35 protein-coding genes and 3 pseudogenes (1 of these 38 running past the window's edge) are annotated in these 57,671 nt (G+C 71.9%); 23 read left to right on the plus strand and 15 right to left on the minus strand.

Features of this window, described 5'->3' with window-relative positions; all coding sequences use genetic code 11:
* Positions 1 to 541: 541 nt before the first annotated feature.
* Positions 542 to 697, plus strand: coding sequence for a hypothetical protein (locus AC07AZ_RS27370; RefSeq protein ID WP_478852245.1), 156 nt, complete (start codon positions 542 to 544; stop codon positions 695 to 697).
* A 366-nt stretch (positions 698 to 1,063) separates the two neighbouring features.
* On the opposite strand, the gene AC07AZ_RS27375 is transcribed toward AC07AZ_RS27370, so the two are convergent.
* Complete coding sequence (locus AC07AZ_RS27375) at positions 1,064 to 1,828, minus strand: glucose 1-dehydrogenase (RefSeq protein ID WP_478852247.1); 765 nt, start codon at positions 1,826 to 1,828, stop codon at positions 1,064 to 1,066.
* A 1,353-nt stretch (positions 1,829 to 3,181) separates the two neighbouring features.
* On the opposite strand from AC07AZ_RS27375, the gene AC07AZ_RS27380 reads away from it, so the two are divergent.
* Complete coding sequence (locus tag AC07AZ_RS27380) at positions 3,182 to 4,111, plus strand: NAD-dependent epimerase/dehydratase family protein (protein WP_478852448.1); 930 nt, start codon at positions 3,182 to 3,184, stop codon at positions 4,109 to 4,111.
* Positions 4,112 to 4,780: 669 nt separating this feature from the next.
* Here the strand turns inward: AC07AZ_RS27380 and AC07AZ_RS27385 are convergent.
* Entirely contained in the window at positions 4,781 to 6,775 is a 1,995-nt protein-coding gene (locus AC07AZ_RS27385) for a hypothetical protein (protein ID WP_478852249.1), read from the minus strand.
* Between the two features lie 982 nt (positions 6,776 to 7,757).
* Between AC07AZ_RS27385 and AC07AZ_RS27390 the strand changes: the two genes are divergently transcribed.
* Positions 7,758 to 8,468 (plus strand): hypothetical protein, encoded by a 711-nt coding sequence (locus tag AC07AZ_RS27390; RefSeq protein ID WP_478852251.1) that lies wholly within the window; start codon positions 7,758 to 7,760, stop codon positions 8,466 to 8,468.
* Positions 8,465 to 8,689, plus strand: coding sequence for a hypothetical protein (locus AC07AZ_RS27395; RefSeq protein ID WP_478852253.1), 225 nt, complete (start codon positions 8,465 to 8,467; stop codon positions 8,687 to 8,689). Before AC07AZ_RS27390 ends, AC07AZ_RS27395 begins: the two co-directional genes overlap by 4 nt.
* A gap of 472 nt (positions 8,690 to 9,161) precedes the next feature.
* Here the strand turns inward: AC07AZ_RS27395 and AC07AZ_RS27400 are convergent, their stop codons facing one another.
* Complete coding sequence (locus tag AC07AZ_RS27400; RefSeq protein WP_478852255.1) at positions 9,162 to 9,644, minus strand: N-acetyltransferase family protein; 483 nt, start codon at positions 9,642 to 9,644, stop codon at positions 9,162 to 9,164.
* Positions 9,645 to 9,726: 82 nt separating this feature from the next.
* Positions 9,727 to 9,960, minus strand: coding sequence for a hypothetical protein (locus AC07AZ_RS27405; protein ID WP_478852257.1), 234 nt, complete (start codon positions 9,958 to 9,960; stop codon positions 9,727 to 9,729).
* A gap of 399 nt (positions 9,961 to 10,359) precedes the next feature.
* On the opposite strand from AC07AZ_RS27405, the pseudogene AC07AZ_RS27410 reads away from it, so the two are divergent.
* Positions 10,360 to 11,220 (plus strand): annotated as a pseudogene (locus AC07AZ_RS27410) (IS630 family transposase); the annotation flags it as partial.
* A 703-nt stretch (positions 11,221 to 11,923) separates the two neighbouring features.
* Here the strand turns inward: AC07AZ_RS27410 and AC07AZ_RS27415 are convergent.
* A pseudogene (locus AC07AZ_RS27415) lies at positions 11,924 to 12,831 on the minus strand (transposase); the annotation flags it as partial.
* Positions 12,832 to 13,124: 293 nt separating this feature from the next.
* On the opposite strand from AC07AZ_RS27415, the gene AC07AZ_RS27420 reads away from it, so the two are divergent.
* Positions 13,125 to 13,952: an SAM-dependent methyltransferase gene (locus AC07AZ_RS27420; RefSeq protein ID WP_478852259.1), complete on the plus strand. Its 828-nt coding sequence runs from the start codon at positions 13,125 to 13,127 to the stop codon at positions 13,950 to 13,952.
* 31 nt (positions 13,953 to 13,983) lie between these two features.
* On the opposite strand, the gene AC07AZ_RS27425 is transcribed toward AC07AZ_RS27420, so the two are convergent.
* Positions 13,984 to 14,199, minus strand: coding sequence for a hypothetical protein (locus AC07AZ_RS27425; protein WP_478852261.1), 216 nt, complete (start codon positions 14,197 to 14,199; stop codon positions 13,984 to 13,986).
* 262 nt (positions 14,200 to 14,461) lie between these two features.
* Here AC07AZ_RS27425 and AC07AZ_RS27430 point away from each other — a divergent pair, with 262 nt between their 5' ends.
* From AC07AZ_RS27430 to AC07AZ_RS27500, 15 genes are all read left to right on the plus strand, one after another.
* Complete coding sequence (locus tag AC07AZ_RS27430) at positions 14,462 to 15,259, plus strand: maleylpyruvate isomerase family mycothiol-dependent enzyme (protein WP_478852263.1); 798 nt, start codon at positions 14,462 to 14,464, stop codon at positions 15,257 to 15,259.
* 623 nt (positions 15,260 to 15,882) lie between these two features.
* Positions 15,883 to 16,881 carry a Crp/Fnr family transcriptional regulator gene (locus tag AC07AZ_RS27435; protein WP_478852265.1) on the plus strand — a complete coding sequence of 333 codons (999 nt, stop codon included), beginning with the start codon at positions 15,883 to 15,885 and terminating at the stop codon, positions 16,879 to 16,881.
* Positions 16,882 to 17,295: 414 nt separating this feature from the next.
* Positions 17,296 to 18,213: a hypothetical protein gene (locus AC07AZ_RS27440; protein WP_478852267.1), complete on the plus strand. Its 918-nt coding sequence runs from the start codon at positions 17,296 to 17,298 to the stop codon at positions 18,211 to 18,213.
* Positions 18,210 to 21,203: a hypothetical protein gene (locus AC07AZ_RS27445; RefSeq protein WP_478852269.1), complete on the plus strand. Its 2,994-nt coding sequence runs from the start codon at positions 18,210 to 18,212 to the stop codon at positions 21,201 to 21,203. Before AC07AZ_RS27440 ends, AC07AZ_RS27445 begins: the two co-directional genes overlap by 4 nt.
* A complete protein-coding gene (locus tag AC07AZ_RS27450) occupies positions 21,200 to 22,591 on the plus strand; it encodes a hypothetical protein (RefSeq protein WP_478852271.1) in 1,392 nt (463 codons plus the stop codon). The genes AC07AZ_RS27445 and AC07AZ_RS27450 overlap by 4 nt, the downstream gene beginning before the upstream one ends.
* Positions 22,588 to 23,118 carry a Pycsar system effector family protein gene (locus tag AC07AZ_RS27455; protein ID WP_478852273.1) on the plus strand — a complete coding sequence of 177 codons (531 nt, stop codon included), beginning with the start codon at positions 22,588 to 22,590 and terminating at the stop codon, positions 23,116 to 23,118. Before AC07AZ_RS27450 ends, AC07AZ_RS27455 begins: the two co-directional genes overlap by 4 nt.
* 146 nt (positions 23,119 to 23,264) lie before the next feature.
* Positions 23,265 to 25,685 (plus strand): VWA domain-containing protein, encoded by a 2,421-nt coding sequence (locus AC07AZ_RS27460; RefSeq protein WP_478852275.1) that lies wholly within the window; start codon positions 23,265 to 23,267, stop codon positions 25,683 to 25,685.
* 136 nt (positions 25,686 to 25,821) lie between these two features.
* Positions 25,822 to 29,826: a tubulin-like doman-containing protein gene (locus AC07AZ_RS27465; protein WP_478852277.1), complete on the plus strand. Its 4,005-nt coding sequence runs from the start codon at positions 25,822 to 25,824 to the stop codon at positions 29,824 to 29,826.
* On the plus strand, positions 29,823 to 32,558 hold the full coding sequence (locus AC07AZ_RS27470; RefSeq protein WP_478852279.1) for a hypothetical protein: 2,736 nt from the start codon (positions 29,823 to 29,825) through the stop codon (positions 32,556 to 32,558). The genes AC07AZ_RS27465 and AC07AZ_RS27470 overlap by 4 nt, the downstream gene beginning before the upstream one ends.
* 67 nt (positions 32,559 to 32,625) lie before the next feature.
* The gene (locus AC07AZ_RS27475; RefSeq protein WP_478852281.1) at positions 32,626 to 33,951 is read left to right on the plus strand and encodes a protein kinase family protein; all 1,326 of its coding nucleotides are present in this window, start codon (positions 32,626 to 32,628) and stop codon (positions 33,949 to 33,951) included.
* On the plus strand, positions 33,948 to 35,042 hold the full coding sequence (locus AC07AZ_RS27480; RefSeq protein WP_478852283.1) for a hypothetical protein: 1,095 nt from the start codon (positions 33,948 to 33,950) through the stop codon (positions 35,040 to 35,042). Before AC07AZ_RS27475 ends, AC07AZ_RS27480 begins: the two co-directional genes overlap by 4 nt.
* A gap of 8 nt (positions 35,043 to 35,050) precedes the next feature.
* Positions 35,051 to 37,660, plus strand: coding sequence for a hypothetical protein (locus AC07AZ_RS27485; RefSeq protein ID WP_478852285.1), 2,610 nt, complete (start codon positions 35,051 to 35,053; stop codon positions 37,658 to 37,660).
* A gap of 795 nt (positions 37,661 to 38,455) precedes the next feature.
* On the plus strand, positions 38,456 to 41,587 hold the full coding sequence (locus AC07AZ_RS27490) for a GH92 family glycosyl hydrolase (protein ID WP_478852287.1): 3,132 nt from the start codon (positions 38,456 to 38,458) through the stop codon (positions 41,585 to 41,587).
* Between the two features lie 640 nt (positions 41,588 to 42,227).
* A complete protein-coding gene (locus tag AC07AZ_RS27495; RefSeq protein WP_478852288.1) occupies positions 42,228 to 45,467 on the plus strand; it encodes an FtsX-like permease family protein in 3,240 nt (1,079 codons plus the stop codon).
* A gap of 35 nt (positions 45,468 to 45,502) precedes the next feature.
* Complete coding sequence (locus tag AC07AZ_RS27500; protein WP_478852289.1) at positions 45,503 to 48,358, plus strand: FtsX-like permease family protein; 2,856 nt, start codon at positions 45,503 to 45,505, stop codon at positions 48,356 to 48,358.
* Positions 48,359 to 48,412: 54 nt separating this feature from the next.
* Here the strand turns inward: AC07AZ_RS27500 and AC07AZ_RS27505 are convergent, their stop codons facing one another.
* The 4 genes from AC07AZ_RS27505 to AC07AZ_RS27520 form a co-directional block, all read right to left on the minus strand.
* On the minus strand, positions 48,413 to 49,489 hold the full coding sequence (locus AC07AZ_RS27505) for an ABC transporter ATP-binding protein (protein WP_478852291.1): 1,077 nt from the start codon (positions 49,487 to 49,489) through the stop codon (positions 48,413 to 48,415).
* Positions 49,490 to 49,742: 253 nt separating this feature from the next.
* Entirely contained in the window at positions 49,743 to 50,414 is a 672-nt protein-coding gene (locus AC07AZ_RS27510) for an ABC transporter ATP-binding protein (RefSeq protein ID WP_478852450.1), read from the minus strand.
* Positions 50,415 to 50,609: 195 nt separating this feature from the next.
* Positions 50,610 to 51,176 carry a GNAT family N-acetyltransferase gene (locus tag AC07AZ_RS27515; protein ID WP_478852293.1) on the minus strand — a complete coding sequence of 189 codons (567 nt, stop codon included), beginning with the start codon at positions 51,174 to 51,176 and terminating at the stop codon, positions 50,610 to 50,612.
* Positions 51,177 to 51,246: 70 nt separating this feature from the next.
* Positions 51,247 to 51,783 (minus strand): hypothetical protein, encoded by a 537-nt coding sequence (locus AC07AZ_RS27520; protein WP_478852295.1) that lies wholly within the window; start codon positions 51,781 to 51,783, stop codon positions 51,247 to 51,249.
* A 386-nt stretch (positions 51,784 to 52,169) separates the two neighbouring features.
* On the opposite strand from AC07AZ_RS27520, the gene AC07AZ_RS27525 reads away from it, so the two are divergent.
* Positions 52,170 to 52,637, plus strand: coding sequence for an ATP-binding protein (locus AC07AZ_RS27525; RefSeq protein ID WP_478852297.1), 468 nt, complete (start codon positions 52,170 to 52,172; stop codon positions 52,635 to 52,637).
* Positions 52,638 to 53,148: 511 nt separating this feature from the next.
* Here the strand turns inward: AC07AZ_RS27525 and AC07AZ_RS27530 are convergent.
* Positions 53,149 to 53,757 carry a DJ-1/PfpI family protein gene (locus AC07AZ_RS27530; protein WP_478852299.1) on the minus strand — a complete coding sequence of 203 codons (609 nt, stop codon included), beginning with the start codon at positions 53,755 to 53,757 and terminating at the stop codon, positions 53,149 to 53,151.
* A gap of 127 nt (positions 53,758 to 53,884) precedes the next feature.
* Here AC07AZ_RS27530 and AC07AZ_RS27535 point away from each other — a divergent pair.
* Positions 53,885 to 54,222 (plus strand): annotated as a pseudogene (locus tag AC07AZ_RS27535) (transposase); the annotation flags it as partial.
* A 49-nt stretch (positions 54,223 to 54,271) separates the two neighbouring features.
* On the opposite strand, the gene AC07AZ_RS27540 reads toward AC07AZ_RS27535, so the two are convergent.
* The 4 genes from AC07AZ_RS27540 to AC07AZ_RS27555 form a co-directional block, all read right to left on the minus strand.
* Positions 54,272 to 55,120 (minus strand): class I SAM-dependent methyltransferase, encoded by an 849-nt coding sequence (locus AC07AZ_RS27540; RefSeq protein WP_478852301.1) that lies wholly within the window; start codon positions 55,118 to 55,120, stop codon positions 54,272 to 54,274.
* Positions 55,121 to 55,459: 339 nt separating this feature from the next.
* Positions 55,460 to 55,714: a hypothetical protein gene (locus AC07AZ_RS27545; protein ID WP_478852303.1), complete on the minus strand. Its 255-nt coding sequence runs from the start codon at positions 55,712 to 55,714 to the stop codon at positions 55,460 to 55,462.
* 431 nt (positions 55,715 to 56,145) lie between these two features.
* Complete coding sequence (gene lexA, locus AC07AZ_RS27550) at positions 56,146 to 56,817, minus strand: transcriptional repressor LexA (protein WP_478852305.1); 672 nt, start codon at positions 56,815 to 56,817, stop codon at positions 56,146 to 56,148.
* Positions 56,818 to 56,970: 153 nt separating this feature from the next.
* Positions 56,971 to 57,671: the 3' portion of a hypothetical protein gene (locus AC07AZ_RS27555; protein WP_478852307.1), read on the minus strand. It continues 157 nt past the right edge of the window; the window shows 701 of its 858 coding nt (coding positions 158-858); its start codon lies beyond the right edge, outside the window — the gene reads right to left on this strand; it ends in the stop codon at positions 56,971 to 56,973.

Genomic DNA, 57,671 nt, shown 5'->3' on the forward strand with positions numbered 1-57,671 from the left:
AGCACAACCCGGGAAGGACATGAAGCCGACCCCCGGGGAAAACACCAGCCGGCACCGAGCACAGGCCCCGGGAGAAAACACCAGCCGAAAGCCGGGAACGCCACACCGGCGTGCCGACACACAGGGCCAGCCCCACTACCGGCCGCAGACGCCGAAACAAAACGCCGAAGCCCAGGCCGGCCCCACTACCGGCCGCAGACGCCGGAAAAAACGCCGAAGCCCCGGCCAGACAACCACCAAACCAGACCGGGAAAAGCGCCAGAACCACAACCCGGGACACGCAACCCAGCCCAAGCCCACCAGGACACCCGCCAGAAGCCGGGCCGACAACGCAGACACAAGCCCAGGGCCAAGGACCAAAACGGAAGCCCACCGAAAGCACCGAACACAGACCCGAGGAAAACACCACCCACAAGCCAGAAAACGCGCCGACCCAAACCGGAGGAAGCCCCCACCCAAAGACCGGGAAAGCGGGCCCCGACCAAGACCGGAGGAAGCCCCAGACCAAGGCCGGAAAACAACCGGCCGAAGGACAGAAGACGTGTTCGCCTCCCCATCCTCGCGGCAGGCTGCCGCGAGCATCCCCGCCAGCCGCCACGCCCCCCGCAGCCCCGACTGCGGCCCGAACGACGACTCGTCCAAGAGCGGCGACACCTGCGGCCCCGCCTCCAGCATCACCCGGATCACCCCGGGCTGAACAGGGAGAACCTCGCTGGACCGGGAACCAGCGGCACCACAGCCCGCCGCCGGCACTGCCAGCCGGCCAGAATCCCCCTGGTACGGAGCGGAAGGCCCGGGAAAGCGCCGTGCGGACGTCCTCGCGCGCGATGCACGGGGCCTTCGGCCTGCAGGGCGCGAAGGCGCCCGGGGGCCGAGCGCGAACGGGCCAGCAGGACGCGAAGGCATCCCCCGGGCGACGCGACGGCCTGCCCACCACGGCACCAGCAGGAGCCACCACCATGACCACCCACCCCGGCCATCACACCAGCCGGCCCACACACCACACCAGCCACCCCGGCCACCACACCGGTCGGCGCGCCTACAGTGACCGCTACCGCGCTGGTCAGCGGATCGTCCAGCCACCGTCCACCGGCACCGTCGCACCCACCACGAACGAGGCCCGGTCACTGCACAGCCAGGCCGCCACCTCCGCGATCTCCACCGGATCCGCCATCCGCGGCAGCGGAGCCGCACCCCGCAGCAACTCCTCCGCCCCCGGCTCCTGCTCAAGCCACCCCTCGATCATCTCCGTCCGCGTCGTACCCGGAGTGATCGCATTAATCCGAATACCCCGGGCCGCGTACTCCGCCCCCGCCGCCTTCGTCAGCCCCACCACCGCATGCTTGGACGCCACATACGGAGCAGCCACCGGAGTAGCCACCAACCCCGCCGTACTACTCGTATTCACAATCGCACCACCCCGCCCCAACATCGCGGGAATCTCATGACGCAGACAGTTCCACACCCCCCGCACATTCGTATCCATGATCACGTCATACACATCCTCACCCATCTCATGCAACGCCACCTGCCGCGCACCCACCCCCGCATTGTTGAACGCCACATCCAACCGCCCGAACCGGCCCACCGTCCGCGCCACCGCACCCGCCACCTCCCCACCCCGCACCACATCAGCCACCACGTAATCAGCCTCAAAACCCTCCCCCCGCAACTCCCCCACCAACGCAGCCAACCGCTCCTCCCGCCGCGCCACCAACATCACCACCGCACCCTCACGAGCGAACACCCGCGCAGCCGCCGCACCAATCCCACTACTCGCCCCAGTAATCAAAGCGCACTTACCAGCCAGAAGACCCTCCACCACCATGATCAGCAAACTACCCCCAAACACACCCCCACCACCACGAAGCCAAACACATGGCCTAAACCCCACCCCCACACCCCACCCACCAACCCGACACACCCAGCCAAAAACAACCCCCACCCCAGACCCTCCCCCCACCCCAGGCCCCGCCCTCACTCCCCAACAACCCACCCAACACACGCCCCCACCCACCCACAGCACCACAAGCTCACCGCGTAGACAGCCCAGGACAGGAACCCGGAAACACAACACGCCACGAGAAACCCAGGACAGAAACCGGAGACAGGAACCCTAGAACGGAACGGGGAAACGACGACCTCAGGACAACGAACTCAGGACGAGACCCGAGAAGCGGAACGCGAAACACGGGGCGCGGGACGGAAACCCGGGGAGCGAAACGCGGGGCGCGGAGCTTGGGGCGGGGCCCGAGGAGCCAAACGCGGGGCACGGAGATGTGACGCCCAGGACACGCCAGGAGCGGGACACGGCGTGAGGGTCAGGACAGGGGCCCGGGAGCGAGACCCGGAGCCAGAAGCTCAGGGCGGAACCCGAGGCAGAAGCCCAAGACGCCCGCGGCATGAGGACCCAGGAAGCCCGCGGCATGAGCCGACGTCGAGGTCACCGGGGACCAGGCCGCCCACCCCCTGAACTGACCGACCTCACACCACCACGACACAAGAACACTCCACACCCACACCGACACCGCCCGGCACGCACCCGCCAGACCCCGTCAGACCCGCCGGGACCATGCGGCCGAAAGCACCCCCAACAACCCACACAACCAACAAGACTTGCACAAGCAGTAAGACCAGACCCATGGAGCCGCACAGGATCTACAAGGCCCGCACCACCAGCAGGACGTACAACACCCGCAGACCCCCAGCGCCCGTCAGGATCCGCAAGGCCCGTACAACCAGGAGGACTTGAGGCACCCGCACCCGCACCCGCACCCGCACCCGCAGGAACCCACAGCACCCTCAAGTCCCGGGAAACCCGCATCACCAGAAAGACCCGCACCCGCAGCAGGAGGACACACACATGGCAGCACAGCGCATACTCATCACCGGCGGCATCTCCGGATTCGTCGGCTCCCACGTCACCGCACTCCTCACCGCCCACACCCCCCACCCACCTGCACTCCGCCTCCTCGCCCACCGCGCCCAGCCCCCGAAACCCGCCACCACCAGACCCCAACCCCCCATCACCACAACAGACCTGCGCCCCCGCACCACAGACCTGCGGGCCGGAACGCTTCAGCCGCACACCACGGACCTGCACACCCACGGAACAAGCCTGCCCGCCGTCAAAGGAAAGGCGCCAGGCACCGCAGGGACAGCCCCGGACCCGGCAGGAAAAATGAGAGCCGGCCAGACAGCCCCACACCCCACCGCAATCAACCCCCGCCCCACCGGGACACTGCACACCACCCGCCCGCAGCCACCCGCCCCCGACATAGAAATATGGCCCGGCAGCCTCACCGACCCCGCCTCACTACGCGGCGTGTGCGACGGCATCGACACCGTCCTCCACCTCGCCTCCCACATCGGAAACGACCTCCAGCAATGCCGCGCCGTCAACGACACCGGCACCGGCGCCCTCCTCGCCGAAGCCGAACACGCCGGCGTCCAACGCTTCATCCACCTCTCCACCACCGCCGTCTACCGCGACGGCCGCCACGTCGGCCTCACCGAACTCGAAGCGCCCCTCGGACCCACCTCCCCCACCAGCATCACCCGCCTCGCCGGCGAACAACGCGTCCTCGCCGCCGGCGGCCTCGTCCTACGCCCCCACCTCATCTACGGCCCCCACGACCAATGGCTCACCCCCGCCCTCACCCACTTCATGAAAACCCTTCCCCACTGGGTCAACCACGGCCACGCCCTCCACTCCCTCATCAGCGTCCACGACCTCGCCCACATCATCACCCTCCTCACCCACCACCCCACCCTCCCCACCCAACCCATCCTCCACATCGCCCGCCCCCAACCCACCACCACCAAAGAACTCTTCACCACCCACGCCGACACCCACCATCTCCCCCACCCCACCGGCAACATCACCCACACCCAAGCCCAAAACTGGCCCCACACCCACCCCAACTGGCAACGCCACCTCTCCCTCCTCACCACCGACCACTACTACGACACCACCCCCCTCTACACCCACCTCAACACCCAACCCACCACCCCCTTCACCCACGACTACACCACCCACACCACACCCCACCCCACCACCACCACCACCTGGACCACCCACAAAGCAAACCCACCAGCCCACACCACCTGAACACCACAGCGCCACTGCGCTCGGGCGGTGGCCAGCACGTCGGCGGCGGCCTTGCGCAATGTAGGGCAGGCACATCCGGCGCATCAGCCAGTCCCACTCCTCGGGTAGGGCCGGGGCCTGGGAAGACGTCACGGTCGTATGTTCTTTCCGTGGTCTGGACGGGCGCCGATAGGCTCGACGGGTGATCAGATTGGCGGTACGTGGTGACAGCGGGGACTACGTGGCTCGCGCCAAGGCTGGGGTGGTGTAGACCGCCGCCTTCGAGGACCTGGAGTCGGCGGACTTTCCGATGCCCTGGGACCTGACTCCGTAGGGTGTGGCTCTTTCGTAGTGACCTGCTCGGTCAAGCGGTGAGGGCGTATCCGTCCTGGTGGCGGGCCTGCCGAGTGCGGAGATGTTCTTGTTCGATGTGGTGAAGCCAGTACTCATCGAAGTCCCGTTGATGATTACGGCGCGGAGCAGGAGGAGGGCTTCGGCACCCTCGACGCTCCACCGGGCTCCGGTGCTGCCGAAGCGGTTCGCCGGTCATGCCGTGACGGCCCACGGCTGCACGCGGTAGGCCGTCACGGCTGGTCAGAACCTCTCAGTGGCAGGCTTGTAGCGGCTCCTCGCCACAGCGGGGGTGCCTGCCCAACCACCTGGACTTCGCGATCTGCTCCGTCTACGGCTTCAGCAGTTGTAGTTGCCCCGCTGCTGGAATTGGGCCTGGCCTGATGGAATCCTGACCTTGAGGCAGCCTCCGGCGCTGTAGTACCGGTTTGCCGCGATAGACAGGACGGACGAGGTCAGTCCAAGAATTCCGCAAGCAGCAATTCCGATCACGCTCGTCCTGAGGATGCCTGCGCAGAAGCTGAAGACGGCGGTGGCGAGGTAGCCGGCGTCCCGGGCATTTGCGGTCTCGGAACGGTTCAGGTAGATCGTGCCGCAGAGATGCCACCAGCATGTCCACTTCCACCTGGGATCGGCCACCACGGGAAATGTCGGTGAGACGGTGGCGCCCGAGGCGTTGGTGACCGGGGCGAGGTTCACGTGGAGAGTCAGTGTGTTGCCGTTGACGGTGTAGGTCGCCGGCCAGCTGACGCCCGCCGCGTCCGTGGCCCATGGCTTCTCGATGATGGCCAGCTGAGCGGCCAGGGTGTTCCCGTCCGCGTCGGTGGACTCCTTGACGATGCTGACGGCCCCGTCGTCATCGTCGTCACCGGCGACCATTTTGGCACCACTCGGCATGGTCACCGGGAAGTCGAAGGATGTCGGCGATGAGCTGCCGTTGAGGGTGACCAGGGCTCGGAAACCGCCGTCGTCCGTGGGCTGGACCGCGGTGGAGTATCCGCTCTGGGCACCCGCGTAGACGACCGTCCCGGTCGCCGACCGCGTTCCGGTCCCCGTGGCGGGAAGTCCGACGGTGACAGTTCCGGAGCTGGTGGTCACAGAGACGCCGGAGGACGCCGTCCTCGGTACGGTGACGGTGCCGGTCCCTGTGTCGTCGGTACAGGAGGAGACGGTGACATTGCTGGCGTCACTGGTGGTCTTCTGGTTGATGTCGGTGACGCCGGTGACCTTCTCGATGGTGGCGGCGGTCGTTCCGGGGGTGGACGCGGTACTGGTGTCGGGGTTGCCGAAGTAGCTGTAGGCGTCGACCGAGACGGTGACGGGCGAGGCGCCGGTGTTACTGAGCACGACCTGCCCGGCGCAGCCGACGCGCGCGGTGGTGAAGGTACTGACCGGGGTGTTGGCCTGGTAGGAGACTGTGTTGTATCCCGCGTCGGTCAGTCCGGCCGAGGAGACGGTGAGCAGGCCAGCGTCGCTGCTGGTGGCGGTGAGGTTGAGGCCGACCGCTGCGGGCTTGGACGTGGGGATGCCGCCTTGGCCGAGCACGGGTAGGGCGTACTTGTCGCCGGCGGCGATGGTGACGTTGTCGGCGATCCGGGCCGGGGTGAGCGCGTGGGTCAGCGCGCCGGCGGCGGTGTTGGAGAAGTACCCCGTGGCTGCTACCGAGATGGTGACTGGGCTGGAGCCGAAGTTGTTGATGTTCACGATGCCGGAACCGTTGGCGTCCAGCAGGGTGTTGGCACCGATCTTGGCGATCGCGAAGTTCTGGGCGGGGGTGTTTGCCGCGTAGTCGAGGGTGGCGTCGGCGGGGGTGATGTCGCCGGCGGCGTAGACCCGGACGGTTCCGGTCCCGGAGCTCAACGCGGCGACCGACAAGGAGACTGCCTGGACCCCGAGGGCCGGGATCGGCCCGTTGTCCAGTGGCGACATCCGGTAGGTGGAGTTCGCCGCGATCGTGACATTGGTCAGGATCTGGGTGGGCGCGACCGGCACGTAGGTGCTGCCCGTCGTGGAGGAGGAGGTGAGGAAGGTGTAGCCCTGGTTGTCCAGGTACACCCGGGCGGTGGAGGACCCGGTGTTGACCAGTTTGATCCTGCCGTCCGCGCCGACTTTGCTGATCACCAGGTTCGCTCGGTAGTTCGCGGTCCCGTAGCTCAGTGCGGTCGCGGTGGGCTCGGTCTCGTTACTGGCGTACACCTTCAGCGATCCGCTGCCGGTCTCGCCCTCGGCACTGAGGTTGAGCGCCACCGAGGCGAGGTTGGAGGAGGGCAAAAAGCCCTGGCCCGCGACGGCGACCGTGGTTGTGCTGTTCGGCGCCACCACCACGTTGTCCATGATCCGCCCACGGTTCAGATACCACTGCCCCGCAGGGGAAACCGACGCGGCAGCCTGCGCGTGGGTGGCCGGCGCCGCCAACGGCACGAGCACAGCGGCGGCCAGACTGGCCACCGTTGCCAGCCAAGCAACCCCTCGGCGGCTGCCGACAGGTCTGACCGGTTGCATGGCCGCCATGGCAGCACCCATCCATTTCCGTCTACGTCGAACGGTCACGTGAATTCCCCTCAAGAGGGCGGACGGACCAGAGGCGCCGCCGCCGGTCAGATCGGACCGCTCCGGAGACGGGCGATCGCGGATTGTGGTTTTGATCCCATCCAAAGCAGAGCCCGCCCGAGGCGTTGTTGCCGTGGGTGAAAGTTAGCTGGAGGGGCCGTTGCCTCTCGCCCAACCGTGGGTTGAACTGCGCCTGCAACCAGGGTGGTTGGCGGTGTACAACCTGGGGTGTAGCTGGGGCGGAAAGCCCACTCCCGGCTCCGCATCCCGGTGCCCAGCACCAGGCGGCCCATCGCCGCATTCCGCCCCGGAGACCGGCCGCGGAACGTCGAGCCCTCCAGCGCCTGCGGCGGCGGGTCGCCGAGCTGACGCAGGCGATCGAGCACGAGGAAGCGATGCTGTCGCGTCTTGTGATCACTCGGGAGACGGTCACGGAGATCCTCGGCCAGGCCCCGGCCGAAGGTGCGGGCCCGGGCGCGGGAGAATCGTTGACTCAGGTCGGACAGGAGTCCAGGGCCTCTGCCGGCTCGCCGAGCGCGGCTGGCTCGGCCTTGAGGGACCGGGGATGTTCGTGCTGCCGCCGCAGGCGGCCGGGTCCGTCGCGCGGAGTGTGGGGAAACCGGCGCGCTGACGGGCTCTTCCTCCTACCGTCGAAAGTGCGACCAATCGATGCGCCAGGAAGAAGAGCCCGATGGAACGGTACGACACTGCTGTGGCAGCTGACCCATTTGCCCGCGCGACGATCTGTTTCCAGGAGTTAACCGGAGTGCTCGGCTCCCTGGGGGCGGGCCGGCTCACCCACGACGAGTTGGAAGACCTGTTCACCGAGCGCGGCCGACAGCTGATGCGGAAGTTGCTGCAGGACCACCTCGACCTGCGTGCCCTGCGGGAGGAGGCCGATCATGCCGCCGCTGCCGTGGTGGTGGACGGGCGGGCGCGCGTCGAGCGGGGCCACGAGCGGGCCCTGGCCACCGAGGTGGGCCCGGTCACCGTGCGCCGCCTGCCCTTCAGGGCTCCAGACAAACCGAAGAGCTACCCGGCCGATGACGCCCTGGCGCTCCCGCTTACCCGGCACAGCCTCGGTCTTCGCCGCCTGGCGGTGATCGAGGCGGCTCGCGGCTCCTACGACGACGCGCACCGGGCGGTCGAGCGCCGGTGCGGGCAGGTGGCCGGCAAGCGGCAGCTGGAGAAGCTGGTCCGGGCCGCCGCGGTGGACGTGGCCGCCTTCTATACGAAGCGCACCCTGGTGCCGTCCACGAGTGAGGTGCTGCTGGTGCTCTCCGCCGATGCCAAGGGCATCGTGATGAGACCGGACGCGCCGCGGCCGGACACCACGAAAGCCGCGGCGGGCAAGAAGCGCGGACGGGGTGTCTTCCGCACTCGCCTCGCGTCCGGGAAGAAGAGCTGCCGCAAGCGGATGGCCGCGCTGGCCTGCGTCTACGACGCCGCCCCGGCACCCCGGCGCCGCACGACGTGATCGCCGTGCCCGGTGGCCGGACCGGCGGCCGTGCGCTGCGCAAGGGACCGCGTGCCCGGGCCAAATGGCTGACCGCTTCGGTCGACCGTGACGCCGCCGCGGTGATCGCCGCCGCGTTCGGCCAGGCCGAGGCCCGCGACCCCGCCCACCGGCGGTGCTGCGTGGTGCCACTGCTGCTGGCAGAACTCGACCGGCTTTCCGCCGCCCGTGGCGGTGGCTGACTCGCACAGGCCCGCGAGTTGTGCCAGGCCGTCCAACGTGGCGCGGTGGCCCAGCCTGTCCGCGTGCGCAGACTGACTGACCAGGAGGGGCAGAAGCGACAGCAGATCGTGCGCCGGGGCAGCACCAACTCGGTGCGTTACTGACTTCGGCTCGTCAGGGTGAACTTTTGTGAAGCCCCTGATGGTCCAGGGGTGGTGGCTGTATCCCGTGGTGTGTGAGGTATGCGGATGGGGGCGGGCTGGCTGCTGAGGGACGGCTGCGCCGGGAGTCGGTATGTTGCCCGGCGCTGAAAATGCCGACGAAGGCGGCGTTCACGATGCCGACGGGGTGTGACGGCGAAGCCCCGCCGGTGGGCATCCTGGCGGGGTCGTCGGTAAGGTGTCGTTTTCTTCGGCCAAGTGCCGGTGGTTCGGCCCGGGGATCAGCGCGAGCGCCAATCGCCCAGGCCGCGATGCCGGCTGCGGCCTGATCTCACAAAGCGGTCTGCAACGTCACTGACTGACTCGCGAAACCGTTCCGTTCGTAGAAGCGGATCGCATCGGCGTTGCTGGAGTACGCGGTCACCTCGGCGAGTTCGGCCCCCGCTTCCTTCGCCCAGGCCGAGAACTGCGCGACTAAACGTGCTCCGAGTCCGCCGCGGCGGTGGGCCGGCTGGACATACATGCTCACGAGTGTCGCGATCTTGACCGGCCTCATCGCAGGTCCCTCAGCCACGGACCCGGTGAGGTGTCCGACGACCTGCCCGTCGCAGTCCGCGACGAGAAGGAGCCTGGTCGGGTCGTCTATGCCGGCGGCGAAACGTGCAGGTCCGAACTCGCGAGGCCAACTCACGTCGACGCTCGGATCTCTCGTCCCGGCATCTTCGGCAAACAGCGCGTTACTGCACGCGACCAGGCCATCCACATCGGCTGGTTGGGCACGGCGGACGATGACCGCATGCTGCTGATCACTCATACCGCGTGACGGTAGCTCAACGCACTGACATCCACCTGTGCTCTGAGACCGGCGGGACACCGGGAAGTGTGAAACGGACATCTCAGTCGCCGACAACCTCGCTCACGGACACGCGGGCGGCGGCCTCGTCGACCAGGTTCTTACCGGTGGCGAACGCGGCGACCAGTGCCTGCAGGGCAAGGTTGTTGACCGCCCGGGGATAGCCGCGCGGGGTCGTGTGGATCAGCGTGAGGGCGTCCTCGGTGAACAGTTGGTCCGGGCGCCCGGCAATCTTCAGGTGGTGGGCGACGTAGCTGGTCGTCTCGGTCGAGGGCATGCCCGGCATCGTGTAACGCAGAGCAGTCCGCTGCTCCAGAGCGGCCAGGAGGCGAGCTTCATGGTCCGTCTCAGGGTGGGCTGGCCGACCAACAGGCAGGACAGTGGGGAGTCCTGGTCCATGCCCTGATTGGTCGGCATATGGACGGTTTCCAGCTGTTCGTAGGACAGCAGGTGGGCCGCGTCCGCCTCTGCCGTGAGCACCGGCGCCTCCATGCGCTGCACGGCCCTCCCGGACTCGGCCAAGAAATCGTCGGGAGGGCCTTCGCATGCCCTCCTCATCGGCAAGGTGTCGCCGCCAACGAACACCCCGACCCCACCGGCATGCGTCCGAATCCGTCGGCACACAGCATGCCTTCAACTCACCACCCACATAGGCATCTTGAGTGTCGTTGAATAGTCGGTACGGCTGCAGGCGGCCGAGTTGTTCGAGCAGAAAATCGAGCCGTCAGAGGTGGGCACAACGCCTGCGGGCGAGCCCGAAGTCGGCCTGCCAGTGGCACCAGTTGTGGCGGGAGGGCGATGTGCGGGCTCTGGCCTCCCGTGGCCCGAGCGGATCCCGGTGCCGTCTGTCCCCGCGCTGTCTGGAGAAGCTGGCCGCGTATTTGGAGCAGGGCCCTGTCGCGCACGGCTGGATGGAGGACCAGGTGTGGACCGCGGCGAGAGTGGCCACGCTGATCGGCAGGAAGTTCCACGTCTCCTACAGCCTCTCCGGGGCGACGAGGCTGATGCACCGTCTCGGCTTCAGCCCGCAGGTCCCCGCCCGGCGGGTCGCCGAGCGTGACGAGCAGGCCGTCATCGTCTGGAAGGAGGCCACCTGGGACGAGGTAAAAGAGCCCGGGCGGCCTGCGGAGGCTACATCCGTTTCGAGGACGAGGCAGGCTTCACCCGCCGGCCGCCCAAAGGACGCACCTGGGGCCGACGCGGAGTGACCCCGCAGGTGACGGTCAGTGGACGACGCTCGGGACGCCTGTCCGTGGCCGGGCTGATCGCCATGCGGCCCGGCTCCCGCACCCGGGTGTGCCACCGCCTGCGCACCCACCCCTCGGGCAAGGGCAGACGCCGCAGCCTGGGCGAGCGCGACTTCATCGCGCTGATCGACGGCACCCACCAGCTCGTGAAGGCGCCGATCGTGTTGGTGTGGGACCGCGTGAACACCCACGTCTCCCACGCCACGCGTGAGCTGATCGCCGAGCGTGCATGGCTGACGGTGTTCCTGCTTCCCGCATACCCACCCGACCTCGATCGGGTGCGGTTGGTTTCGAGTGAAGCTGGGGTTGTGCAGCACATGGCATCGCGGGCTGTAGGGGCACGAAAGGGGCGGGTGGCGGGTGTGGCCGGTTGCCGACGCGGCCGACCGTGCGCGGTGGGAATACACCCCGTTCGTGAGCGTGGGACCGCTGCGTTTCGGTATGAGCTACGAGCAGGCGGCCGTTGCTGGGGAAGCCCAGGGGTTCATCTGCACTGTGCTCCAGAGCGAGACGAGGCACGGCGCCCTGACTCGTTCCCCCAGTCAACGCTTACCCCCAACAGCGTCTTACCCACCATCCGTCGTCGGGCGACGCGAAGGGGTCGGGCCAGGTTTTGGCGATGTAGAGGTCGTCGAGCGGTTTCACCAGATGCCGCAGTTCACGCGCCGCCCGTGGCGGAAGAGCGTGCATTGCCGCTTCCAGAACTGCCCGCTCGTCGGTCGTGTAGAAGGGGTTGCACATGGGGCAACCGCAACCGCCGGAGAGAGCACGACCGGGGCGGCGGGCTGTTCGTGACCACTGCTGCAAGGCCTGGGCTATCGCCCCAGGCCAGAGCCGATCGTGTTCGAGGCGGGAAACCGCGCCGGCAAGCTTGCCAGAGCCACGGGGTAACCCAGGCGTTGGTGTTCCACGCGTCTGCCGCCTCGGGTGACGTCCGGCGGCGCGGACTTGGGACGGCCGATTACGCGGCATCGTCCTTTCTGAGCTTGTTGTTCACGGGGCGAGTATGCCGGATCCGGGGACTGCTTCGCACCCCGGATTGGGCGTCGGACGGGTCGTCTCGCCAGTGCGCCGGGGCTTGGTTCCCTGCTTGTGGTGGGCGGGTCGGGTGTAGGACTCGCCGGTGGTGAGGACTCGTCCGACGTCGTAGCGGGTGGCGGGTTGTCGGTTCTTCGAGCCAGGCGGGCGGCCGGGGGCGCGCCTGGTGGGTTGCGGTGCACCAGCTGGCGTGCCCGTCTTCGCCGGCAGGTTCCTGAACCCCCGCCTCACTCGGGCCGGGGTGAGCCTGTTCGGTTCCGCCGGCCGCTCCCACGGCCACGGAGGTGTCTCGCGAGCGAGCGAGGCGGAGCTGAGCGGGTGCGGCCAGGACGAGCCAGGTCCAGTGGTCGGCTGCTTCCGGATCCCGCAGACGGGGCCTGGTCCAGCCGAGCGTCTGCTTGAGCAGCCGAAACGTGTGCTCCACGTCGAACCTTCGCGGGAATACCTGCCAGCACCGGTCGGCGTCGTCATGGCGCCACCGGTGCCGTCGTCCATGGCGCCACCGGTGCCCGACCAACGGGCGTGCACCCCGCCACTGGGCAGTTTCACGACTGTCAACCGGATCACGGTGCCCTCGATGATCGGCAACGGCCCGCGTGGTCGAGCCACGCCGCCCAGCGGGTCAGCCGGAGGGGGAGCCGGTGCCAGGCTTGTGCGGTGGCGGTCCCGTATCGGTCGGTGTTGGGGACGGAGACCGCGGTGGCCTCGCCCCACGTGGCCGGGTCACCGAAGACGAACTCGCCTCCGTGCTTGGGCGGGCGACCTCCTTGCGGAGGGCAGATCCACGGCACAGGGACGAGCTTGCGCATGACCCGGTCCGAGCGGAGCCGGCCCGGCACCTCGACGGGAAGCTCCGTTCTCAGCTCCTCAGGATCCAGTGTCTCGTGTGTCCAAGATCAGGCGTCAAGGCCCAAACGACAAGCCAAGACTTCGCCTTGCTTCGGTTGGGGCTGATGGACCGCCCCAACCGAAGGTCCAGGACGCGGGGTTAGGAGTAGTCGCCGCGTGCGGCCCGGCGCGGGATGCCGCGTTCCCGGCCTGTCTGGGTGCCGAGTTGTCCTCGTGGACGATGACGATGGTGTCGCCGGCCGGCTGGGCTCGTTTCTGGGCTCCGTAGGAGTAAAACCAGGGTGGCCAGGTGACGTTGCGGGGAAGAATGGCCGCCATGACGTACGAAGGCTCCTCCATCGACCCGGCCAAGCCCAGCATCGCCCGCGTCTACGACTACCTGCTCGGCGGCAAGGACAACTACGCCGTGGACCGTGAGATCGGCGACGTGTTCAAGCGCGACCTGCCCGGCTCGGTGGCCATCGCCTTCGCCAACCGCGCCGCCCTGACCCGGGCAGTCAGGGAGATCGCGAAGACCACCGGCATACGGCAGTTCATCGACCTGGGCAGTGGCCTGCCGACCGCGGACAACGTCCACCAGGTCGCGCAACGGCACGCTCCCGAATCCCGCGTCGTCTACGTCGACATCGACGACCAAGTGCTGGTCCACGGCCGCGCACTGCTGGAGAACAACGACCGCACCCGCGTCGTCGCGGTCGACGTGCGCAACCCCGAAGGCATCCGCACCCACCCCGACACCCTCGAAATCATCGACTTCACCCGGCCCGTCGCCGTCATCCTCAGCGCCATCCTCCACCACGTGAACGACGACGAGGACCCGGCCGGCATCGTCCGCTACTGGCGCGACAACGTCCCCTCCGGAAGCTACTTCTTCATCAGCCACTTCCGCTCCGGCAGCAACCCGGAGACCGCGGAGGCCGAGAAGGTCCTCCAGCAGACGTTCGGCCGCGGCCGCTGGCGCACGGACGCGGAAATCGCCTCCCTGCTGGACGGCCTGGAGATCCTCGACCCCGGCATCGTCCCCGCGCCCCTGTGGCGCCCCGACGAGAGGGACAACCCGTGGAGCAGCGGCGAAAGAAGAGAGCTCACGGTCTGGGAACACCTCATCGCCGCCGGACTGGCCCGGAAAGCGTAAACCTGATCTCCGGATGGCGATCGCCGGGCGGTTACGCCTCGGCCGTCACATCGCCGGGGATGGCCTTGCGCTGCCCAAACCGCATGTACTTGTCGATCTTCCCGGCGAGTTCCTGCGCGGACTCACAACAGTTGTCGATCACCACGAGCAGCAGCGGCGCCCCGTCCTCGGGCACGGTGAGCACCATGTCCGCCTGGGCGCCGCCCTTGCCGAGGTTGGACCACGTGCCCGTCGTGGGCAGCGCCACCTCGGTATGCGTAGGAGACGATGGTGCCCAGCCCGGCCGGGGCATCGACTGCCGTCTGGGCGGCGGCGAGGACGTCGGCCGGCTCGCCATCGAGCTCGGTCAGGTCCGGCTGTGTCGTGCGCGCTCGGGATGAACTGCCCCGGCGTGGATCTGCAGCAGCCGCAAGGACGAGGCACCCGAGGCCGACTTGCCTCCGAGTGCACTCCGGCCGCCACACTGATCGTCACCGAAATCCGTACCCGTGACAGAACGGCGGCAGCAGATGGCGACAACGAGCAACGCGGGACATCCCCTCCCGTACGACACCTACCGTGAGGCGATCGAGAGGGAGACCCGCCGGTTCGCCGACGCGGTACGCGGCGCCGACCCCACGGCTGCCGTGCCCTCCTGCCCCGACTGGACACTGGCCGAGCTCACCCGGCACGTAGGCTCGCTGCAACGCTGGTTCTGCACCCTGCTGTCCCGGCGCGTGCAGGAGCCTCCCCGCAACCGGGACGTCGAGTTGGGGCTGCCCGACGACCCGCGGGACTACCCCGACTGGGTGACGGCAGGGGTGCCCGACGTGGCGGCCGTGCTGCGGGACACCGACCCCGACGCGCCGATGTGGACATGGGGCGAGGACCGGCATGCGCGGTTCTGGGCGCGCCGGATGCTGTTCGAAACGCTGGTGCACCGGGTGGACGCGGAGCGTGCCGTCGGCCGGCAGCCGGACGTCGACCCGGTGTTGGCGGCGGACGGAGTAGACGAGTTCCTGGTGAACCTGCCATACGCGGGGCTTTTCGCGCCTGGAGTGACGAAGCTGCGCGGCGACGGCGAGACGATCGCTTTTCGGTGCACGGATGCGGCCGGCGAGGAATGGCGGGTACGGCTGGAGCCGTCGGGCTTCCGGCTGCTGTCCGGCAGGGTCGCCGAGTCCGTGCCGGACACGGCGGCGGTGCGGGGGCAGGCGGCGGATCTTCTGCTGCTGCTCTACGGCCGACGGTCCTACCAGGAGACGGTCTTCGACGTCTCGGGAGACGCCACGGTCCTCGACCGCTGGATCGACCACACGGCCTTCTGATCCCAACGGCCTGCCGGAGCGCCGTACATCCGCCCTGTGCGGTCACCGCACAGCGGGGCCCATCCGGCCGGCGACGGGGGCGGCACCGGCGACACGCAGACGGCGATTTGCTTATCGTCGCAGTTGACTGGCTGCAACAGTCGCGTTCCCTGCCTGCTCGGGTGTCGAGTGAGTCCTCGTGATCGCCGAAGTCATCAAGGATGCCCAGGCCGACGAACTGCCCGGCAAGCGCGGGCGACGACCAGTCTGAGCGTCGGGCTTGCGGCGGGCGTCCTGAAGCGGGGCAGTCGCCGCAGACGTCGGGGTCCCGCCTGCGGGCAGGCGGGACCCCGACGTCGCTCGAAGGTTGCACGGGCACCTTCGAGTCCCGGACGGCAGTACATGCTTTCGATGCCGTAGTGCGAACGGAACGCAGTCCACCGCTCGTTCTCCACCCTCACTCTCGACAGGCCCAGCACCCGGGCGACCGGTGGCCCGCCCGAAGTACACGGGCGAACCTGGTGTGAGGGCTTCGGGAAAGGCGGGCGCCACTCGTGCGGTAGCCCGTGTACGCGTACCGCCACACGAGTAAGGTGACACCTCATTTCAACTCCCCTTCCCTGCGCTGGAAGTGACGGGATCTCATGGGTTTGGTGGTGCAGGACCGCACGTTCCTGGAAGCCCTTGACTCCGAAGCACGGAAGGATCTGCTCCGCATCGGCGCCGAGCGGACCTTCCGGCCGGACGAGCACCTGTTGCTGGAGCAGGACGACAGCACCCATGTGCTGGTGCTGCTGGAAGGGTGGGCGGTCGTGTCGACGGCCACCGACCGCTCGTCGGCCCGGCTGATCCTCGCCCTTCGGCGGCGGGGTGAACTCGTGGGCGAGATGGCAGCTCTGGGCAACGCCACCCGGAGCGCCACCGTCACGGCCCTGGGGCCGGTACGAGCCCTGGTGGTCTCCGGTGTCCGGTTCCGCGCCTTCGCCGCGCGCGACCCGCGGGTCGGGGCGTTGCTCATGGCTCAACTCGTGGCCCGGCTCGCTTCCGCCGACGAGGAGCGCCGGGCGCTCGCCTCGCTGACGGTGATGCAGCGCGTCGCCGCCAGGCTTCTGGAGCTGGGCGAGCTGCAGGGCGGCCCGGGCAGCGGACAGGCGGATACGCCCGCTGGGCCGGGGCAGCCGCGGACGAACCGTGGACCGGTGCCTGGCGCACGGGTGCGGGAGCCGGACGGAGGAGCGCGGAACGCAGGAACACCGGAGGCGGGCGTGAGAGGGCGGGCGCCGAACGGGGCGGCGCCGGCTCAGGGGCACGCGGCCGCCGACGGCGCCGGTGCTCACCGCGCGCGGGCGCCGGAAATCCGGACGGGTCCGGACGGACCGCGCGCCGTTTCCGGGCCGGGTACCCCGAATCGTGGCCCGGCAGGGGTCCAGCCCTCGGGCGACGAGCTCCCCGTGCTCGCGGAACTGGCCCAGCACGACCTCGCGGATGCCGTGGGCGCCACCCGTGAGGCGGTGGCCAAGTCGCTGCGGCTGCTGCGCAGTGCAGGAGTCGTACGGACTCGGCCCCGGCGGATCGAGCTGATCGACCGCGACGCGCTGCGGCTGCTGGCGGCCGGAGGGAACATCGGGTTCCCGGCCCACTGATCCTGGCCCTGTTCCTGTTGGTGTTAGCGGTCCCGACGGTCCCGCTCCGTCCCTCCTCACCTCGGTACGGCGTCGCGCCGCCACGCCACCCGCCGACTGCCTGCTGTCGGCGCACTCCGCTCCGGGGCCTCTTCGCTCCGGGGCCTCTCGCTCCGCGCCGTCGTCTCGTGGGTCCGCCGTTTTCCGATTCGTATGCCGGTGGGTACCTCCTGCCCTCTCCCCCTCGACGGAGCGCCTGTCAAGAGCCCCCACAGGTTGTGTTGGTGTGCGGAGCGAAGTGCGGCCCCGCTACGCACGGCGCGCATTTCGCGCCCGCGCTCCATGTGCTGCGACCGGATGTGTAAACGACCACATCCAGTGGCAGCGGGAGCCGACATGCTGACGTGCAGTCACTGAACGACAGGGGAGGACCGGATGACCGGCGGTGCCGTCTACAAGACCTTGATGAGCGTGGATGCCCGAGGATCCGGGACGTACCTCAACGGCGCGAAGCGGCGGATGCGCGCGCAGATCTACGACCTTGCCCACTCCTCCTTCGCCGCTTCGGGGGTCGCCCGGGGCATGCTCCACCTCGAGGACCGGGGGGACGGCTTCATCGCCGCGGTGGACTCGCGTATCCCGCCGGTGCAGATCCTCGGCACCTGGCTCGCCGAGATGCACCAGCGGCATCGGGTCCAGAACGAGGACCTGGCGCGTCGGCTCGGACTGCGTGTCGGACTGCACGTGGGTCCGGTGGAACACGACGACGAGGGGTTGTCGGGCGAGGCCATGGACCTGGTCTGCCGCCTGGCGGACTCGTCGACGGCGCGCACGGTGCTGGAGCACTCGGGCCGGGATCTGGTCTGTGTGGTCTCCGACTCGCTCCACCACGACGTGGTCCGGCACGGCGGGCGCTTCGTGGAGCCCTCCTCCTACCGCCGGGCACAGGTCACCCTCAAGGAGGGGCGGACCACCGCCTGGTTCCACGTGCCGGGGGAGCCGAGACCCGCGCTGCCGGGGGACGAGGGTTTCGGCATGCTTCCCGCCGACGAGCCCACGGGAGGACACGGGGGCGGCGCGTCCGCGGGAGCCGAGGCGGAAGGCCGGAGACCGCGGACGGGCCCGGGGGACACCGCCCCGCCCGCGGCCGGCCGGCCTTCCGCCGACGGGCGCCGCCGGACCGGTGGTCCGGACGACTGGCCGGTCGACGCGGAGGCCGGCGCCCGCTGGGACATCCAGGTGCACGGGGGCACCAGCGTCGTCCAGGACCGTGCCGTGTTCCACGGACCGGTCGGCTTCGGTGGCGCCAACCCGCCCGGAACCGGCGACCACGACACCGAGGAGACCCGTTGAACGGCGACGACGGAGGCGGGGGGCCCGTCGCGCTCGGGGGCACGTCCCCTGCCCAGGACCGGCCGCGGCACCGGGGGGACCACCCGGCCGGCGCCCACGGCGGCGCCGAGCGGGGCACGTCCGGCCGGAACGGGCGGGGGGCGGGCCAGGAGTACGGCGGGGGCGCCGACCGCGGTCCCGCCGGGCACGACGACACCCCGGAGCGCGATCGTGATCCGGGACGGGACCAGGGCATGGAGGGCGACGCGCACCGGGAGGATCCGGAGGCGCACACCAGTCGCGAAGGCGCCGAACAGGAGCGCGCCGAGTGGCAGGCGCGGCAGGAGGAGCGGTTCCGCGAGGCGATGCGGGATCCGCTGGCCGAGGAGGGCGTGCCCGGGGAGGCGCGTGCCGCGACCCGCGCCCAGCGCGCCGCGCAGGCGCGCTTCGACGTCCGCGGCAACAGCAGTGTCTTCGACCGGAGCCGCTTCGCCCACGCGCACTTCGGTGACGTCTACGTCGGAGCGCGGGACGGGGCGGTTCCGGTCTTCGGGGACGTGCCCGAGGACGAACTGGACCGGCTGCGGCAGGTCTACCGGCCCCCGGCCGGCTATCCCGCGCTCAAGAAGGTGCTGCAGGGGCGTCGTGTGGTGGTGCTGGGCGGTCCGCCCGGCACCGGGCGGCTGACGACCGGGCTGTGCCTGCTCGACGAGCTCACCGCCGCCGCCCGCACCACCGCGTCCGGCCCAGGGAAGCTCTCGGGGGCACCGGCGCGGGAGGCGGAGCAGACCGACGGCGGCACCGGGACCGGAAACCCGGCCGGGGTCACGTCCCAGGGGCGCGTCACCCGGCTCGCCCCGTCGGACCTCGGACTGATGTCGGACGACCCCGACGCGGTGGCCGGCGGCGTCCCGGACGGAGGTGGCTTCATCGTCCAGCTGCCCGACCTCCCCGGGGACTGGAGCGCGCCGCAGGAACTGCATCTGGACGCCCTCGCGGCGCGGCTGGCCGTGAAGAACGCGTACGCGGTGCTCGTCGTCTCCCCCTCCTCGCCCGCGGGGTACCTGCTGACGGGACGTTACGGCCGGACCTGTCCGCCGGCTCCCGCCGGGGAACTGCTCGCCTGGCAGTTGATGCGGCATCTCTGCGACGAACCCGGTCCGGACGCCGTCACCCGCGGCGAACAGATCCTCGCGCATCCTCTTTTCCTGGCCTCGCTGGGCATACGGCCGGAGGCCCTGCGCCCGTCCGAGGCGGAGTCGCTCGCACTCTGGGTGGCGCGACACGTACGCGGCGAGATGCGCCGCGAGGAACTACTGGACGCCTGCGCCGAGATCGCGCGGCAACAGGCGCGTGAGTGGTTCACCGGGACGGCCGACCCGTTGCCCCCGGCCGGCGGTCCGGCCGCCGACCGCGGCCGCGTGGCGGCGGCCGACCGGACGGACGACGGCCAGGGCCGGGTACGGGAAGCCGCGTTCCGGATCGCGCTCGCGGTACTGGACGGAGAGGCGTTCAGCGCGGTCGCGGACGCCGCCGAACTGCTCGCGCAGCAGATCCTCACCGCGCGCGCTCCCGACCGGACGCACGGACGGCCGGTGTTCGCCGAGAACCTCGAGGGTCTGCTCGCCGCCTGCCGGGCCGAACTGTGCGACGGCGAGGAGGAGTCCGTGGGCGGCGTGCCGGTGCCCGTGCGCACGGTGGCGTACCGGGGCGAGGCGCTGGCCGCCTCGGTACTGGCCGAGGTCTGGCACCGGCACCATGCCGCACGCGGCCCCGTGGTCCGCTGGCTGCGCGCACTGGCGGGCGACACCCGCCCGCAGGTGTGGGTCCGCGCCGCCGTGGTGGCCGGCGAACTGGCCACCGCCGATCTGGGGTACGGGTTCACGGAACTGATCCGGCCGCTTGCCGTCGCGGGTGATCCCCGACGCCGCTTCTTCGCCGCGACCGCTCTGGGTCAGGCGGCCGGCCGGGAACCGTACCGCTCCGCGGTGTGCGCCGTGGTCACGGACTGGGCGGACGCGCCGGTGGCGGCGCTGCGGTGGACCGCGGCGCTGACGCTCGGGTTCGGCCGCGTCGTGGACGACACCCGCGGCGCCCTGGACCTGCTGTGCGCCATCGGCAGCCGCGACGAGGGCGCCCAGGCGCTCGTCGCCTCCTACGCCGCGGCCCGCCTCGCCACCGGCAGCCGGGCCGGCGAGGCGGTCTCCTTGCTGCGGGAGTGGTCCGACGACGCCTCCGGCGAGCGGCTGCGCCTGGCGATGCTCTGCGCCGTACGCCTGTTCTGTGCGCGCACCGACGACATGTGGCAGCCGGAGGAGGCGGACGAGTCGGCCACCGGTTCACCGGCGGCACCTTCGTCGCCGGCCGAGGCGGCGTCCGCCGCCCGGACCGGGGCGACCGGCGGTAGCCGGGTCCCCCACCGTCTGCCCGGGATGCAGCGTGGCCCCGGTCCGCGCGCCGAGGCCGGCCGCGCCCGGTCCGTGGCCCGTCCGCCGGTGCCGCGGGCGCTCACCTCCCTGACCGACGCGGAGTTGGCCCGCCGTACCCACTGGCCCCTCGCGCTCGCGCTCGCCGTGGTGGTGGAGGGCGCGGCCGAACCGCTCGCCGACCTGCTGTGGCGGGCTCTGGACAGCCATCTGTCGGCCGAGGCCGCGACCGACGGCCTGGCCATATGGCTGCGGGCCGCCGAGGCGGACGCGGCACTCCCGGGGCACGGACCGCGGACGTACGTCTTCGAGTCGGACCCCGGAGAAGCGGAGGCGGGGCGGGCTGCGGCACCCGCGACGAACAGCGGGGCGGCGACGCCCCCGGGCGAGATCCTCCAGGCGCTGCTCTGGCTGCTGCCCCGGATGATCCGCGACCGCCGCGACGCCGTGCGGCTGCGCTGGCTGCTGACGACCATGGCCGAGGCACCCGACGAACCGATGACCGACGTCTTCGAGCGCCGTGTACTGGCCTCGATGGCAACGATGAGCGGCGGCCCCAGGGGCCGGGGGGAGGAACAGAGGTGACGGTGGGTCCGGAGGAAGAACTGATCATCCCGGAGCACGTCGAGGGGCCGTTCCTGCGCGAACGGATCCTGCGGGAGAGGGGGTTCCGGCACGCGGGCGTCCAGGTGGCCTCGGTGCTCTTCTACCAGGACGGGGGCTGCAGCGTGATCACCGCGCAGGGCGCGGACCACACGGACCGGCGTGGCAGATGGGCCCGGCCGACCAGTGTGTGCGAGATCGCCCGAGGCCGCCATGTGACGGCGTTCGACGTCGAGCTGCCCGCTCTGGGCGCCGCCACCTTCTTCGAGACGAGGGTGAAGCTGCGCTGGGAGGTGACCGACTTCCGCCTGGTCGCGGAGAAGCGACTGTCCAGCGTGGAGCAGGATCTGGGCCCGGAGATCGTCGACCGGCTGCGGGACGTCTCCGCTCGGTACGCCGTGCATCACGCACAGGAGGCCAACCGGGCCGTACGGTCCGAGGTCGCGGCCGGGAAGTGGGCCGACCTCGGCCGGGAAGTGGGCCTGCGCACCCGGGTGTTCGTCGAGGTCGGTACCGATCGCGCGCACATCGACTTCGTCGCCGGGGCGCGGTCGGACGACGCCGAGGCGCAGCGCGTCGCGATCCGTTTCCAGGGCTTCGCCGCGATCGCCCAGGGCTCCGACGCCGAGAAGTACGCCTACCTCATGGCGTCCGGTGACAGCGAGGACGTCTCGGAGCTGGTCAAGATGATGATCGAGACCCAGGCGGAGGAGCAGCGCGAGAACCGGGAGTTCCTGGTCCGAATGGCGCGTGAGGGACGCGTCAACACCCCGGAACTCGACGCCTACATCCGCCGCATGGCGCTGCCCGACCAGCGGTACGGCTACCCGGCCCACGAGGAGTTCACCACCCGCGCCACTCTGCCGCCCGCCCCCGGCACCCGGGCCCGGCCGAGCGGCACCGGGCAGGTGCCCGCGCTGGAACCGGCCTGGCCCGACCGGTCGCCGCAAGCCCCCGGACCCGACGTGTCCGTACCCGACGGACGCTCCGCACCGCCCGGCGCCGCCACGGACGAGGACCGCACGGGCACGCCGTACGCGTCGGACGCGGGATACCGGCCCGGCGGGGAGCGGCCGGCTGGCGCTGCCCGGGACCCGCGTCCGGGACAGCGGCCGGCGGCCGACGTCCGGACCTCGCGTCCCGCGCCCCGGCCGGACGAGGACGACTGGTGGGGCGAGCCGGAGGAGGTGACCGTGTATCAGGTGGAGCGGGAACCGGCGCCCGTCCGGGCCGGTTCCGGCGCACCGCACCGGTCCGGGCCGCCGGAGGACGAGGACGACGACTTCTGGTCGGAGGGACCCGGGGACAGTGCGTGGAGTTCGGGCTCGCACCGGCCCGGACGGGGTTCTGCGGGCGGCGGCAGCCGGTGACCGGCACGGGCGGCGTTCCCGTCACGGGGATCGCCGTCGGTACGCAGGCGCGCTTCGTGGCCGAGCGTCTGCTCGCCGCCGTCCGTGAGGACATGGGGCGTGCGGATGTCAAGGCATCGGTGCTGCTCTCCGTCGCGCTGGGGGTGCCGGCCCTGTTGACCGGCTTCGGGCAACGGCTGCCCGCCCGTCCCTCGGCCCTGTGCCTGGTGCTGGTGGGAGCAGGCGCCCTGATGTGGCTGATGGGCTCTGTTTCACTCATTCGGGCGATGCTGCCGCACAGCGGAACTGAGCGGGTGGGGCCCGGCATCACCTTCTTCGCCGATGTCGTCGCGGTGCACGAGGCGTCAGGGGCGCAAGGGGTGGCCGACGCGGTGACCAGAGCGTGTGAGGACGTCACGGCCTGGCTGCTGACCCAGGCCGTCGACACCAGCCACATCCTCGCCCGGAAGTACCGGTGCATCCGCTGGGGGGTCGGCTGGCTGCTTCCGGGGACTCTGTCGGCCGCGGCCGGGCTGCTGCTCGGCTGAACCGGCCGCATCACCCGGGGACGGACAGGGACGACCGCCATCAGGGGCGGCGATCCGTCCGCGGGCACAACGGACGTGCGTACGGGCCACCACACGGTCAGCGCGCCCGACATACACCTGTATGACGTGACAGTGAAGGGGAGCACGTGGACACACACATCACCGCACCGGTTCGCGGGGGGCCGGTTCGCGCACCACGCGGGAGAAGCGGTTACGCGGCTCGCGCCGCGCGCCGCGCCGCGGCTGTCCTGGCCGTCCTCCTGCTCGCCCAGCCCGCCCCGCCCTCCTCCGCCGCCCCGGCCGGATCCGTCACCGCGCCGGCCGCCTCGGATCCGGTGGAACTGGCCGTCGCGGTCGACGAGTCCGGCAGCCTGCGGCCGTCCGACGTCGAACGGGAAAGGGACGCGGCCGGCCGGATCGCGGTCGGCGAGATATCCGCGGCCTCCCGGCTCACCGTCCTCGGCTTCGCGAGCGCGGACAACGACGAGCAGAGCCCGGTGGACGAGGTGTGCCCGACGACCGAACTCGACGCGGTGGCCCGGGAGAAGACGGGCGAGTGCATCGCCGGTCTGGCCCGGCGCGACGAGGGCACCGGCACCGGCACCGACTTCCCCGCCGTCATCGGGCAGGCGGTCACCCGGCTCGGCGAGAACGGCACGGGCAGGCCCCGCATCCTCTTCCTGCTCACCGACGGCCGACTCGACGTGGCCGACAGCCCGGCCTACGGCGCGGATCGCGAAAGCCGCCGGGAGAACGGTGAACGCGAGCTGCGGAAGGCCCTGGCCGAAGCCGCCCGCGCCAAGGTCCAGATCTGGCCGCTCGGCTTCGGCGAGGGCATCGACGAGCGGGCCCTGAGCGCCATGGCGGCCGGCGGCTACCAGGGGGGATGCGCCGACCTTCCCGCGGCCCGTCCGCGCGCCGCGGTCGTACCCGACTCCAGGACGCTGGGCAACGCCCTGCAACGTGCCTTCGCCGGCGCCCGCTGCCTGGTCACCGACCCGCCCGTGGAGGACACGCCGCCCGCCGACATCTCCCTGCGGCTGTCCCCGCTGGCCACCCTCGCCTCCATCGTCGTCTCCAAGGGCGACCCCGAGGTGAAGGCCGCCTACTACGACCCGCGCGGCAGGAAGGTCGAGCCCGGCACCCGTGCCGACGGCTCCACCTTCGAACTGTCCGGGGCGGGCGGTGAGGTCGAATCCCTGCGGATCACCGACCCGCGGCCGGGCGAGTGGCAGGTGCGTCTGGACGCCCCGCAGGGGCACCGGGACCGGCTCGCCAGCGTCGCGGTGCAGTGGCGCGGCACCGTCCGCTCCTCGATCGTGATGACGCCCGCCTCTCCCAGGCCCGGCGAGCGGGTCCGGATCGAGCTGGGTCTGCAGACCCGTGACGGCGAGGGCGTCAGCGACCCGAGAGACCTGAGCAGACTGCGGGTCTCGGGCAGGCTGACCGGCGACGGCTTCCGGCCGCGGGACCTCGTCCTCGGCGACCGGGGCGACCAGGGCGACAGCAAGGCGGGCGACGGCCGGTTCACGGGTACCGTGCGGATCCCGAAGGGCGCCGACGGTCCGCTCAAGGCGGTCGGCGTGCTCGGGGCGATCGGACTCACCGCGGACCACCGCCCGTTCCTCACCGGCACCGCCCCCGTCAATCCGGACGTCCGGGCCGAACTGCGCATCGGCGACGCCGAGGCGCACCCCGGGGACAGCGTGCCCTTCGTCCTGATGGCGTCCAACGACTCCACGGAGCCACGCACCCTGCGCCTGTATCCGCGGGACACCGAACCGGGAGCGGTCACGCTGTCCCCGGCGGAGGTCACCCTGGCCCCCGGCACGTCCCTGAACCGCGGCGGGCGGCTCACGATCGGCCACGGGCAGCGTCCGCACCGGCTCACCGCAAGAGTGGAGGTGACGGACCGGGACGAGCGTGGCCGGCCGCTCGACGCGAAGCTGGTCACCATCCGCGTCACCGCCGTGCCTGCCTGGTGGCAGCGGGTCTGGGAGGACTGGTGGTGGGCACTGATGGCCGCCGCCGTCGCGGTTCTCGGTCTGGCCGGGTACGCGGTGTGGCGCCGGCGGCAGCGCGCCACCGACATCGATCCGGGCGGCCTGCGGCTCCGGCTCACGGTGCCCGGCGGTACGGACGGACGGACGGCGAGCGAGATCACGGTGCCCCACGGCCGCGGTCCCTGGTACCGGTTCGACGTACTGGACGAGTACGGCGCGGCCCCACGGCTGGCTCCGCGCCCCGGCGGCGAGTACGCCCTCCAGCGCGATCCGGCGGCCGGTGCCCGGCTGCGCACGCCCGGCGGAGCGGAGCAGGTGCTGCGGCTCGGCCAGGACATCCCGCTCGACGGCGAGGCACGCCTGCGGGTGGAGCACGACACCGGGGCCGGAGCGCGTCGCGGCCCCCGCACACCGGCCGTTTCGCGGTGGCTCGCCGACCTGCTGCCGCGTCGTCGCAGGCCCCCGGCTGGGCCCGGCGGAAACGACCGGGACGAGAAGGAGCCCACGCCCCACGACCCGTATCCGAGGTCCTTCTACGACGACGACCTGAGCGACGCCCTCTGAGCGCCGGGGCCGGACCGCGCACCGTACCGGTCCGGCCCCGGCACCCAGCACACGACCCACGGCAGGTCCACCGAGCGGACCTGGGAGCCACGGAACGTCCGGAGTGCGCGAGCACCCGACAGGGGGAAACCAAACGATGAAGATCTTCCAGCCGATGCTGTTCGTCGGCCTCGGTGGCACCGGCGGCCTGATCGGCGCCGAACTGGAGCGCCGGCTGCGCGCCGAACTCTGCGGGCCCGACGGCACCGCCCTCACCGGCAGCGGCGGTCGCCTGCCCTACGAACTGCCCGGCTGTCTGCAGTTCGTCTACGCCGACTACAGCGAGGCCGAACTGGCCCGGCTGCCGCACCTGAGCGCCGACAGCGCACTGCAGCAGGCGTACGCCCGCACCTCGCGCGCCACCCACGACCTGCTGCCCGCCGACTTCGACAGCTCGCCCGAGGTGACGCGGATGCTGCGCGCCCTGCTGCGCGAGGAGGTGGCCGACTGGCTGCCGCCGCACACCGGAGAGCCCAAGATCAACCCCTTGCGCAACGGGGCGGGCCAGTTGCCCACGGTGGGCCGCGCGGCGCTGTTCGCCACCCTGGCCGACGGGCCCGCCCCGGTCACGACGCCACTGCATCGCGCCATCGACGCGATCGCCGGCTCCGGCGGGGAACTGCAGGAGGTGGGCGGCGGCTCGATCAACGGCTGCGACGTCTTCGTGGCGTTCTCGGTCGCCGGGGGCACCGGCGCGGGCATCTTCCTCGACTATCTGCACCTGATCGGGCAGGCGTTCAAGGACAAGAGGTTCAGGGGCGCACGGATCTACCCCCTCGTGGTCATGCCCTCGGCCTTCCCCGAGGCCAAGGGCGGTGGCCGGGAGGCCGAGCTGAACGCCGCCCGCGCCGTGGTCGACCTCGCCCGCCTGGTGGACGAGCAGAACGCGCCCGACGCCGGCACGGAACTGGGCGACATCGACCTGCAGGGGTCCCTCCGCATCCGCTACCCGCAGATCCACCCGGTGTCGCTGCGGCCCGGCACCGTGCCCACGGCCTTCCTGTTCAGCCCGACGGCGGGCATCCGCCCCGACGACCTGCGCCGGTCCATCGTCTCCCTGGTCCTGTCCCTGGTCGGCACCGATCTGGACCTGGGCGACGCCAAGGGCGGGGGCCGCGACGACGACTACCAGACCTTCGCCAGCAACTTCGTCAACGGCGACATCAGCCGCCGTACGCGTTCTGCCACCGGCATCGGTCGACAGGGCATCTCCACCAGCCTGGTCGCCTCGATGACGGCGCCGCTGGACGAGCTGGCGGAACTGGTCGCCGCGAAGATGCTCGCCCGGGCCGTCGGGCGGCTGACCGACACCGGCGTTCCGGTCCCGCACGAGACGGCGCCCCTGGTGCGCGAGATGTTCACCGCCGCCGGACTGGGCGAACTGTGGCGGCGCGAGCCCCTGGAGGTCGTCGAACCCGACCCGCCGCCGCGCGGCAGCGGTGACATCGAGAGCGCCCTGCGTGACCGCGTCGAGCAGATGCGGCGGCTGCTGGCGGACCTCGAACGCCAGGTGGCTCACCGCATGCCCATGCTGGTGGAGGGTTTCGCGCCGCGCGGCGCTGCCGAACAACTGCTGCACAAGACCGACCTGTTCACTCTCGGCCGGGTGGTCGCCGGGATCCCCGGCGACAGTGACCCGGTGGCGAAGCTCGGCTTCCTCGGCATGCTCGACAAGCGCCGGCAGGACCCCGACCGTCCCCGGGGAGTGGATGTTCAGCCGCCGTCGGTCCCGCGGATCAGAGGTCGTGCGGTAGGCCTGCGGCCGCGCTGGGCCGACGACGAGGTCGCGGCGGTCGTCGCCGCCCAGAACCGCTGGTACAAGTGGCGGGCCCGCACTGTCTGGCACCGCGCGTGGAGCGAGCAGGAGGCGCGCTGGCGACAGGCCGCCGGCCTGCTGCAGAACGACGTCCACGCCGTCGGCGAGGCATTCCGCAAGCACGTGAACGACCAGCCGCGCGCCTACGCCGCCCAGGTCAAGGAGTTGTACGACGACCGCACCGGCGTCTCCTACCTGCTGCCGCCGCAGGGCAATCTGGGCCGCTTCTACCAGGCGCTGATGGAACGTCTGGTCGAGAGCGACCAGCTCGGTCCCAACGGTGACGAGGCGGCTCTCCTGCTCAAGCTGGTCGACGCGGATCTGCGCAGGGCCGCCTTCGTCGCGGGCAGGCACGCGCCCGACGCCGCGGTGGCCGAGGTCAAGGCCGCTCTCAAGCACCGCGTCCAGCGTCTGTTCGCCGAACGCCCCGACGGGCAGCGCTCCCGTGCCCTGCTGCCGAGGATGAGCACCCTGCTGTCCGCCGCGGCGGGTGACGGCGAGGCGGCCGACCAGGTCAGCAACCGGGCCCTCGAACAGTTCCGCTACAAGCTTGCCGGCCTCCTGCCGGCCGCGTTCACCCCGGAGGGCAACGGCCGGCTCAAGGTACTGATCACCTATCCGGGCACGCGCCGGATGGCCGTCGACAACTATCTGGAGAAGGAGTTGCGGCTGCCCGCCGACAGCCGCCGCACCATCGAGTTCCGGGCCGTGGACACCGACTCCATCACCGTGGTGCTCTTCCGCAGCGAGATGAGCCTCACCGAGGTGCCCGAGGCTCGCAAGGTGCTGCGCCAGTGGGCCAGGGCCCAGGAGACCCGCCGCGACGAGGACGTGCTGCGCTGGCGGCAGCGGCTCGGTTACCGCGACGACTGGCTGGCCAGCACCGCCGATGACCGCACGCACATCCTGAACCGGCTGCTGTGCGCCCTGTGGAACGGCCAGATCGACTACCAGGGCGACCCCGCGTCACCGCTGCGGCTGCGGATCCGGCTGCACGACGACCGGAGCCCGGACGCCCCCGGTATCCAGTTGCGCCTCGACGAGTACCAGGACGAGATCTCCAGCTGGGAAGGGCTGCTGCGGGCGTACGAACGCTGGGCGCTGCTGGCGGAGGAGAACATCGTGCAGAGTTACTGCCAGGTGGTGATGAACACGCTGCCGCACGGGCTCGGGACCTCCGGCAGCGAGCCCTCGGAGCTGTACCTCAAGCTCGTCCACGAGGTGGCGCCCCGTCAGTTGGCGCTGCTGGAGGACCGGGAGCGCCGCTACGGCGCCCGGGTGGCCGACTGGACGCGCAGGTTGCGCGAGTTCTGGGCCGAGACCCTGCCCGGAGCGCTCGACCTGCCCTTCCCCGAGGGTGAGCACGCGGCCCATCCCACCCTGCGCGAGCTGGAGGAGTGGGTTGGCGAGGGCCGCGCCGCCCGCGGACCGTCCTTCGGCGGTGGGGCGTACGGCAGCCGGGACGAGTGGGACCACCGTCAGTCCTGGGAGCAGCGGGAGCGGGCGGAGCACACCTCCCGACGGGCGCCGACAGGACCGGGAAGCGGGGCCTGGGACCGGGCGGCGTCCGGCCCCGGGCAGCAGGGGGGCGCGCCGCGTCCGGTTCCGTACGGCGTCCCCGGTCCGGAGGCGCCGGCCCACCACGGCAGGCCCGTCAGCGACAGCCGGCCGGGCGACGTCCCCCGGGCCCGCCCCGCCTCCTCCCCCGACTCCGCCGGCGCCTTCGCGCCTCCCGCCGCCGGAAGCGACCGGGCCGCCCGTCCCGGCTCCGTCCCGCACCTGGGTCCACGGCAGGACGCGGCGGGCCGGCCGGTGGCCGCGCCGGGCGGTGGCGACCCGGGCGAGCCGTGGCCGTCCGCCCCGCCGAACAACACGCGACCGGATCCGTGGCCGGACCCGGCGGGAACCGGCCCCGGCCACCGGGCGGCGCCCCTCGCGGGGCATCGTGTCGGAAAGGCGGAAGCCACCGGTTTCGACGGGGCCACGGACCCGTGGCGACCGGATCGGGACGACGTCACGCCCGCGGCCCCTCCCGCGGGCCGGTCGGCCACGGTGCCGGCCCCGGCCGCGACCCCCGCCGGACGCCCCGTCACGGGACAGGCCACCGCCCGCACCTCCGCGTACCCGGCCTACCCCCGTGAGGCCGAGTCGGATTCGGGATGGCCGGGCGCCGGATCTCCGACGCCGTGGGGCATCGCCGGCACGGACGGCGAGGCCGACTGGCCCGACGAGGAGACCGCGCCGCATGTCGGCGACGGACGAGAGAACCGGGAGAACCACACGTGAGCCTGACAGGAGCTCCGGTGGTCGTGCTCGACTTCCGTGACGGCCGGGACGTACCGGTGGACGGGGCCGCGCTACGTCGGCACATCGGCGAGCGCCTGCCCGACAGCGGTCGCGTCGATGTCGGAAACCTGCGCTTCCTGGTGGTGGACGAGCCGGACGGGCTGACGGCACATGCCGAAGCGTACGAGCTGGTCACGGCCACTCCGACCCTCGGCGCGGTCCGCCTGCTCTGCCTCGTGGTGGGCGGCCTGCCCCACCCGCGCAACCGGACCGCCTCGCCTCCGGACGCCGGGCCGCCGGCGGACGGCGCGGGCCGCCGACTGCGGCTGGCGTCGGTGCTGCAGTCCTCCGGCACCGGGGTGCTGTGGGCCGCCGACCCCCGCGCGGGGCACGACCCCCGGACGGCTGATCCGGCCGGGGAGACGGAGGCGGCGCTGGCCGCGCTGACCGAGCTGCTGCGCGTACCCGAGGTCTTCGACGAGGTGCTGACCGAGCTGCGCGACGCTCCCGTCTCGGTCGCCGTCCTCTCCCTGCGGGTCCTGGAGCACGATCTTTCGGCCGCCGTGCGGGACAACGCGTGGGGCACCGCGCTGAGCCGCTTCGCCGGTGGCGACGCGCCGGTGACCGCTCCACCTGCCGCGCAGGACCTGCCCTCGGGCCTCGCCGAACTGCTCGGACCCGGTCCCGAACAGTTCGCGGCGTCCTTGCTGCGCCCCGGCGGCCGCTGTGAGACCGCCCGCCGGACCTGCGTCCGCGCGATGGACGAACTCGACGAAGCGCGCACCGAGCTGGGTTCGGCCTCGGCGCTCCTGACGGGACGCCGGACGGCCGAGCAGGTGCCCCGGACCATCGAGCGGGCGGTCGACGCCCTGCGCCGCTACCGGGAGGGCTTGGCCGGTGTGCTGCGCGACAGCGGCTCGCCCGGCATCCCGACCGGTGACGCTTTCGCGCGCCTCGCCGACGCGGGTGTCGAACTCCCCGCGCAGGACGGCCGGTTCCGCGCCGACGGCGCGGACGAGGGGCTCAAGCGCTGTACGACCCGACTGCTCACCTCCGGCCTGCCGTTGCGTGCCGTCGCGGCCCGGCTGTCCACGCTGGCGGAACGGGTGGCCCCGGTGCCCGCCGCCGCTCGGCTGCACGACCTCGAACGCGCCTGCCCCGAGGAATCACTGCGGCGGGTGTCCGCCGGGCTGCCCCTGTATTTCGCCCGGGCCGGTGCGGGTGACCTGACGCTCAGCGCCGTCCTGGCCTTCCTGTCCGCGCTGTGGCCGTGGCCCGGGACGCTGCTCGTGCTGGCGACCGCGGCCGTGTTCTTCGTCGGTGGCGCACGCGCGGCCGCCACCCGTCCGGGCCGTGCGGTCGGTGGCCGGGCACACCGGGCCGACGCCGCCCGCGCCGCCGCCCTGCTGCTCGGTGCGGCCGCGGCGGTGGGGCTGGGACGGCTCGTCTCGGTGCCGCGCGAAGTGGGGCTCGCGGGCGTGCTGCTCGGTGTCGTCGGCTCCGGCCTGTGCGTCGCCGCGTGGTGGCGCCGAGGCATGGCCGACTGGTGGGACGCGACCGGTACCGCGGACCTCCGCGCACGTCTGGCGAGCCTCGACGCCGTCCTGGCCGACGCGCTGCGCCGACAGTGGTGGGCGTCGGACGAACGCACCCGTTGCGCCGACGGCGCCCGGACGCTGGCAGCCGTGCTCCGCGGTGCGGCGGCCGAGGCGGAGGCGGGGCATCCCGCCACCGGTGGACCCCGGACCAGCGGTGGTGACCCGGCCGGGCAGGACGGCTGGTCGAACCCCGACTGGGAAGACTCCCCGGGAGACGGCTCGCCGTGGACGGACGCCTCCTGGGACGGCGGCGCCGAGGGCCGCCGACGGTGGAACGGTGCGCCACCGACCGACCCGTCGTGGGAGGACGCCGACTGGCCCGACGAGGCGTCCGCCGACGAGTGGACGACCGCCGGGGGTCCGCCCGGGCCGCGCCCGCAGGGCACAGCGCCGGCCGGCCGCGCCGGAGGCTCGTTCGGCTCCTCCCCCGGGCACGCACCGCACGTCCGCGACCAGCGGGCCGACCCGCCGTGGCTTGAGCGCGGTGCCGGCGACGGCGGACCGGACCTGGTCCCCACCCTCGTCGCCGATCTGGCCGACGCCACGGTGGACGCGCTGCACCGCTACGCCGGCACGTCCGGACAGGCGACTGACGGGGCCGGACCCGGATCCGGCGGGGCAGGCGCGGCCCCCACGACGCTGGAGGCCGCCGTGAGCGAGGCCCTCGCCGCCGCGCGGGCACACCTGCGGGACAACGGCGTGGTGCCCGCCCCGTCGTTCGCCCGGCGGGACCGGTTGCGCGGCGACCCGATGGCGCTGCTGGGCATCGGGGCGCAGCGGGTCCGCGAGGCGCTGAACACGGGGACCGAGCGGGGCCGGCCCCTGCTGCTCTGTCCCCCGGCCCAGCTCTCGCTGCTCAGCCGGGACCCGGCGGAAGCCCGGTCCATCACATTCGCCCCGCAGGCCGTCCGGTCCGTCGTCGAGACCCGGCAGGGCGCTCTGGCCGGCGAGATCACGTCGGGTCCCATGGTCTGGACGGCCTCCGGCCGCTTCGCGGGCACCCTGCGGCTCATCCCGCTGCGCACCGGCGTGGTGGAGAGCGTGCGCGTCCGCACCTGGGCCGACGAGACGACGTACCCCGGCCGGGACCACGGGACCGCTCCGGGCTCCGGCCAGGAACGGGCGCAGCGGTGACCCGTACCCGAACGAGCACGAAGGACCGCGCCCCGGGCGCCCGGACAACCAAGGCAGTGGGGAACTCATGGTGAACGACCACCGGCCCGTACCGCACCACCAGGACCGGGTCGGCGTACCGGCGGACCCGCCCGCCGGGCCCCGGCCCCAGCCGCCGTCGCGCGGCGGACGACTCGGGGAGCGAGGGGAGCGCGGAGACTCCGGGCGCCGCGCGGAGCCCGGTCGGCGTGGCGCCGGGTTCGACGACTCCGGGGCCTCCACGCATCAGGACGCCGTCGTGGAGTTCGGCTTCGTCTCTCCGCAGGGCGAATCGCACCGGGTCCGGGCCCGCTTCGGGCCGGACCGCCCCCGGCTGGTCCGGCCGCCGGCCATGGCCCGGCCGGTCCGCTTCGAGGACGGCTGGCAGGGGTTCCAGGTGCGGCTGCCGGCGGAATCCGCCGCGGACCGGGCCGCGTACACCTCGCTGGAGGCGGAGATCACCGCCGCTCTCGCGCTGCACCGCGCCTACGCGGGCACCCGCTTCGGCGGCCTCTTCCCCACGCCGGTCGGCCACGACATGAACACGCCCGCACCGTTCATCCTCTATGCCGTCCCCAGGGGCCGTCCCCTGTCGGGGCCGACGGAGCGGGCCTCGCTCGCCGACCAGCGCGTCGTCGAGCGGGATCTGGTGCTGGCGGTGCGGCTGATGGAGGAGGTCGGCCTCGTGCACCGGGGCATCGTGCCCGGTGCCGTACGCCGGGACGACCACGGCGTCCAGGTCTGGGACCTGGGGTCGGTCGTGCGCACCGGCCGACCCCGTGTCCCCTACGGCATCCCCCCGTTCGCCTCGCCCGAGCAGCGGGCCGGCGTCGGGGCGACCGACCCCCGGGACGCCCTGTGGAGCGTCGCCCAGGTGATGCACCAGCTCGTCACCGGCCGGCCCGGAAGCCCCGACGGCCCACCGCCCGACCTCGCCGCCCACCGGTCGATCGCCGACACCCTGGGCCCGCTCTTCGCCCGCCGCGCGGATGACCGGCCGACGCCCGACGCCCTGCTGCGCTCCCTGGTGCCCGAGGTCGCCGCCGAGGTGGCCGGGGTGCTGCTCCCCGACCCGCTGGAACAGTTCCGCCGCGAGTTCGACGCCACCAGACGGCGCAAACACGCCACGCTCGCCCCGAGTCCCCTCCTTCACGGGCCCCGGCCCCCGGACGAGGACCGGCCCGGCGACGGCCGTGGCTACGCCACCGGGCCCGGGTCACCGCCGTACCCCGACGCCCCACCGGCGGACTTCACCGGCTACGAGTACCAGCCCCGACCCGATCGCAGCAGGCTGCGCACCTGGATCAGCGGAGGACGCACCTCCGGCACCACGGGCCCCGACCGGGGCCGACCCGAAGGAGACAGCAGCCGATGACCGTACCCGTGACGGGCGTCGCCGCCCAGGACACCCTCTGCCCCTACTGCCTGGAGGTCGTCTCCTACGACGAGCGGCAGCTGTACGTCCGCAACGACAAGCAGAAGTACGAACAGCTCCTCGTCGACCGGCAGTCCAGCCCGCTGCGCCTCGCCGACACGCTCCGCTCCGCCTATCAGCGGTGCAGCAACGCCGATGACGTACAGGCGCACTACATCCCCGTGCCCTACCTCACCCATGGCAGCCCACTGACCGTCGCGATGGTCGGGGACTCCGCGACCGGCAAGACGCATCTGCTGACCCAGATGATCGCCGGGATCACCGACGGCGGACTGGATCGCTACGGCGTGACCTGGCAGTCCGTCAATCCGCAGGATCACAAGACGTTCATGGACGAACGTGTCGACGTGCTCCGTTCCGGGATGATGCTGGAGCACACCCCGTCCCGGTCGTTCGCCGCGTTCGTCGACGCCCTGCTGCTGACCGGTCCGGACGGGGTCACCCGCCCCGTTGCCTTCTTCGACCTCAGCGGTGAGGACCTGCGCCGCACGGACGGTGTACTGCGCTTCATGGTGGGCGTCGACGCGCTGATCTTCGTGGTCGACCCGCTGCGGGCCCTGCCCACGCCCCACCTGGACCCGTTGCGCGGCCAGCTCGGCTTCACCCGGGGAGGCGACCCGGCGTTCCAGACGGTGCTGGACCGGCTGCCGCGTACCGGCAGCCCCTACCTGGGCGTCGCCGCGGCCATGGTGATCAACAAGAGTGATCTGCTGCGCTTCGAACCCCCCGTGGACCGATGGCTCGGCGAGCCGCCGCCCGGCCGGCTGTCCGCCGCGCGGTTCCAGGAGGAGAGCCGGGACGCCTACGCGTACCTGCGGGCCCACTCCGGGCCGGCCTGGGTCAGGCCCTTCGACAGCGTGCTGCGCTGCACCCTGCACTTCGCCTCGGCCACGGGCAGCCACGACCACCAGGGCACCTTCCCGCACGGCATCCGGCCGCTACGGGTGCTGGAACCGCTGGTGTCGGTGCTCGCCATGTGCGGTCTGCTCGGCAGCGAGGCCGGGGACGGACCGGCAACGGTGGGGATGTGACGGCGGCCATGGAGTCCCACGCCCACGGCGAGGAGCCGCGTGCACGTTCCGGAGAACCGGCGGCGGTGTACGACACCGCGCGGCGGGCCGGCCCGGACGGGTTCCACCAGGTCGCCCACGTCGACCAGGTGGTGTTCCGGTGGGCCGGCAACCGCGGGTCCCGTGGTGCGGGCATCGCGGCGGTCGCCCACTCCTGCCCGGAGCCCGAGGCCCGCGACCTCGCCGAGGAACTGGGCCCCGTGCTCCGGGTGATGCGCGGGAGCGAGCAGCGGCCCAGCATCGTCCGGCATCGCCACGGCGATCGGGTGCTGCTGCTGCGCCGCGCCCCCGGCTTCGACGACCAGGGCCGCGACACCACCGTCTGCCACGCCCTGATCGGACCCCCCAGGCTGCTGAGCCCGTTGTACTGCCTGAGCCTGGGGTCCGTGTCCTGGGCCGAGGACGGCTGGGCCGAGCGGGTCACCGGGGAGATCGGCCCGATGTCCCGGGAGCGGCTGCGAGAGTTGGCCGGCTTGATGAAGGACCGGCTGGAGGAGAGTGTGCGGCTGGTCGAGCACCCGCTGCGCTGCCTGGTGGCGCAGTTCCTGCGCACGCCCGGGGGGCGGGTTTCGGCGCTGGCCGGCGAACTCGACAGCGCGTTCGCTCACGCGGGCGTGCGGATCGGTACGGAGCCGGGGCGGCTCCGGGCCGGGCACCTGCCGGACCCGGCGTTCCTGGCGATGTGGGGGCTGTGCCGGGTCTTCGGTTCCTGGGCGACCGGTCGGTACGGTTGGACGTTCGCCACCTTCGACACCGTGGACGACCATCCGCACCGGGTCGTGTTCGTCCCCTCCTGGCGCGGTTCGGCGGAGGAGGATCACCGGTTGCAGCGGATCGATCTGCTGAACCCCGGCACGGACGAGGCGGCCCAGATCGCGGGCAAGCTGGTGGACCACTACCTGGGCTGGACCCCGGCCTCGGGCGCGTACCAGCCCCCGCTGAAGCGGGTGCCGGAGGCGATGTCGGCAGCCCCCTTCCACCAGCGGATTCCCCTGATCGTGAGCCGGCTCTGGCCATTGAGGGCCCACCAGTTCACGTCCTCGGCCACCGTGTCGCCACCGCCGGAGCCCCCGTACGCCTCCCCCACGCCGGAGCCGGCCGGGCCCGGCCTGTCCCGGAACGCCGACGCGTCGACGGCTCCCGGGGCGGGACCGGACGGACGGACGGACCAGGACGGCGGCCCGCGCGCTGTTCCGGGCACCGGGCCGGTAGCGCCGCGGAGCAGCGACACACGGTCGTCCGCGCAGTCCGACCCGTCGTACGGCGGCTCACCGGGCCACGGGACTTCCGGCGGCCATCCGTCAGCCGACCGCGCTCGCGCCGGTGACGTCCCGGCACCACCGCCTGCCGGGCTCCAGCCGTATGCCGAGCCGCAGCAGTACGGCGGCTCTCGGCAGTCCACCGGGTCCGCGCACACCGAGCTCCCGGCGTACGCGGCACCGCACGCAGCGCCCGGGTACGACGAAGGGCCGGACCCGGCCGACGCGCCGGAAACAGGTGAGGGGCGGGGTGCGCCGACGGGCGTCATCCCCACGGCGGGCTCGGCGTACCGGCAACAGAGCCTGGCCTCGTCCTCGAACCCGTCCCCCGCCCCGGAGCGGCGGCCGGGCCCCGAGGGGCGAGGGAGCGGTACCTACTGCGAGCACCCCCGGCCGGCCGAGCGGTCGACGCTGCCCGGCGGGGCCTCGTTCACCGGGACGCGACCGGTCCCGCCGGCCCCGTACCCGCCTGAGCCCACCGTCGACGCACACCACCACCCGCCTGAGGCGGCGCGGGCCCCCTACCCACCACCGCCCACCGCGCCACCGGCTCCCGCGCCGCAGTGTCCCCCGTCCGTAGGCCCGTCAGGACCACGGCCACCGGTGGATGGCCAGGGCTGCGCGCCCGCCGACCGGCTGACGGCGGCGCGTCTGCCCATGCTGGAGGCGGACGCCCTGCCGTCGTTCCTGGACCAGCACACCCCGCGCCGGGCGTCGGTGCCGAGAAGACGGACCCTGTCCCGCAAGGAGCGCCGCGAGCGCGCGTCGGAGGCGGAGATCCGGAGCCTGGTCGAGGACCTGACCCGCGCGGCGAACCCGGCGGGCCACGCCGACGACCTGCGCCGCGCGGTCGAGGACCGCCTGGACCACGCCCACCACGAGGACTTGCTGCTCCTGCTGGGACACCGCATGCCGTACGGCGCGCAGAACATCGTCCTGGAGCGGCTCCCAGGGGCCGCGCGCTCGGACGACGCGGCCCACGACCTGCTGCGCCGGCTGCTCGCGGTCGACTTCGAGGTCGCTCCCGCTCCAGAGGAACAACTGCTCGGTGACCTGCACGCGCAGCGCGCCGCCCGCACGGTCCGCTGGTTCTTCCACTGGCTGGTCGAACCGCGCGCCGAGACCCACTCCGACGCCATCGCCCACTACCTGCGCACCATCGCGTCCGACGAGAGGGACGCGGCCCGTCGGATTCTCGAAGAGCTTCTGGTCGACGCGGCCACCGACCGGATCCCCGAACTGCCCAACACGGCATGGCTGGCGCTCGTACGGGCCCTGTACGAGAAACGCGGCACACCCCGCAGCACACCGGGCTACTGAGGAGGCGCACGCTCCCACCGAGGTACGGGCGGTAGGAACGATGACGTCGATGCCACGGCGCGCCCCCGGACCACCGGCTGACATGCGTCAGGGAGGGGACTTGGCGGTGCACAACTGACGATCACCGGCAAACGCGTGGTGACAGCGGTGGCAACCGGCCGACGACACGGCCGGTGACCTGGTGGACCGCCGGCCGCCAAGCCGCCCTCGCAGGAACAGCGGGGGTGGACGCCTTGGTGACCTCGCTGAGTATTCCAGCGTTGTCCGGACGGGAGGGACGCACCGCCGTCCGCGGCCTCGGGCTTGCTTCCCGCTGTCGGCCGGAGCCACGTTTTGCTCGCGCCGGAACAGCTCACCGAGTATTCCAACCCCATGGAGTTGGGCACCTTCATGATCGACCTGTTCTCCAGGGCTCTGCCCGAGTTCCCTGGCAGCCTCTGCGCCACCCCCGGCCTCGCCTTCGGGGCCCGGACGGTCCGCATAGCCCGTGCACCGCACCACCCCCTTCGTCTGCCACGACCCGGGCATGCACAGCCCGGCAGGAGCTGTACCCCAGCCCCCTGCGCCGGCAAAATCCGGGCTTCCCGGCACAGGAGCCTGAAGAAGGCGCCCAACGCGGTTGTGGCGCAGGCCACTTGACCTTGGCGCGAGCATGACCGACGGTGTGGTGGCCGGGACGCCATCGCACAGGAGTCGCACGTGAGACGTTTCAGAACGCACGTCGCAGTCGTAGCCGCCGTCGTGGCGGCGCTCGTCGGAGGATCGGGGGCAGTCCCTTCCGCCGCTCTGACAACGTTGTCCAAGCCAGGAGGCGCTGAACTCGTCGAGGACCCGACGGAGTTCGTGGACCCGCTCATCGGAACGGGCAACGGCGGGGAGTCGGTCGGTGAGATCAACAACTTCCCCGGGCCGTCCGCCCCGTTCGGCATGATGCAGTTCTCGCCCGACACGGAGGGCTCGTACGCCGGATACCAGTACCACAGCAGCAAGATCAAGGGCTTCAGCCTCAACCACGCATCCGTCGGCTGTACCGCCTTCGGCGACGTGCCGCTGCTGCCGGTCGCGGGAGACGTCGGCACCGCACCGTGGAACCGCACCGAGCCGTTCACGCACACCGGCGAGACGGCGGAGGCCGGCTACTACGCCGTGACCACCGGCGACGACGCGAAGGTGCGCACCGAGCTCACCGCGACCACCCGGGCGGGCCTGGCGGCGTTCACCTTCCCCGCCGACACGGGGAGGAGGGCGCAGGTTCTGGTCAAGGGTGGCGGCAGTCTTGCGGGGGACAAGAGGGCCGACCTGGAGATCTCAGGAGACCGCCGGATCACCGGATCCGCGACCACGGGCAACTTCTGCGGCAAGGGCAACGAGTACACCGTGCACTACGCGATCACCTTCGATCGCCCGTTCGTCGCGCACGGCACCTGGGACGGCAAGACGGTTACCGCGGGCGGCCATGCGGTCGACGCCCCCAGGGCAGGCGCCTATCTGACCTTCGACGCGGGCGAGGAGCGCACGGTGCGCGCGAAGGTGTCCATGTCGTATGTCTCGGTGGCCGGCGCCGAGGCCAACATGACAGCGGAGATGCCCGGTTGGAACCTGGACGACGTGCGCAGACAGACCAGGGACCAGTGGAAGCAGGCGCTGCGCAAGGTCCGTGTCGGGGGAGGTGAGACCGGTGAGAGAAAGATGTTCTACACCTTTCTCTACCACTCTCTTCTGCACCCGAACACCTTCGACGACGCCGACGGCCGCTACATCGGCTTCGACGACAAGGTCCGCACCCTGCCCAAGGGCCGCACGCAGTACGCCAACTTCTCCGACTGGGACACCTACCGCTCACTCGCCCCGCTGCAGGCGATGCTGTTTCCCGAGCAGGCCGGCGACATGGCGCAGTCGCTCGTCCACGACGCGGAACAGGGCGGCTGGTGGCCGCGCTGGCCCCTCGCGAACGACTACACCGGCCAGATGACCGGCGACAACTCCGTCTCGTTGATCGCGAACCTGTACGCCTACGGGGCACGCGACTTCGACCTCAAGACGGCGCTGAAGTACCTGGTCAAGGGGGCGACTTCGGTGGACCGCACGCCGGGCGCCTACCAGGAGCGGCCGGGCGTCGAGGACTACCTGGAGCGCGGCTACGCGAACAACAGCACGGTTCGCGGGGACCACGCACGCGTCGGCGCCTCGGTCACTCTCGAGTGGGCGATCGACGACTTCGCCATCGCGCGGTTGGCGCGGGCCGCCGGTGACAGCGGCACCGCCCGCGCCTTCGCCCGCCGCGGCCAGAACTGGCAGAACATCCTCAACCCGGCCACCGGATACCTCTCCCCGCGCGGCGAGGACGGTCTCTTCCCGGACGGGCCCGGCTACCAGCCGCCGCCGGAGGGCAAGTTCGGCCAGGACGGCTTCGACGAGGGCAACGCGGCCCAGTACAACTGGCTGGTTCCGCAGAACACCGCCGGCCTGGTCCAGGCGATGGGAGGACGCCAGGCCGCGGCGAAGCGGCTCGACACCTTCTTCGGCGAACTCAACGCCGGGCCCAACGAGCCCTACATGTGGGCGGGCAACGAGGTCGACTTCGGTGTCCCCTGGGTGTACAACCACCTCGGGCAGCCGTGGAAGACGCAGGACAAGGTCCGCGCGATCGCCACCGGCCTGTTCAGTCCCACCCCCGACGGCGAGCCGGGCAACGACGACCTGGGCGCCCAGTCCTCCTGGTACGTCTGGGCCGCCCTGGGGCTCTACCCCGCCACACCGGGCACCGCCGACCTGTCGGTGCACAGCCCGCTCTTCCCGCGCGTGGTCGTCGATCTACCAGGCGGCGGACGGGACTTGGACATCCGCGCTCCCCGGGCGGCGGCCGGCGCACCCTACGTCCACGGGCGGCGACTCGACGGCCGTGACCACGAGCGCACGTATCTGCCGAGATCGGCGGTGACGAAGGGGGGCCGGCTGGACTTCGACCTGTCCGGCACACCGGACAGGACCTGGGCCACCTCCCCTCAGGCGGCGCCGCCGTCGTACCGCGAAGGAGAGCAGGACTTCCTGGCGTACGCGGCACACAACCAGGTGACCGTGTCCCCGGGCGGCGACGGCACGAAGCTCACGGTGCACGGGCAGCGGCTGGCCGGGCATGACCGTACGCTGACGGTCGCCGCGGACGCCCCCTCCGGGCTGACTGTGTCGGGCGGCAGGATGAGACTCGCACGGGGCACGGGGTCGGGTACCGCCGAGCTGACGGTGAAGGCGGCGGCCGGGACGGACCCGGGGTACCACCAGGTGCCGTTCACCGTCCGCGGCCGCGGCGGTGACGCCGTCCACCGCACCCTGATCGTCCTCGTCGCCGAGGAGGGCGGCGTCACCGCTGCCCTCAGCGACGCGTATGGGGTCGTGGGTGTGTCGAGCGACGGCACACCGGCCGGGGCCGACCTCGACGGCGCGGGCAACAGCTACTCGCGCCAGGCGCTGGCCGCGGCCGGACTCACGGGTGGCGCGACGGTCGACGTTTCCGGGACGAAGTTCGTCTGGCCCGGCCCACCCGAGGGCCGCCCCGACAGCATCACCGCGAACGGCCAGCGCCTCGACGTCGCCGCCGACACCAAGGACACCAGACGACTGCTCTTCGTCGGCTCGGCCACGAACGGCGATCACAGGGCGAGTGCGACGGTCACCTTCACCGACGGCACCACCGCCGAGGCGGATCTCTCCTTCGGCGACTGGACCCGGCCGGGCGGCGGCACCGGTCCGGTCTACGGCAACTCCGTCGTGGCGAAGACGGACTACCGCAACAGCGCCGGCGGAAAGGGCGACGCGGCGTTCGTCTTCGCCACGAAGCCGTACGAAGTGCCGGCGGGCAAGCAGGTCGAGTCCGTCACCCTCCCGAAGCAGGGAGAGCTCCACATCTTCTCGGTGGGGCTCGGCTGACGTCCCCGTGGGCTGGAGGGCGGTCGACGGCCTCCAGCCCGCGGCTGGTGGGCGTGAGCAAGTGCACCGCGCGACCTGGCCCGAGCCTTTTCCCGTGGTCGTCGCAGCGACGGCGCCGCTGTCTGTCCCCCGCCCGGAGCTGAGGGGCAGAACGCAGACGTCGGGATGTGCTGACGCGGTCACCGAGGCCAACGCCGGCCCACGACCCCAAGGGCCGGCGACCGTCCAAGAAAGGCCCGGAACCGCGCCTCCCCCAGCGGGAGACCTGGCCCGAGCCTGCGATCCCCACCCGCCCGGCTCGCCCCGGACAGGCCACACCGGCTGGACTGGTCAGGGCAGCACTCGGACCGCTCCGCGCCGGCCTGTTCCACTCGCGTGCAGGCACTGTCGGACCTCGCGAGCGCGAGACGGCTCCGGTTGTTCGGGTACCCCCAAATGACGGAAGATCAGCGATTCTTGCCTCCTTACGGGGGCGCCTGGTAGGACTGTGACACGCCGTCACCGTCACATGATCGATTCTGCGGGGGTTCATGTGGTCGCCACGGCCTTCACGTCTTCGCCGCGGCGCCGCCCGGATGCTCCGCGCCCGGCCCGGCGACGGCTTCCCACTGTTGCCAGGCGGGCCACGCAGCACGGGCTGGTGCTGGCCGCTGTCGCGGTGACCGTACTGCTGTGTGCGACGGCACTGGCCGCGCTCGCGGCGCTGGCGGGGAGTTCGGTGCAGGCCGGGGCCGTACGGCGGCTGGCTGCCGACCCCGACGCGCAGGTGAACGTCAACGCGTCCTTCCGGGCGGGGGGGATGGCCGCCGCCGATCGAGAGGTGCGCGCCGCCGGCGACCGGGCGTTCGCCGGGACTCCGCAGCGGACGTACGTAGGGCTGCTGGGCACGTCACCGGTCTCGGTGGCGGGGATCGACGGGGTGGTGGGCCCGCCACGCGTCCCCGGGGGCAGCGGGCTGCACCCGGTCGCGGTGCAGGAGGGGGGCAGGTTCGCGCGGTTGGTCGCCGGGAGGTGGCCCGTCGGAGCGGCCGACGCCCCGGCCGGCGCGTTCACCTCGCTGCCCGATGTCCGCGTCGCCACTGGGTCCCACGCTCCGGTCGACACGGCGGTACCCGACGCGCTGGCCAAGCGCCTGGGGCTCGTACCCGGTTCCACCCTTCAGGTCTCGGACGCCTTCAGCCGCGCCATGACTCTGCGGATCACCGGCGTCTTCCGGGCGACCGGTGCCGTCGGGTTCTGGCCCGCGATGGCCGGCGACCTGGCCGAGGGCCAGACCGCCGACCAGGACCTGCTGGTGGTCTCGGCGTCGGCTCTCAACGGCAGCGCCGTCCTGAACGGGCATCTGACGGCCCACTGGAGTATGCAGCCCGACCTCTCCGGTCTCGACGCGGACAGCCTCGCCGAGTTGCACGACCGGCTGCGGGCTTTCTCCGGCAGCCAGAGCCGCGTGTCGGTGTTCCGCGGGCGGCAGCCGTCGCTGGACGAGATGACGGTGGCCTCCGGTCTGCCGGGGGCGATCGACGACCTGACGGTGCCGGTGGTGGCGGCCCGGTCCTCGCTGTACCTGCCGAGCGTGCTGCTGGCGGTCCTCGCCCTGGCGACCCTGGTGCTGGCGGCCCGCCAGTTGACCGTGCGGCGGCGCGACGATCTGGCGCTCCAGCAGGCCAGAGGCGCCGGCACCCTTCGGTTGCTGCGCGGCGCGGCGGCCGAGTGGGCGCTCACCGGCATCCCGGCCGCCGGCGCGGCGCCCTTCCTGGCCGGGCTGCTGCACCCCGGCAGCCGGGGCACCGACGCGTGGGCGGTGGTGGCTCTGACCCTGCTGGTGCACGCCGCGGCGGTGCTGCTGCCCGTGCTGCCGTCGACGCGGTCGCGGCCGGCCCGCGGCGCGCGGGCCGCCGCCGCGCAGCGGCTGGGCGCCGACGTGGCGCTGCTGGCCGTCGCGGCCCTGGGATATCTGGAGTTGCGGCGGCACCACTCGCTGATCGCCGACGTGGGCACCGGCAGCGCGTCCGCCGACCCGGTGCTGGTCCTGGTACCGACCCTCGTGGCCGGCGCCGCCGCACTCCTGCTGCTGCGGCTGCTGCCGTTGACCGCCCTGCTGCTGGACGCGTTCGGCCGTCGCAGCCGGGGCCTGGTCCCGGCGCTGGCCGGCTGGCAGTTGAGCCGGCGGGCCGCGCGCAACGCGGGACCGGTGGTGCTGATGTGCCTGGCCGTGTCGGTGAGCGCCTTCGCCACCACCGCGCTGGCCTGCCTGGGCGGCCTGGCGTCCGAACAGGCCGCGTTCACCGTCGGCGCGGACGTGCGGATCTCCCCGTCCGCGGACGACGGCTATCCCTCATCCGTACTGGGCGCCGCCTATCGCGCGCTGCCGGCGGTGACCTTCGTGACACCGGTGACGCGGTCGACGGTGAACCTGCCCGGCGGCGCCACCGAAGAGCTGGTCGGCACGATCGGCGGGCCCGCTCCCCGCACCACGTCACCGGTCGTTTTCGGGATACGGCTTCCCGGGCGTCCGACCGCGCTGCTGCTGGACGAGCGGCTGAGCAGCGACGGCAACCGCGCGGCACCGAGCCTGGAACTGACCGTGCAGGACGCGTCCGGCCTCGTCAGCACCGTGGCGACCCGCCTGCCCGCCGCCGACGGAGCCAGACACACCGTCGTGGTCCCACTCGACGTGGCGCTGAGCGGCGGCCACCCGCGGGCGTATCCCCTGACGGTGACCGCCGTCAGCGTCCTGCCGCAGCCCAACGTCCGTCCCGCGCGGCTGGAACTGGAACTGATCCGGATCGGCGCGCGCGGCACCCAGGACACCTGGGCCGCCCCGCTGCCCGGCGGGCAGACCTGGTCCGACGGCACGGCCCACGCCGCCGACGCCACCAAGGGGGCCTGCGAGGGGCAGCCGGCCGGCAGTTACGTGCCCGGCATCCCCGGGGTGTGCTCGATCGTCCCCGGCGGCACCGGGGTTCTCCGGACCACCGTCAGCACCGGCATCCGCGCCTCCCAGGCAGTCGGAGACGCCTTTGGCGGCCTGGCCGACAGCGACTACGCCACCGAGGCCGGCCGCCGGGTGCGATTCGTGGCGGGCCCGGCCGGCGGTCCGGCGCCGCTTCGGGTACGCGTCGACGCCTCGGCGCTGCACGACGCGCGCCTGAACGTGGGCAGCACCACCACGCTGGATCTGGGCGGTGGCCGGGTCACCGCCCAGATCGTGGGCCGAGTCGACGAGTTGCCCGGACTGGGCCGAGGACAGGGGCATCTGATCGCCGACCAGCGCCAACTCTCCACCGCTGTAACGCTGGCCGGTGTCGGCCAGGAAAGGCCCGCGTTCTGGTGGCTCAGCAGCACCGACAGCGCGCGCACGGCCGCAGCCGCCGAGGCGCAGCCCGCACTGGGCCGCGTCACCACCGCGGCGCGCACCACCGTGTCCCTGCAAGCCGACCCGTTCCGCAGCGGGCTGCGCCGAGTACTGGAACTGGTCCGGTATCTGGCTCCCGGTTTCGCTGTCATCGCCTTTACCGTGCACGCGGTGGTCTCCACCCGGCAGCGCGGCAAGGAGTTCGCCCTGCTGCGGGCGATCGGCGTCCGCCCCAGGAGCCTGTCCGCGCTGCTGGTCGCCGAGCAACTGGGTCTGGCCCTGTTCGCGGTGGTCCCGGGAGCCTTGATGGGTATGGCCCTGGCATCGGCTGTGCTGCCGCTGGTCACCGTCGACGACAGCGGACAGGCCCCCTATCCGCCGCTGCCGCAGGTCATCCCCTGGGGCACCGTGGCACTGACCGCGGTGGCGACCGCCGTGGCCGTCAGCGCCACCGTGCTGGCACTGGCCCGCCTGCTGGCCCGGGTGGACCTGGTACGCGTCCTGCGAGCGGGGGAAGACCGTTGAGCCGGGCTGCCGGACAGGACCGGAAAGGGCGGACGGTGACGCGACCCGTGGGCTCGGGTGCGGCGGTGACGCGGCGCCTGATACGCAAGGAGACCCGCGGCGACCTGCCGGCGCTGGCCTGCCTGGCGGTGCTGGTCCTGGTCCTGACGGCGCTGTGCGCCTGGGCCCCCGCCCTCGCGGGCCGCCAGGAGGACCGGGCACTGCGGCAGCGCGTCGACGCCGCGCAGGCCCAAGCGCCCCTGATCAGCCTGAGCACCACAGCGGAGGTCTTCGACACCTCGCCGCCCTCCGTCGACATGGCCACCCTGCTCGGCGCCGACCGCACCCTCACCGAGCAGCTCAGCGGCCCCGCCGCGCGGCACCTGACCTCCAGCGGCGGCAGCTACGACTACAACCCGGCGTCCCTGGTCTCGCCGCGGCCGCCGGGGCCGGCGATCACCAGCACGAAGCTGACGGTCGGCTACCTGCCCTCCGCGCGAACCCATCTGCACTACGTCAGCGGTCGCGCGCCGGCCGACCACACACCGCTGGGCACCGCGCCCCAGATCGGGCTGTCGCAGACCACCGCGCGGGCGCTGGGCGTCCGGACCGGCAGTCGGCTGACTCTGGAGTTCGCCACGACACCCCAGGCACAGCAGGCACCGCCCCGCGCGGCGCTGACGGTGAGCGGCGTGTACCGCACGACGGCAGCGGCCGACGGTTTCTGGAACGGCCGCGAGACGTTGGACCAGCCGTCGCGCTACCCGGCGGAGCACTCCGCCGGCACCGTGCTCGCCGTCCGCGGCCTCGTCGGCCTCGACGCCGCCGACCTGCTGGCCGCTGCCGGGGTGGGCGGCCCGCAGGTGACCTGGCAGTTGCGCGCCGACCTGTCGGGGGCAGCGCTCGACCAGGCCCGCGCACTGACCGGGCCACTGTCCCACTACGGCGCGGACCTGAGCGCCGCCCTGTGCCAGGGAATCGACTCGGTCACCGGCGACATCGGCTGCCACGTGGTCGGCCAGGCCACCGGGCCCCTGCTGGTGACCGACTCCCTGACGCCGCTGCTCGCCACCTTCACCGCCCAGGACCATCAGGCCAGGGCGCTGGCAAAGTTCGCCGTCGACGCGCTCGCCGCGGTCGCGCTGGCCACCGTCACCGTCGCGGTACGGCTGCTGCTGCGCCGGAGGCGGGCACACCTGCGGTTGCAACGTGCGCGGGGCGCGTCCCCTACCCGGCTGGTGCTGCTGCGATGCGCGGTGGCCTGGCCGGCGGTGCTGGGTGCCGCCCTGCTCGGCTGGGCCGCCGGACGAGCTCTCGCTCCTACGGGCACGTCGGGATCGCCGCAGCCTGTGCCCGCCGCCGTCGCCGCCGCGGTGGTGCTGCTGACGGTGCCGTTGATGACCTGGCTCGCGGTCCGCGAGCCGCGTAGGCCCGGCCGTCCGCGACGCTCGCGCCGGCACACCGCCGTCGGTCGGCGTCTGGTCCTGGAGTTCACCGTGCTGCTCGCGGCAGCGGCAGGCGTGGTCGTGCTGCGCTCGCAGGGCCCCGACGGGATCCTGGGGGCGGTGCCGGTGCTGGTGGCGCTGGCCGTCGTCATGATCCTGTTGCGGATCTGTCCTTTCGTTCTGCGCCTGGCGCTGCGGCAGGCCCGGCGCGGCCGGGGAACGGTGGGCTTCATCGGGGCAGCCCGGGCCGCTCACGACGCCCCGGCGACCGGGCTGGCCCTGTTCGTCCTGGTCCTGACCCTGGGCACGGCCGTGTTCGGCGGCCTCGTGCAGCGTACGATCGGCGACGGCCTGGCCGAGGGCGCGGCCTGGACGACCGGCGCCGACGCGAGCGCGACGGTGGCCGGGACCGGCACCTCCTCCGCAGCCGCGACCACCGCACCGGGGCCCGGCGCCAGCACCGGAATACGGACCGCCCTCCAGCAGCTGCGCACCTTCGACATGGCGGGACAGGCCGACGGCGCGGTGATCCGCCAGGTCGCCGTGATCACAGTGGATCCCCGACAACTGGCCGCCATCGCCCCGAAGTCGCCGCTGGCCGGCACCCTGTTGTCGGGGCTGGCCACCCCGCCCGGAGCCCGGACCGACGCGAGCGTCCCCCTGCCGTCCTTCCTCTCCCCCGATCTGCGGGCGAGAGAGCGCACCGGCAACCTCACGACCACCGTCGTCACCCAGGGGCAGCCGCCGGTGAACCTGGTCCTCAAACCGGTCGGCACCCTCACCGCCGCGGAACTGCACGACCCCCTCCTCGGGCCGGTCACGGCGCGGATCCCGGCCGGGACGCCGATGCTGATCACCACCGCCACCGCCGAGCACCTGATGGCCCAGCAGCCCTCGGGGAGCACCGTCCTGCTCCTCAAGGGCGACGGTCGCGCCGCCGCCGAGCCCGCGGCACTGCGCTCGACGGCGGCCAGGGTGCTCGGGCCGCTGGCCCGGATCCGCGTCCGCTCCGAGACGCTGAGCACCCTGCGAGCGGACGGCCTGACGCAGGGCCTCGGCACGATCTACACCATCGCCTCGGTCGCGGCCGCGCTCTCCGGCCTGCTCGCGCTCGCACTGGAACTGAGCCTCACCTCCCACGAGCGCAGCCGCACCACCTCGTTCCTGCGCACGCTCGGCCTCGGCAGCAAGCAGGCCGGAGCGGTGCACTTCCTGCAACTGCTGCCGCTGGCCGTGGCCTCGGCGGTGGGCGGCACGCTGCTCGGCCTGCTCGTACCGCAGCTCATGGCCGGGACGCTGGACCTGCGGCAGTTCACCGGCGGACCGGCCCAACCGGCTCTGCGGACCGACTACTCGCTGACCCTCGCCCTCGTCGCCGGCGTCACCACGCTGATCCTGGCCGCCGCGGCCACCGAGACCGTCTTCGCCCGCCGGCGCAGCCTGGGGGCCGTACTGCGCCTCCCGTGAAGGCTCCGCAGTGCGCACACGGTGGCTGTCCGGTGCAGCCACCGGGCGATCCGCTTACCTCGTACGCTCGGGGCTCTCGGCGATCTCAGCGGACTCGGAGCTCTCGGCGTTCGGGCCGGTGCTCGGCGCGTCCTCCGCTTCCTCCGCTTCCTTCACGTCCTGCGCCTCCTGGGCGTCCTTCACGTCCTTCACGTCCTCCGCGGCGGACTTCGCCCGCCGCGCGGCCGCGTCGGGCCATACGCCGATGTGGTCGCTTTCCAGAGCCAGCCGCACGCGCCTGCGCAGGTGCAGGCGCTCGGTGAACTCGCCCGGCAGTTGCAGCCGTCCGCTGCCGTCCAGTACCGCGTACTCCTCGGCGGTGAGCACCTCGACCCCGTCCTCGCCGGTGGCGACCCGGCGCAGCACCTCGGTCGAGGTACGGCCGTTGCGAATCCCCACGGTTCGCTGGACCTGCTCGGACACCAGCGCGTCGTGGGTGACCACGACCACCGTGACACCCAACTCCTCGTTGGCCCGGCGCAGTGCGGCGAACACCTCGTCGCTGGTGGCGGTGTCGAGTTCGCCGGTGGGTTCGTCGGCGAACAGCACCCGGGGCGCGTTGGCGTTCGCAACGGCCACCGCGACCCGCTGCTGCTCGCCGCCGGAGAGCGTGTCGGGGGTGCGGTCCCGGCAGTGGCCGACGGACAGCAGGTCGAGCAGTTCCTCTGCCCGGGCCCGGCGCTGGGAGCGCTTGATCCCGGTGTAGGTCATCGGGAGCATCACGTTCTCCGCGGCCGAAAGGTAGGGCAGCAGGTTGCGGGACGTCTGCTGCCAGACGAACCCTGCGATCTCGCGCCGGTACCTGAGCCGGTCGCGGCGCTTCATCGCCAGCAGGTCGTGTCCGGCGACCTCGGCGGCACCCGCGGTGGGCACGTCCTGGCCGGAGAGTATGCCCAGCAGGGTGGACTTGCCGGAGCCGGAGGCCCCGATCACCGCGATCATCTCACCCTGGGCCACGACCAGGTCCAGACCCTGGAGGGCCTGCACCTCGACACCCTCGGTCTGGTAGATCCGCACCAGGTTCTCGCAGACGACCAGCCCCTCCTCGCGTTGCGGCGCGGCGGCTGCGGCCCGACGTCGCAGCTCGTCCAAGTCCGGTGCCCCGACCGGCCGTTCGTGCCCTGCCACGCGGTCCCCCGAGGAGTTCAAGTCTACGGATAACGCTGTCGGACAGCCGCCAGGGTAATGCAGCGCGGTGAGGTCCCGGCAGGGAAGGCCATCCGTCCCCGACGGTCAGGCGGCGCGCCGCCTGCGACGGGCGACAGGCGTGACGAGCGGTACACCTCGCGCCTTACGGAGCGTTGGAAACGGTCAGGGACCGCCCGCCGGTCGTTGGGCGGTGCCGTCACAGGTCGTCGATGATGTGGCCGTCTCGGAGTTCGAGCACGCGGTCGGCCAGCGCGAGGAGTTGAGTGTCGTGGGTGGCGACGAGGGCGGTGACGGATTCGCTGCGCACGACGGCGCGCAGCAGGTCCATCACGGCGAGAGCGGTGTCGGCGTCGAGCTGGCCGGTGGGTTCGTCGGCGATGATCAGGCCCGGGTTGTTGGCGAGCGCGCGGGCGATCGCGACCCGCTGCTGCTGGCCACCGGACAGCTCGCCGGGACGCTGGTGGGCATGGTCGGAGAGGCCGACCAGGGAGAGCAGGAGGTCGACGCGGGCCTCGCGGTCACGGGCCGGGACCTTCCGCAGGCGCAACGGGACTCCGACGTTCTCGGCGGCGGTCAGAATCGGGATGAGGCCGAAGGACTGGAAGACGAAGCCGATGCGGTCGCGGCGCAGCGCCAGCAGGTCGTCGTCGCCCAGACCGGCCAGGTCGGTGCCGTCGAGGATGATCCGGCCACCGTCCGGAGTGTCGAGGCCACCGACCAGGTTGAGCACGGTGGTCTTGCCGGAGCCGGAACGGCCTCTGAGGGCTACGAGTTCGCCGCGCGGAACGCTGAACGAGACACCGCGCAGGGCGTGGACCGCGGTGTCGCCGCTGCCGTAGGTGCGGCGCAGGTCCTCCACCACCACCATCTCGCCGGCCGGCGTCCGGACATCCGCGACAGCGCCGTGACCGCTGGACTGCTCGTTCACACCTTCTCCCCCGCCCCGCTCGGCCCGAGCCGTCGCGCATCCGCACCGTACGTCACGCCGGGCCTACGCCGGAAGTCGGCCATGGACGCACCACCCGGCGATGTAGCTGACACAGCTGTCCCTGCCAGGTGGGGTTCAGTCCTTCCGATCGTGGTCGAGCATCGCGTAGACGTACTCGCTGCCCCAACGGTCCCCGTCGAGGTCGTTGTCGACCAGGTGCGCCTCGCGGCGCATGCCCAGGCGCTCGCACACACGCACCGACGCCGTGTTGCAGACATCGAGCCGGGCGAAGACTCTATGGACTTCCAACCGGTCGAAGGCCAGGCAGACCAGGGCGCGTGCCGCTTCGGTGGCGTAGCCATGTCCGGCGTACCGCGGGTTGAAGATCCAGCCGATCTCGGCCTGCCGGGCGGCCGCACTGCGCAGGGTGAGGACGACTTCGCCGACGACACCTGGCTCGTCTGCCCGGCACACGGCCATCAGGAGCACGTCACCATCGGCCTTCCAGCTGGTCCCGCCGATGTGTGCGGCGGTGGACTCGGCGCAGGCCTCGCGGGTGAGCGGCGGGCGGTAGAGGTAGCGCGCTACCTCCGGCAGTGACTGGTAGGCGTACCGGTCATCAACGTCACCGGGTGCGAACAGCCGCAGGACCAGACGTTCGGTCGCGATGGTTTCCGGGACGTGTCGTGAGTCGGCCGTCATCACAGATCTCTCTCCCCTTGTGCCACTTACCTGACCGGACAGACCAGGCGCCGGTGGCGGTCACGGGCCGTCAGGAACTGCCCGAGCCGGCCGCCGCCAGGGCCTGCGCCGCGATCCGCCGCAGCGACCGGTACGTAACCCAGCGGTTCTTCCCGCCACCCAGGTACGCCACGGCATGACGCACCCATGCCGGGTCGCCGAGGAGATGCAGCTTTCCCTCATCGATGAGCTGGCGCAGCAGATACTCCAGCCGGAGGGTGTCCACCGCCCGGTAGGGGCGCGCATGCTGGTCGAAGCGCAGCTGGCAGTCCTCGTACGGGTGGCGCAGCGTCATGCCCATCCAGCCGCCGCCACGCCCGGCAACCATTCCCCTCAACGTGTACACGCCCCTGCTGTTGGTGTTCCAGGAGTGCTTGCCCCAGGTGATCTGGATGCCAGTCATGATCCTGGCCCACGGGATCAACCGTCCCTCGGAGTCCGGCTCGTGCTGGTACAGCCCCTCCGGGCGGAACTCCACCCAGTGGGCATCGACTCGTGCGGCGTCCCCAACTCCCCAATGGCCACCCGTCAGTTCCAGCGGTCCCAGCACTGTGCTGTCCTCCACCATGCCGTCATTGAATCACGTGGTCCACGACTGACAGTCCTGTCTTTCGCCGGTACCTGCCGCTCGCGCCGTGCCCGCAGCTCCTCGCTGAGGTGTGGACTTCGACGACGGCTGCGAGGTGGTGGTGGATAGCGAGGTTGTTGGCGTAGGCGACCGCGTTCGGCAGGACCCAGAACACCGACAGAGTCCGTTTATCCGTACTCGGCTGAGCACCGCAGGCGTACGTCGACATCCGCGTCAAGGAGCAGCCTCTCCTTGCGCAGCAGTTGCTTGTCCGGCCGCGAAACCGGGTGGGCCTACCCGCTGTCGAAGCGGGTAGACGCCGGAGCACGGGCGCGCACATGAGGTACCGGACGTGCCGCTCTGATCCACGAAATGGGGTACCACGCATGACCATCCCGCCCACGACAGCAGGCCGACCGGATGGGGGCACAGGCCCGGAACACCGCGATCCGCTACCCCGGCGCCTTACCTGGCACGACGGTGCGGTAACCACCGAGGAAGCCCGTCAGGCGGCCCGCGCGTTCCTTGACGAAGCCGGCTCCGCAGGCCGGGACAAACCCACGGCCCGCGCCACCGAGACGGTCCAACTGGTCGTCAGCGAGCTGGTGACCAACGCCCGCCAGCACGCGCCGGGCCCCTGCGGCCTGCATCTGGAACTCGACCGGTCCGCAGCCGGACGCCTGGCCCGGGTCACAGTCTGGGACACCTCGCGCCGCCCGCCCTTTTCCAAGACCCCTGACCGTCGCGGCATCGGCGGACAGGGCCTCAGGATCGTCCAGGCCGTAAGCCACCGCCTCAGCGTGGACACCCACCCGGCAGGTAAACGGGTCCGGGCTGAGATCCCACTGCCCTGAGACAGGCGGTTCGTGCGGCCCGGCCTCGGTCGCGCCGGTGACGACGCTGCGCCGCTCTGCCGTCCTTCGGGAACCCAGCACCCACGCCTTTCCGTGAGTGAAGCGGTCCGCCCCGCCGCCAGGCATGCGCCTCGTCTCGCAGCCGCGCAGGCCAGCGGGCACCGTCACCCCCGGCTGCCGGGTGCGTGCCGCTTTTCCCGCTCGCCGAATCGCGGAGCGCCGCGATGGGTAGGCGATGTGAGCGAAGTGAAGGATGCGCCCGAGATCCGTACCGGATGGCGCCCCGGCCGGGCGCGAAAATGGGCTTGACTGCCATGGGTGGTGACTGCCATGGGTGGTGGGCCGTACGGCGACAGGCGTCCCTCCCTGCCGAACGCCCGGATCGATACCTCCCGCAACAGCCGATGTCGCGGCCGCCAGGGGGCTCGTGCCGTGATCACACCAGCCGACGGCGCTGACTGGCTCACGCAATCCCCCTTCGGAGCGCTCCGGGAGAGATTGGTTACGGACGTCAGCGCAGTGCGACCTCTGCCGAGTGCAGCGCTCGCATGGCGCGCTCGACCGTCTCCTGGTTTTCGCCGACCGGAGCCACGTAGTCGAGGACGTCCCGCGCGGCGTCCTTCCCGAGCGTGCGGGTGATCACCCAGGCGGCAAGGTACTGGGACGCGAGGCAACCGCCCGCCGTAGCGATGTTCCCCTCCGCGTGCAACGGCTCGTCGAGCACAGTCATGCCGCGAGCCTCGACAAAGGGCCGTGTCTTCATGTCCGTGCAGACCGGCATGCCATCCAGCAAACCCAGTCGGGCGAGTACCAGCGCGCCGGAGCACTGGGCGCCGATCAACTGGCGCGAAGGGTCCAGCCGCAGCTTGGCGATCATCTGGTCGTCGGCGACCACTTCTCGTGCCTTCACCCCGCTGCCGATCAGTACGACGTCGGCGTCGGTGACGAACCCCATGGGGCGCTGCCCCGTCACCTCGACGCCGTTCATCGACGTGACCACCGGCGTCGGCGTCGTGATGAAGGCTTCCAGACCGTCCTTGCGGCATCGGTTGATCAGCGCAGAAGCGATGAAGCTGTCGAGTTCGTTGAACCCGTCGAAGGTGACCACTGCTACCTGCATCACGACTCCTCAAGTACGGCACCGGCTTCGCAGTCTCCCCGACGCGCCCTTTCGGGACGAGGGCCAATCAGCGGCGGGTGGCCTGCCGACCAGCGCTGCACGTATCTGGAGCCGGCCAGGACGCACACCCCCCTCGCCGAAGGCCGATGCGGACAAGATCGCCCGCCGCACCGCCTGCGGCATCCCGGACGATGTCGGGCACGTGGAGAAGTGACAGCCGGCCCTGGACGTGCTCGACGAGATCCGCCCCCGGGGACTGGAGGTGCCGCTGGCCCTCGCGGACGCCGGCTACGGCGACGTGCCGCCTTCCGGCACGGACTGCAGGAGCGCGGCCTGGACTACGTGGTGGGGACCTCCGCCCCCATGTCGGCCCGGAGCGCCGACGAGGTGCCGTTGGCCGAGCCGTACTCGGGGACCGGACGCCCGCCGGTGGCGAAGTATCCCGACGAGCCGCGGCCGGTGAAGGGAACGTAGGCGACAGTGCGCGCATGACCGGTGGGAACCGGGAGGCGCTCTACCCGCGGACCGCCGAGATCAGTCCGCCGGGCCGCTCCTCGCGCTGCGGCGGTGTGCTGATCGGGCGGCCGTAGGCGGCAGCGCACTCGCGCAGCGTGTGGCTGCCGGCCTCCCAGCCGTGCCCGGCCAGCCAGCCCACCGGGTCGTCGGGCATCTCCGAGACCCACATGGACGCCGCCGATCCCGGCACGGCGTCCGCGCCGAAGCGCTCGATCACGCCGCGCGAGCCCAACGTCAGCCCCATCCGGCTGCCTGCCGCCGACTGCGCGCTGATCCGGGCCAGCAGCAGCTCCACCGCGTCCTCGGGCAGATAGATCAGCAGTCCTTCGGCGATCCACACGGTCGGCACCGCCGGGTCGTGCCCTGCGGCGGCCAGCGCGCCTGGCCAGTCCTCACACAGATCCACCGGGACGGTGATCCGCTCGCAGCGTGCGACGGCCCGCTCCTGGCGCAGCACCGAAGCCTTGAAGTCCAGTGGTGCGGCGGTGTCGACCTCGAACAGCCGGGTGCCCTCGGGCCAGTCCATCCGGAAGGCCCGGCTGTCCATGCCGGCTCCCAGCAGCACGACCTGCCGGACGCCGGACGCGGAGGCCTGCCGCAACAGGTCGTCGAGGAACGTCGTCCTGATGACGATGGAGAACGACACGGCCAGCCGGCGGCGGCGCGCGGCTTCGTCATCGGGCAGCGGCGAGGAGGGCCATAGGCCGCCGGCGGTGGCGAAAGCCTGTGCCAGTGGGTCGCGGAACAGCGCGTTCTCCCGCTCGGTCTCCAGCGCCCGCACCCGGGCCACCCCCACCGCCGTGGCCCATACTCCCGACGGCTGCACCCGCTCCTGCTCATCAGTCACCGCGCCAGCCTAGACCCGGGAGAAGCCGACCCCGCCGACCAGGCTCACGCCCGCCCGCGTCCACAGAGGGTTCAGGAACCCGCGCACGAAGACCGGCTCCCCGGCTGGTGCACCGAAACCTTCCCGCCCGGTCCGGGCCGGCCCCCGGCGTCACCCTCGTACAACTCACCGCTCGGGCCTACTTCTTCTGGCACGGCCGGCAGCTGGAGCACGTCACTCGTCCGGAACCCGTGCCATTGATGGCGATGGTCGCCGTGGCGGCGTTCGCGGCAGGCGGGCTGCTCCTGCGGCTGGCCCACGCGGTGGGATGTGCCGTCGCCGCGCTGAGCGCCAACCTGCTCAGCTACCGGGCCAGGCTCCCTGTGGACGGGCCAGTCCTACGCGTCCACGGTGCTCCTGCCGGTTCTGGCCGTGCTCGTCGGACTGTGGCTGGGCAGCCGGCGCCGCCTGCTCCAGCCACTGGCCGCCGACGTGGAACATCTGCGCGTCGAGGCGCAGCTGCGCGAGGAGGCGGCCCGCATCGCGGAGCGGTCCCGTGTCGCCGCGGAGATGCACGACGTACTGGCCCACCGGCTGAGCCCGATCGCCCTGCACACCGGTGTCCCAGGAACGACACGCTGCCCGCACCGGTCGCCGAACGCCTCGGACTGCTGCGCACGACGTCCGTCGAGGCTCTCACCGATCTGCGCGACGTCCTCGGTGTGCTCCGCGGCCCCGACGCCACGCCGACCAGCGCCGCCCGCACGCGGCCGCCCAGCCCTCGCCGTGGGAGAAGGTGACTTCAGCTCGACGGCGTTGCACAGGGCGGGTCTTCGGTGTGCCGCCGTCCATTCTCCGACGTCTTTTGCGGCCCGGCCCTCTCCAAGGGCTGTCCCGCAATTCCCGGCGGGCGCACGACGACAGCCACGGCACCTCGCCGCGTTGTCGGATCGCCCGAACACGCCCAGTATGAGGACGACCCTCCGCCTTGCGATGCACCGCATCCGACGCCGCGCGCTGATCCACCAGGAAGTGCGGGACAGCCCTTAGAGCAGGCGCAGGACGCCGACGACCTTGCCGAGGATCTGCGCCTGGTCGCCGGCGATCGGCGTGTAGGCGGAGTTGCGGGGCATCAGCCACACCTGTCCGTCCTGTCGGCTCAGCACCTTCACGGTGGCTTCGTCCTCCAGCAGCGCGGCGACGATGTCGCCGTGGTCGGCGCTGTCCTGGCGCCGTACGGTCACGATGTCGCCGTCACAGATGGCGGCGTCGATCATGCTGTCGCCGGAGACCGTCAGGGCGAACAGATCGCCTTCGCCCACGACCTGCCGCGGCAGGGAGTAGACGTCTTCGACCATCTCCTCCGCGAGCAGGGGTGCGCCGGCGGCGATGCGCCCGACGAGCGGCACCTCGACCGGCGTCCCGCTCCTGTGCTTCAGGTCGGGCGTCCACGAGGGGCGGACCCGGTAGGCGCGGGGGCGGTGCGGGTCCCGGTACAGGACGCCTTTGCTCTCCAGCGCCATCAGCTGGTGGGCGACCGAGGACGTGCTGGCCAGCTGGACGGCCTGACCGATCTCCCGCATCGACGGCGGGTAGCCCTGCCGCTCCACCGCCTCGGTGATGCAGCGGACGATGGCCTCCTGCCGACTCGTCAGCTGACCCTCAGCGCCGCGTGGGCCCGGGGGACGACCCCGGCGTGCGGGCGCACTGTTCTCCATACCGGGCACCTCCGTACAAGATCCTTGCGGTACGTGACCCTAACCCGCCATCCGGCACAAATGGAACACCGCTTCGACTTCAGACCCCCCGGGTTCTTCGGTCGGAGCGCCCGGACAGAGCCATGTCCCCTGGGAGTCAGCTCGTCGCACAGGTCAGGGTGTGGTCGTCGCAGGGGAGCGCAGACCAGTGGTCGGGGAGGCGGACGCCGGAGAGTGACTCGGATGCAGCTCGGAGGACAGTGGAGCCAGCGACGCGCACAACGAGGTGGGGAAGTCAGGTTCCCTGTGCTGAACGTCCCGACAACCTCCGGCCGCGCCCTCGGCGATCGGCTCCCAGCCCGACTTCTTCGCCCGGAAGAACCAGCGGTCGCCCAGCCGGGACGAGCAGGCCGGGTCCGTCGAGTCGCCGCAAGCCGGTCCCGTGCGCCAGGAGAAGTCCAGCACCAGCCACTTCCCGTCGCAGTTCTCCGAGTCCCGGTACGTATGGTTCGGAGCGTCGACCGCCATCAACGCCTGATCGTAGGAGGCGGCGGTGCAACCGGTGGCCGCCGGCGTGCAACCCCGCTTCCCGCACAGTCGCAGCGCGGGCGGATCGGCTCCGTCGGCGGTGAACCGCGTGTAGTTGTCGACGATTACGTCCCGGTCGCCCAACGGCTCAGGGAGGTGGACCCGCGCCGTGGCTGTGCCCTCCTTCGTGCACCCGGAAGCCCTGTCGCCGGCTGGGGAGGTGTAGGTGACCTGCACCCGTACGAGATCCGACATGGGATCGGTGAGCACTGCCTTCAGCTTGTGCACGCACGCGATGGCGCCACTGGGTACCTGCGCGTCGAGGAGCAGTGTGCGGCCGTCGTCAC

This window comes from Streptomyces sp. NPDC043878, from assembly GCF_056435735.1.

What these genes read in the sequence shown, in the direction of transcription:
- AC07AZ_RS27400 (WP_478852255.1), bottom strand. Translation starts at nt 9,644, where the DNA reads ATGAGTGATCAGCAGCATGCGGTCATCGTCCGCCGTGCCCAACCAGCC.
- AC07AZ_RS27485 (WP_478852285.1), top strand. Translation starts at nt 35,051, where the DNA reads ATGGAGTCCCACGCCCACGGCGAGGAGCCGCGTGCACGTTCCGGAGAA.
- AC07AZ_RS27405 (WP_478852257.1), bottom strand. Translation starts at nt 9,960, where the DNA reads ATGCCCTCGACCGAGACGACCAGCTACGTCGCCCACCACCTGAAGATT.
- AC07AZ_RS27520 (WP_478852295.1), bottom strand. Translation starts at nt 51,783, where the DNA reads ATGGTGGAGGACAGCACAGTGCTGGGACCGCTGGAACTGACGGGTGGC.
- AC07AZ_RS27475 (WP_478852281.1), top strand. Translation starts at nt 32,626, where the DNA reads ATGGTGAACGACCACCGGCCCGTACCGCACCACCAGGACCGGGTCGGC.
- AC07AZ_RS27385 (WP_478852249.1), bottom strand. Translation starts at nt 6,775, where the DNA reads ATGGACAACGTGGTGGTGGCGCCGAACAGCACAACCACGGTCGCCGTC.
- AC07AZ_RS27420 (WP_478852259.1), top strand. Translation starts at nt 13,125, where the DNA reads ATGGCCGCCATGACGTACGAAGGCTCCTCCATCGACCCGGCCAAGCCC.
- AC07AZ_RS27380 (WP_478852448.1), top strand. Translation starts at nt 3,182, where the DNA reads ATGAGAGCCGGCCAGACAGCCCCACACCCCACCGCAATCAACCCCCGC.
- AC07AZ_RS27440 (WP_478852267.1), top strand. Translation starts at nt 17,296, where the DNA reads ATGACCGGCGGTGCCGTCTACAAGACCTTGATGAGCGTGGATGCCCGA.
- AC07AZ_RS27515 (WP_478852293.1), bottom strand. Translation starts at nt 51,176, where the DNA reads ATGACGGCCGACTCACGACACGTCCCGGAAACCATCGCGACCGAACGT.
- AC07AZ_RS27375 (WP_478852247.1), bottom strand. Translation starts at nt 1,828, where the DNA reads ATGGTGGTGGAGGGTCTTCTGGCTGGTAAGTGCGCTTTGATTACTGGG.
- AC07AZ_RS27430 (WP_478852263.1), top strand. Translation starts at nt 14,462, where the DNA reads ATGGCGACAACGAGCAACGCGGGACATCCCCTCCCGTACGACACCTAC.
- AC07AZ_RS27435 (WP_478852265.1), top strand. Translation starts at nt 15,883, where the DNA reads ATGGGTTTGGTGGTGCAGGACCGCACGTTCCTGGAAGCCCTTGACTCC.
- lexA (WP_478852305.1), bottom strand. Translation starts at nt 56,817, where the DNA reads ATGGAGAACAGTGCGCCCGCACGCCGGGGTCGTCCCCCGGGCCCACGC.
- AC07AZ_RS27465 (WP_478852277.1), top strand. Translation starts at nt 25,822, where the DNA reads ATGAAGATCTTCCAGCCGATGCTGTTCGTCGGCCTCGGTGGCACCGGC.
- AC07AZ_RS27525 (WP_478852297.1), top strand. Translation starts at nt 52,170, where the DNA reads ATGACCATCCCGCCCACGACAGCAGGCCGACCGGATGGGGGCACAGGC.
- AC07AZ_RS27510 (WP_478852450.1), bottom strand. Translation starts at nt 50,414, where the DNA reads ATGGTGGTGGTGGAGGACCTGCGCCGCACCTACGGCAGCGGCGACACC.
- AC07AZ_RS27480 (WP_478852283.1), top strand. Translation starts at nt 33,948, where the DNA reads ATGACCGTACCCGTGACGGGCGTCGCCGCCCAGGACACCCTCTGCCCC.
- AC07AZ_RS27530 (WP_478852299.1), bottom strand. Translation starts at nt 53,757, where the DNA reads ATGCAGGTAGCAGTGGTCACCTTCGACGGGTTCAACGAACTCGACAGC.